General features: G+C 69.5%; 54 protein-coding genes (2 of these 54 running past the window's edge). 19 read left to right on the plus strand and 35 right to left on the minus strand.

The annotated features are described in order from the left end of the window. Positions 1-546, plus strand: the 3' portion of a protein-coding gene (locus ACZY1G_RS25560; protein WP_463817837.1) for a TetR/AcrR family transcriptional regulator. It extends 42 nt beyond the left edge of the window; the window shows 546 of its 588 coding nt (coding positions 43-588); the start codon falls outside the window, past its left edge; it ends in the stop codon at positions 544-546. 21 nt (positions 547-567) lie between these two features. After that, complete coding sequence (locus tag ACZY1G_RS25565) at positions 568-1,539, plus strand: COX15/CtaA family protein (RefSeq protein ID WP_463823948.1); 972 nt, start codon at positions 568-570, stop codon at positions 1,537-1,539. On the opposite strand, the gene ACZY1G_RS25570 is transcribed toward ACZY1G_RS25565, so the two are convergent. Further along, positions 1,474-2,427, minus strand: coding sequence for an ATP-grasp domain-containing protein (locus tag ACZY1G_RS25570; RefSeq protein ID WP_463823986.1), 954 nt, complete (start codon positions 2,425-2,427; stop codon positions 1,474-1,476). The genes ACZY1G_RS25565 and ACZY1G_RS25570 overlap by 66 nt on opposite strands. 19 nt (positions 2,428-2,446) lie before the next feature. Here ACZY1G_RS25570 and ACZY1G_RS25575 point away from each other — a divergent pair, with 19 nt between their 5' ends. Continuing rightward, a complete protein-coding gene (locus tag ACZY1G_RS25575; RefSeq protein ID WP_463817835.1) occupies positions 2,447-3,433 on the plus strand; it encodes a quinone oxidoreductase family protein in 987 nt (328 codons plus the stop codon). Here the strand turns inward: ACZY1G_RS25575 and ACZY1G_RS25580 are convergent. Beyond that, a complete protein-coding gene (locus ACZY1G_RS25580) occupies positions 3,430-4,368 on the minus strand; it encodes a heme o synthase (RefSeq protein WP_463818042.1) in 939 nt (312 codons plus the stop codon). The two genes, ACZY1G_RS25575 and ACZY1G_RS25580, sit on opposite strands and share 4 nt — an antisense overlap. Positions 4,369-4,563: 195 nt before the next feature. Here ACZY1G_RS25580 and tkt point away from each other — a divergent pair, with 195 nt between their 5' ends. The 5 genes from tkt to pgl are packed head-to-tail and all read left to right on the plus strand — an operon-like array spanning position 4,564 to position 10,968. Next, a complete protein-coding gene (gene tkt, locus ACZY1G_RS25585) occupies positions 4,564-6,657 on the plus strand; it encodes a transketolase (RefSeq protein WP_463823949.1) in 2,094 nt (697 codons plus the stop codon). Positions 6,658-6,681: 24 nt separating this feature from the next. Continuing rightward, on the plus strand, positions 6,682-7,797 hold the full coding sequence (tal, locus tag ACZY1G_RS25590) for a transaldolase (protein ID WP_463817833.1): 1,116 nt from the start codon (positions 6,682-6,684) through the stop codon (positions 7,795-7,797). A gap of 53 nt (positions 7,798-7,850) precedes the next feature. Further along, positions 7,851-9,332 carry a glucose-6-phosphate dehydrogenase gene (gene zwf, locus ACZY1G_RS25595; RefSeq protein WP_463818041.1) on the plus strand — a complete coding sequence of 494 codons (1,482 nt, stop codon included), beginning with the start codon at positions 7,851-7,853 and terminating at the stop codon, positions 9,330-9,332. Continuing rightward, positions 9,329-10,240, plus strand: a complete 912-nt coding sequence (opcA, locus tag ACZY1G_RS25600) for a glucose-6-phosphate dehydrogenase assembly protein OpcA (RefSeq protein WP_463823950.1) — start codon at positions 9,329-9,331, stop codon at positions 10,238-10,240. The genes zwf and opcA overlap by 4 nt, the downstream gene beginning before the upstream one ends. Beyond that, positions 10,237-10,968, plus strand: a complete 732-nt coding sequence (pgl, locus tag ACZY1G_RS25605) for a 6-phosphogluconolactonase (protein ID WP_463823951.1) — start codon at positions 10,237-10,239, stop codon at positions 10,966-10,968. Before opcA ends, pgl begins: the two co-directional genes overlap by 4 nt. Positions 10,969-10,978: 10 nt before the next feature. Here the strand turns inward: pgl and ACZY1G_RS25610 are convergent, their stop codons facing one another. From ACZY1G_RS25610 to ACZY1G_RS25620, 3 genes are read right to left on the minus strand one after another with little or no spacing between them, the layout of a single operon-like run. After that, a complete protein-coding gene (locus ACZY1G_RS25610; RefSeq protein WP_463823952.1) occupies positions 10,979-11,602 on the minus strand; it encodes a LutC/YkgG family protein in 624 nt (207 codons plus the stop codon). Continuing rightward, on the minus strand, positions 11,592-13,046 hold the full coding sequence (locus ACZY1G_RS25615; RefSeq protein WP_463823953.1) for a lactate utilization protein B: 1,455 nt from the start codon (positions 13,044-13,046) through the stop codon (positions 11,592-11,594). The genes ACZY1G_RS25610 and ACZY1G_RS25615 overlap by 11 nt, the downstream gene beginning before the upstream one ends. Beyond that, positions 13,043-13,789, minus strand: coding sequence for a (Fe-S)-binding protein (locus ACZY1G_RS25620; protein WP_463823954.1), 747 nt, complete (start codon positions 13,787-13,789; stop codon positions 13,043-13,045). The genes ACZY1G_RS25615 and ACZY1G_RS25620 overlap by 4 nt, the downstream gene beginning before the upstream one ends. Before the next feature lie 49 nt (positions 13,790-13,838). Between ACZY1G_RS25620 and ACZY1G_RS25625 the strand changes: the two genes are divergently transcribed. Together ACZY1G_RS25625 and ACZY1G_RS25630 are read left to right on the plus strand one after the other, a co-directional pair. After that, positions 13,839-14,213 (plus strand): ATPase, encoded by a 375-nt coding sequence (locus tag ACZY1G_RS25625; protein WP_463817827.1) that lies wholly within the window; start codon positions 13,839-13,841, stop codon positions 14,211-14,213. Next, positions 14,213-15,520: a DUF2252 domain-containing protein gene (locus ACZY1G_RS25630; RefSeq protein ID WP_463823955.1), complete on the plus strand. Its 1,308-nt coding sequence runs from the start codon at positions 14,213-14,215 to the stop codon at positions 15,518-15,520. The genes ACZY1G_RS25625 and ACZY1G_RS25630 overlap by 1 nt, the downstream gene beginning before the upstream one ends. 74 nt (positions 15,521-15,594) lie before the next feature. Here the strand turns inward: ACZY1G_RS25630 and ppc are convergent, their stop codons facing one another. After that, positions 15,595-18,399, minus strand: coding sequence for a phosphoenolpyruvate carboxylase (gene ppc / locus ACZY1G_RS25635; RefSeq protein ID WP_463823957.1), 2,805 nt, complete (start codon positions 18,397-18,399; stop codon positions 15,595-15,597). A gap of 60 nt (positions 18,400-18,459) precedes the next feature. On the opposite strand from ppc, the gene ACZY1G_RS25640 reads away from it, so the two are divergent. Continuing rightward, positions 18,460-19,725 carry a flavin monoamine oxidase family protein gene (locus ACZY1G_RS25640; RefSeq protein ID WP_463823958.1) on the plus strand — a complete coding sequence of 422 codons (1,266 nt, stop codon included), beginning with the start codon at positions 18,460-18,462 and terminating at the stop codon, positions 19,723-19,725. Here ACZY1G_RS25640 and secG read toward each other — a convergent pair. From secG to ACZY1G_RS25665, 5 genes are all read right to left on the minus strand, one after another. Next, complete coding sequence (gene secG / locus ACZY1G_RS25645) at positions 19,722-19,955, minus strand: preprotein translocase subunit SecG (RefSeq protein WP_046361928.1); 234 nt, start codon at positions 19,953-19,955, stop codon at positions 19,722-19,724. The genes ACZY1G_RS25640 and secG overlap by 4 nt on opposite strands. Before the next feature lie 124 nt (positions 19,956-20,079). Next, positions 20,080-20,865, minus strand: a complete 786-nt coding sequence (gene tpiA, locus ACZY1G_RS25650) for a triose-phosphate isomerase (RefSeq protein ID WP_463823959.1) — start codon at positions 20,863-20,865, stop codon at positions 20,080-20,082. 1 nt (position 20,866) lies between these two features. Further along, a complete protein-coding gene (locus ACZY1G_RS25655) occupies positions 20,867-22,078 on the minus strand; it encodes a phosphoglycerate kinase (protein WP_463823960.1) in 1,212 nt (403 codons plus the stop codon). A gap of 4 nt (positions 22,079-22,082) precedes the next feature. After that, entirely contained in the window at positions 22,083-23,105 is a 1,023-nt protein-coding gene (gene gap, locus ACZY1G_RS25660) for a type I glyceraldehyde-3-phosphate dehydrogenase (RefSeq protein WP_463817821.1), read from the minus strand. Between the two features lie 118 nt (positions 23,106-23,223). Continuing rightward, positions 23,224-23,847, minus strand: a complete 624-nt coding sequence (locus tag ACZY1G_RS25665; protein WP_463823961.1) for an ABC transporter substrate-binding protein — start codon at positions 23,845-23,847, stop codon at positions 23,224-23,226. 32 nt (positions 23,848-23,879) lie between these two features. On the opposite strand from ACZY1G_RS25665, the gene ACZY1G_RS25670 reads away from it, so the two are divergent. Together ACZY1G_RS25670 and ACZY1G_RS25675 are read left to right on the plus strand one after the other, a co-directional pair. Continuing rightward, positions 23,880-25,124, plus strand: a complete 1,245-nt coding sequence (locus tag ACZY1G_RS25670) for a threonine/serine exporter family protein (RefSeq protein WP_463823962.1) — start codon at positions 23,880-23,882, stop codon at positions 25,122-25,124. Continuing rightward, positions 25,121-25,765, plus strand: coding sequence for a hypothetical protein (locus ACZY1G_RS25675; RefSeq protein ID WP_463817818.1), 645 nt, complete (start codon positions 25,121-25,123; stop codon positions 25,763-25,765). Before ACZY1G_RS25670 ends, ACZY1G_RS25675 begins: the two co-directional genes overlap by 4 nt. 2 nt (positions 25,766-25,767) lie before the next feature. Here ACZY1G_RS25675 and whiA read toward each other — a convergent pair whose 3' ends face one another. Genes whiA through uvrC form a run of 4 tightly spaced genes read right to left on the minus strand, consistent with a single transcriptional unit; the run spans position 25,768 to position 30,777 of the window. Beyond that, a complete protein-coding gene (gene whiA / locus ACZY1G_RS25680; RefSeq protein WP_463818040.1) occupies positions 25,768-26,745 on the minus strand; it encodes a DNA-binding protein WhiA in 978 nt (325 codons plus the stop codon). Continuing rightward, the gene (yvcK, locus tag ACZY1G_RS25685; protein WP_463817817.1) at positions 26,742-27,773 is read right to left on the minus strand and encodes a uridine diphosphate-N-acetylglucosamine-binding protein YvcK; all 1,032 of its coding nucleotides are present in this window, start codon (positions 27,771-27,773) and stop codon (positions 26,742-26,744) included. Before yvcK ends, whiA begins: the two co-directional genes overlap by 4 nt. Then, entirely contained in the window at positions 27,770-28,660 is an 891-nt protein-coding gene (gene rapZ, locus ACZY1G_RS25690) for an RNase adapter RapZ (protein ID WP_463817816.1), read from the minus strand. Before rapZ ends, yvcK begins: the two co-directional genes overlap by 4 nt. Next, positions 28,657-30,777, minus strand: a complete 2,121-nt coding sequence (gene uvrC, locus ACZY1G_RS25695; RefSeq protein ID WP_463817815.1) for an excinuclease ABC subunit UvrC — start codon at positions 30,775-30,777, stop codon at positions 28,657-28,659. Before uvrC ends, rapZ begins: the two co-directional genes overlap by 4 nt. Before the next feature lie 58 nt (positions 30,778-30,835). Here uvrC and ACZY1G_RS25700 point away from each other — a divergent pair, with 58 nt between their 5' ends. Continuing rightward, a complete protein-coding gene (locus ACZY1G_RS25700; RefSeq protein ID WP_463823963.1) occupies positions 30,836-32,749 on the plus strand; it encodes a gamma-glutamyltransferase family protein in 1,914 nt (637 codons plus the stop codon). Here ACZY1G_RS25700 and ACZY1G_RS25705 read toward each other — a convergent pair. Genes ACZY1G_RS25705 through ACZY1G_RS25715 form a run of 3 tightly spaced genes read right to left on the minus strand, consistent with a single transcriptional unit; the run spans position 32,730 to position 34,962 of the window. Continuing rightward, positions 32,730-33,215, minus strand: coding sequence for a PH domain-containing protein (locus ACZY1G_RS25705; protein WP_463817813.1), 486 nt, complete (start codon positions 33,213-33,215; stop codon positions 32,730-32,732). The genes ACZY1G_RS25700 and ACZY1G_RS25705 overlap by 20 nt on opposite strands. Next, entirely contained in the window at positions 33,212-33,694 is a 483-nt protein-coding gene (gene ribH / locus ACZY1G_RS25710) for a 6,7-dimethyl-8-ribityllumazine synthase (protein WP_463823964.1), read from the minus strand. Before ribH ends, ACZY1G_RS25705 begins: the two co-directional genes overlap by 4 nt. Beyond that, positions 33,691-34,962 (minus strand): bifunctional 3,4-dihydroxy-2-butanone-4-phosphate synthase/GTP cyclohydrolase II, encoded by a 1,272-nt coding sequence (locus ACZY1G_RS25715; RefSeq protein WP_463817811.1) that lies wholly within the window; start codon positions 34,960-34,962, stop codon positions 33,691-33,693. Before ACZY1G_RS25715 ends, ribH begins: the two co-directional genes overlap by 4 nt. A 111-nt stretch (positions 34,963-35,073) precedes the next feature. Between ACZY1G_RS25715 and ACZY1G_RS25720 the strand changes: the two genes are divergently transcribed. Then, complete coding sequence (locus ACZY1G_RS25720) at positions 35,074-35,766, plus strand: DJ-1/PfpI family protein (RefSeq protein WP_463823965.1); 693 nt, start codon at positions 35,074-35,076, stop codon at positions 35,764-35,766. On the opposite strand, the gene ACZY1G_RS25725 is transcribed toward ACZY1G_RS25720, so the two are convergent. Further along, positions 35,767-36,378, minus strand: a complete 612-nt coding sequence (locus tag ACZY1G_RS25725) for a riboflavin synthase (protein WP_463817809.1) — start codon at positions 36,376-36,378, stop codon at positions 35,767-35,769. Between the two features lie 61 nt (positions 36,379-36,439). On the opposite strand from ACZY1G_RS25725, the gene ACZY1G_RS25730 reads away from it, so the two are divergent. Then, positions 36,440-37,144: an LppX_LprAFG lipoprotein gene (locus ACZY1G_RS25730; RefSeq protein ID WP_463817808.1), complete on the plus strand. Its 705-nt coding sequence runs from the start codon at positions 36,440-36,442 to the stop codon at positions 37,142-37,144. Further along, a complete protein-coding gene (locus tag ACZY1G_RS25735) occupies positions 37,144-38,727 on the plus strand; it encodes an MFS transporter (RefSeq protein ID WP_463823966.1) in 1,584 nt (527 codons plus the stop codon). Before ACZY1G_RS25730 ends, ACZY1G_RS25735 begins: the two co-directional genes overlap by 1 nt. Here the strand turns inward: ACZY1G_RS25735 and ACZY1G_RS25740 are convergent. The 9 genes from ACZY1G_RS25740 to ACZY1G_RS25780 form a co-directional block, all read right to left on the minus strand. After that, positions 38,694-38,876, minus strand: a complete 183-nt coding sequence (locus ACZY1G_RS25740) for a hypothetical protein (RefSeq protein WP_463823968.1) — start codon at positions 38,874-38,876, stop codon at positions 38,694-38,696. The genes ACZY1G_RS25735 and ACZY1G_RS25740 overlap by 34 nt on opposite strands. A 177-nt stretch (positions 38,877-39,053) precedes the next feature. Then, positions 39,054-40,055 (minus strand): bifunctional diaminohydroxyphosphoribosylaminopyrimidine deaminase/5-amino-6-(5-phosphoribosylamino)uracil reductase RibD, encoded by a 1,002-nt coding sequence (gene ribD / locus ACZY1G_RS25745; RefSeq protein ID WP_463823969.1) that lies wholly within the window; start codon positions 40,053-40,055, stop codon positions 39,054-39,056. Beyond that, positions 40,052-40,747, minus strand: coding sequence for a ribulose-phosphate 3-epimerase (rpe, locus tag ACZY1G_RS25750; protein ID WP_463823970.1), 696 nt, complete (start codon positions 40,745-40,747; stop codon positions 40,052-40,054). The genes ribD and rpe overlap by 4 nt, the downstream gene beginning before the upstream one ends. A gap of 5 nt (positions 40,748-40,752) precedes the next feature. Then, positions 40,753-42,174, minus strand: coding sequence for an RsmB/NOP family class I SAM-dependent RNA methyltransferase (locus ACZY1G_RS25755; RefSeq protein ID WP_463823971.1), 1,422 nt, complete (start codon positions 42,172-42,174; stop codon positions 40,753-40,755). Continuing rightward, complete coding sequence (gene fmt, locus ACZY1G_RS25760) at positions 42,171-43,097, minus strand: methionyl-tRNA formyltransferase (RefSeq protein WP_463823972.1); 927 nt, start codon at positions 43,095-43,097, stop codon at positions 42,171-42,173. Before fmt ends, ACZY1G_RS25755 begins: the two co-directional genes overlap by 4 nt. A 20-nt stretch (positions 43,098-43,117) precedes the next feature. Then, positions 43,118-43,654, minus strand: a complete 537-nt coding sequence (locus ACZY1G_RS25765) for a LemA family protein (RefSeq protein ID WP_463823973.1) — start codon at positions 43,652-43,654, stop codon at positions 43,118-43,120. Further along, positions 43,648-45,474: a DUF2207 domain-containing protein gene (locus ACZY1G_RS25770; RefSeq protein WP_463823974.1), complete on the minus strand. Its 1,827-nt coding sequence runs from the start codon at positions 45,472-45,474 to the stop codon at positions 43,648-43,650. Before ACZY1G_RS25770 ends, ACZY1G_RS25765 begins: the two co-directional genes overlap by 7 nt. Positions 45,475-45,479: 5 nt before the next feature. Next, complete coding sequence (locus ACZY1G_RS25775) at positions 45,480-47,426, minus strand: primosomal protein N' (protein ID WP_463823987.1); 1,947 nt, start codon at positions 47,424-47,426, stop codon at positions 45,480-45,482. A 50-nt stretch (positions 47,427-47,476) separates the two neighbouring features. Then, positions 47,477-48,169, minus strand: a complete 693-nt coding sequence (locus ACZY1G_RS25780; protein ID WP_463818038.1) for a lysoplasmalogenase — start codon at positions 48,167-48,169, stop codon at positions 47,477-47,479. 62 nt (positions 48,170-48,231) lie between these two features. On the opposite strand from ACZY1G_RS25780, the gene ACZY1G_RS25785 reads away from it, so the two are divergent. Together ACZY1G_RS25785 and ACZY1G_RS25790 are read left to right on the plus strand one after the other, a co-directional pair. Then, entirely contained in the window at positions 48,232-49,149 is a 918-nt protein-coding gene (locus tag ACZY1G_RS25785) for an alpha/beta hydrolase (protein ID WP_463823975.1), read from the plus strand. 91 nt (positions 49,150-49,240) lie between these two features. Continuing rightward, on the plus strand, positions 49,241-49,684 hold the full coding sequence (locus tag ACZY1G_RS25790; protein ID WP_463817797.1) for a hypothetical protein: 444 nt from the start codon (positions 49,241-49,243) through the stop codon (positions 49,682-49,684). A 4-nt stretch (positions 49,685-49,688) separates the two neighbouring features. Here the strand turns inward: ACZY1G_RS25790 and metK are convergent, their stop codons facing one another. From metK to carB, 7 genes are all read right to left on the minus strand, one after another. Continuing rightward, the gene (metK, locus tag ACZY1G_RS25795) at positions 49,689-50,897 is read right to left on the minus strand and encodes a methionine adenosyltransferase (RefSeq protein WP_463817796.1); all 1,209 of its coding nucleotides are present in this window, start codon (positions 50,895-50,897) and stop codon (positions 49,689-49,691) included. Between the two features lie 133 nt (positions 50,898-51,030). Then, positions 51,031-52,275 (minus strand): bifunctional phosphopantothenoylcysteine decarboxylase/phosphopantothenate--cysteine ligase CoaBC, encoded by a 1,245-nt coding sequence (coaBC, locus tag ACZY1G_RS25800; RefSeq protein ID WP_463817795.1) that lies wholly within the window; start codon positions 52,273-52,275, stop codon positions 51,031-51,033. An 18-nt stretch (positions 52,276-52,293) separates the two neighbouring features. Continuing rightward, complete coding sequence (rpoZ, locus tag ACZY1G_RS25805) at positions 52,294-52,608, minus strand: DNA-directed RNA polymerase subunit omega (protein ID WP_463817794.1); 315 nt, start codon at positions 52,606-52,608, stop codon at positions 52,294-52,296. Between the two features lie 44 nt (positions 52,609-52,652). Further along, positions 52,653-53,264, minus strand: a complete 612-nt coding sequence (gene gmk / locus ACZY1G_RS25810) for a guanylate kinase (protein ID WP_463817793.1) — start codon at positions 53,262-53,264, stop codon at positions 52,653-52,655. Positions 53,265-53,273: 9 nt separating this feature from the next. Continuing rightward, positions 53,274-53,591 carry an integration host factor, actinobacterial type gene (mihF, locus tag ACZY1G_RS25815; protein WP_003932123.1) on the minus strand — a complete coding sequence of 106 codons (318 nt, stop codon included), beginning with the start codon at positions 53,589-53,591 and terminating at the stop codon, positions 53,274-53,276. A 367-nt stretch (positions 53,592-53,958) separates the two neighbouring features. Next, positions 53,959-54,774, minus strand: a complete 816-nt coding sequence (gene pyrF, locus ACZY1G_RS25820) for an orotidine-5'-phosphate decarboxylase (protein ID WP_463817792.1) — start codon at positions 54,772-54,774, stop codon at positions 53,959-53,961. Between the two features lie 3 nt (positions 54,775-54,777). Beyond that, a protein-coding gene (gene carB / locus ACZY1G_RS25825; protein WP_463823976.1) for a carbamoyl-phosphate synthase large subunit crosses the window boundary here: on the minus strand, positions 54,778-56,762 show its 3' portion. It continues 1,354 nt past the right edge of the window; the window shows 1,985 of its 3,339 coding nt (coding positions 1,355-3,339); the start codon falls outside the window, past its right edge; it ends in the stop codon at positions 54,778-54,780.

Raw genomic sequence — 56,762 nt, forward strand, 5'->3', positions numbered from 1 at the left:
ATCAAGTCGGCTGTCATGGACCTGCTGAGTACACACGGGCCTGACGGCGTCACGATGGAGGCGGTCGCCGCCGCTGCCCACACCAGCAAACCGGTGCTCTACCGGCGCTGGACCGACCGGCGCGCGTTGCTGCGCGACACGCTCATCGAGGTCGCGTCGGCATCGATACCCACCGAGGACACCGGCAGTTTCCGCACCGACATGCTGGCCGTCCTGCGCGGCTGGGCGGAGCTGTTCGCCGGCCCGCAAGGGCCGCTGATGCGCTCGATCGTGATGGCGGTGGCCGCGGACCCGGAACTGGCCGAGACGTTCCATGCCGACATCATCGGCAGCCGTAAAGCCGACGTGACAGCTCTGCTGAACCGTGGCATCGAGCGCGGCGACGTGCGCGCCGACATTCCGATCGCAGTTGTTCGCGAACTCGGCCAGAGCGTGCTGTGGCACCACCTGCTGATCACCGGCGATCCGATCGACGACGAGCTGGTGCTCACCCTGGTCGACGAGGTCCTGGTGCCACTCACCGCCCCTACTACGGTCCGTAGTTAAGAGGGCTCTACCATCGACAGCGTGCCCGTCGCCCGACTCTTCGTGCGGCTCGTCGATCTCCTGCCCGAACCGAGCCTGCGCGTGCAGCGCATCGTCGCCGCCGCGGTCATCCTGACCCAGGGCGGCATCGCCGTGACCGGCGCGATCGTCCGCGTCACCGCGTCGGGCCTCGGCTGCCCGACGTGGCCGCAGTGCTTTCCCGGCAGCTTCACCCCCGTCCCGCACGCCGAGGTTCCGGTCATCCATCAGGCCGTCGAGTTCGGTAACCGGCTGATCACGTTCCTCGTCGTGCTGACCGCGGCCGCGGCCGTCATCGTGGTGACCCGCGCCCGGCGGCGTCGTGAGGTCCTGATCTATGCCTGGCTGATGCCGGCGTCGACGGTGCTGCAGGCCGTGATCGGCGGCATCACCGTGCTGACCGGCCTGCTGTGGTGGACGGTTGCGGTGCACCTGCTCGCGTCGATGCTGATGGTGTGGCTCTCGGTCCTGCTGTACGTCAAGATCGGCCAGCCCGATACCGGTGAGACGCGGGAACGCGCACCCCGAGCGCTGCGGCGGCTGACCGCGCTGAGCGCTGTGACGCTGTCCGCGGTGCTGATCACCGGCACGATGGTCACCGGGGCGGGCCCCCACGCCGGCGACAAGAGCATCGACCGCCCGGTGCCGCGGCTCGAGGTCGAGATCACCACGCTCGTGCACCTGCATTCGTCGTTGCTGGTGGCCTATCTGGCGTTGGTTGTCGGGCTGGGCTTCGGGTTGGTCGCGACGCAGGCCGCCCCGCCGGTGATGCGGCGGCTGCGCGTGCTCGTCGTACTGGTCGCCGCGCAGGGGTTGCTCGGCGCGGTGCAGTTCGCGACCGGGGTGCCCGAGGTCCTGGTGGCCTTCCACGTGGCCGGGGCAGCGGCGTGCACCGCGGCGACGGCCGCCTTATGGGCGGCGCTGAGCGAACGGGCCCTTCGCAAAGGGACCCAGGCCGCGCTCGTCAAGAGCTGACTCGACCGCCACGGCGAATTTGCGCTGCTGCCGTTCCCGGGTCGACTCGTCGAGCTGGCGCCACCCCAGTGACGGTTCGACCAACTCCAGTTCCAGCAGCGCCGGAGCGTCGGCTCCGCCGAGCACGTCGACGCGCGCGTACAGCAGGTCGGCCACCCCGATGCCGAGGTGCGCCGCCGCGGCGGCGAGCGCGGCGCGGCCGACGTCCCACAGCTCGCCATCGGGGTCCGCACTCCGCAGGCTCTCCTCCGCGTAGGTGCCGGACGGGTCGAGAAGCGGCCCGCGCCCCGGCGCGGGCAGCATCGGCCCCTTGGTGAACGCGTGCGACGGTTCGCCGCGCAGGAACACCAGCGCGGTCTCGCCGTCAACCACCCGCGCGTCGTAGGGCTGCACCATCACCGTTCGTCCGTCGGCGTGCAGTGCTGACGCGTGTCCCAGCGCGGCATCGCTGTCGAGGAATCGCATCGCCCCCACCGAGCCGGCGCCGACCGACGGTTTGATCACGACCTCGCCGGGCGGGATGGTCACCTGCTCCCCCGGCGCGAAGAACGCGGTGGGCACCGTCGCGACGCCGGCTGCGGCCAGGTCGGCCAGATAGCGCTTGTCGGCGCTCCAGGCCACCACGTCGGGCCCGTTGAGGAGCGTGGGCACCCGCCGCGCCCACGCCAGGAACTCGGCGAGCCGCTCGGTGTAGTCCCACGTCGCGCGCAGGATCACCACGTCCGCTTCGAGCGTCGCCGGGTCGTCCCAGGACAACCACCGGGCGTGCAGGCCGCGGGTCCGCAGCGCCCCGATCAACCCGGCGTCGTCGCCGTCGCCGTCGGGCAGTACGGGGCATCCCGCGAACACGATGCGCGGGTGGAACACCTCGGGGCGGGCGAGCTTCATGACGGGCATGATGTCACCTATGTACGCGATCGAAGTCGCCGAGACCGGCGGGCCGGAAGTTCTGTCCTACGTCGAGAAGTCGCAGCCCGTACCGGGACCCGATCAGGTGCTGATCAAGGCCGAGGCGATCGGCGTGAACTTCATCGACACCTACTTCCGGTCGGGGTTGTATCCGCGGGAGCTGCCGTTCGTCGTCGGCACCGAGGTGTGCGGCACGATCGAGGCCGTCGGCGACGATGTCGCCGCGCTCAACGTCGGCGACCGCGTGGTGACTGCGCAAGCGCTGGGCGCCTACGCCGACTACTGCCTGGCGCCCGCCGATTTCGTCGCCTACGTGCCCGAGGGCGTGGCGCCCGATGTGGCCGCCTCGTCGCTGTTGAAGGGCATGACGGCGCACTACCTGATCAAGTCCACCTATCCGATTCAGCAGGGCGACACCGTGCTGGTGCATGCCGGTGCTGGCGGCGTCGGGCTGATCCTGACGCAGTGGGCCAGCAGCATGGCGACGTCGGTGATCACCACCGTGTCCACGCCCGACAAGGCCGAGCTGTCCCGCCGAGCCGGCGCGGTCGAGGTGCTGGACTACCCCAGCCAGCAGGACGGGGGCTCCGCCGCGTTCGGTGCGCGCATCCGGGAGTTGACCGACGGCAACGGCGTCGAAGCCGTCTACGACGGGGTGGGCGCCTCGACGTTCGAGGCCAGCTTGGCCAGCCTGGCGGTGCGCGGCACGCTGGCTCTGTTCGGCGCGGCGAGCGGACCGGTGCCGCCGTTCGATCCGCAGCGCCTCAACGCCGCGGGTTCGGTGTTCCTGACGCGGCCCAACCTCGCGCACCACACCCGCACCGCCGATGAATTCTCGTGGCGCGCAGGCGAACTGCTCACCGCGATCGCAGACGGCACGCTCACCGTCACCGTGAGCAACCGCTATGCGCTGCGCGACGCCGAGCAGGCCCATCGCGATCTGCAGGGACGCAAGACCGTGGGATCGGTGGTGCTGATCCCCTAGCGGGACAGCAGCGTCGGAAGGTCCAGCGCCGAGTCGACGGCCAGCGCGCAGAACACCACCGCGAGGTAGTTGTTGGACTGCAGGAACAGCCGTAGTGGCTTGACCGGCTCACCGCGGCGCACCCCGGCGTAGAGCTGGTGGGCCATCACCAGGAACCACGTGCCGGCCAGAATGGCCACCGAGGCGTACAGCCAGCCGGTCGCCAGCGCCAGCGCCAACGTCGCGATCACGGTCAGCCACGTGTAGACGAGGATCTGCCTGGTGACCTGGATCTCGGTCGCGACCACGGGCAGCATCGGCACGCCGGCCGCCTTGTAGTCCTCCTTGTAGCGCATGGCGAGCGCCCAGGTGTGCGGCGGCGTCCAGAAGAAGATGATCAGGAACATCACGATTGCCGGCCAGCTGATCGTGCCGGTCACCGCCGACCAGCCGATCATCACCGGCATGCAGCCGGCGGCCCCGCCCCACACGACGTTCTGCGAGGTGCGCCGCTTGAGCAGCAGCGTGTAGACCAGCACGTAGAACGCGATGGTGGCGCCGGCCAGATGCGCCGAGAGCATGTTGGTGGTCCACCACAGCCAGAAGAACGAACCGACCGACAGCGCCAGGCCGAAGACCAGCGCATGGGCGCGCGGCACGGTCGCGCGGGCGAGCGGCCGGCGCTCGGTGCGCTTCATCACCTTGTCGATGTCTGCATCGGCGACGCAGTTCAGCGTGTTGGCGCCCGCGGCGGCCAGCAGGCCACCGAACATCGTGTTGAGGATCAGCAGCGGATCGACGCTGCCGCGATGGGCCAACAGCATCGCCGGGATCGTCGTGACGAGCAGCAGCTCGATGACGCGCGGCTTGGTCAGCGCCAGATAGCCGAGCAGAGTGGTACGGAACCCGTGCGGCGTGGCGTCGGCCGAATCCCCGACGAGGTCGCCTTCGCGGATCCTCACCCAACCAACTCCTTCACGCCGCGTCTACTACAGGCGATGGTAGACCGCGGGGGGCCGTCACCGAAATTCGCGGGGTGGTTACGGGTGGTTCCCGGTACGGCGGGTATCACCCCTGCGTCCCGGCGTCGGTGAGCACTAGGGTGGTTGGTGCGGATCGACACGCCCCACCAAGTCCAAGGAGTGCGCCTCGTGACCACGCTCGAAGATATCTCTTCGCTGACCCGCCCGAACCATCCCGACGACTGGACCGAGCTGGACTCCCGCGCCGTGGACACCGTCCGCGTGCTGGCCGCCGACGCCGTCCAGAAGGTGGGCAACGGCCACCCCGGAACGGCGATGAGTCTGGCACCCCTGGCCTACACGCTGTTCCAACGCCAGATGCGCCACGACCCCAGCGACGTGCACTGGCTGGGCCGCGACCGGTTCGTGCTGTCGTGCGGACATTCCAGCCTCACGCTCTACATCCAGCTCTACCTGGGCGGGTTCGGGCTCGAACTGTCCGACATCGAGGCACTGCGGACGTACAAATCCAAGACGCCCGGCCATCCGGAGTTCCGGCACACCAAGGGTGTCGAGATCACGACCGGCCCGCTGGGACAGGGCCTGGCCTCGGCGGTCGGTATGGCGATGGCGTCGCGCTACGAGCGCGGGCTGTTCGATCCCGACGCCCCGGCCGGTGAAAGCCCGTTCGACCACTACATCTACGTCATCGCCTCCGACGGCGACATCGAAGAGGGCGTCACCAGCGAGGCATCGTCGCTGGCCGGCACCCAGCAGCTCGGCAACCTGATCGTGTTCTACGACAAGAACCAGATTTCCATCGAGCACGACACCAACATCGCCCTGAGCGAGGACGTCGCCGCGCGCTACCGCGCCTACGGGTGGCATGTGCAGGAGGTCGAGGGCGGCGAGAACGTCGTCGGTATCGAGCAGGCCATCGCCGAAGCCAAGAAGGTCACCGACAAGCCGTCGTTCATCGCGTTGCGCACGATCATCGGCTATCCGGCGCCGAACAAGATGAACACCGGCGGGGTGCACGGCTCGGCGCTCGGCGACGACGAAGTCGCCGCCACCAAGAAGGTCCTGGGCTTCGACCCGGACAAGACCTTCGAGGTCAGCGACGAGGTCTTCGAGCACACCCGCAAGCTGGTCGAGCGCGGCCGCGAGGCACACGAGAAATGGCAGCCCGGCTTCGACGCGTGGGCGGAGCGCGAACCCGAGCGCAAGAAGCTGCTCGACCGCCTCACCGCCGAGGAACTGCCGGAGGGCTGGGATTCCGACATCACGTACTGGGAGCCCGGCTCCAAGGCCGTCGCCACCCGCGCCGCCTTCGGTCAGGTGCTCAACGACGTCGCACCGAAGCTGCCCGAACTGTGGGGCGGCTCGGCCGACCTGGCGGGCAGCAACAACACGACCATCAAGGGCGTGAAGTCGTTCGGCCCGCCGTCGATCTCGACCTCGGACTTCGAGGCCGACTGGTATGGCCGGGTGCTGCACTTCGGCATCCGCGAGCACGCGATGGGCTCGATCTTGTCGGGCATCGTCCTGCACGGCCCGACACGGGCCTTCGGCGGAACGTTCCTGCAGTTCTCCGATTACATGCGGCCTGCGGTGCGGTTGGCCTCGCTGATGGACATCGACACCATCTACATCTGGACCCACGATTCGATCGGCTTGGGTGAGGACGGGCCCACCCATCAGCCCATCGAGCATCTGGCGGCGCTGCGGGCCATCCCGAACCTGTCGGTGGTGCGCCCGGGTGACCCGAACGAGACGGCGTACGCGTGGAAGAGCATCCTCGCCCGTGGTAACGGCAGCGGCCCTGTCGGTTTCATCCTGACCCGCCAGGGCATCCCCGTGCTGGAGGGCACCGACGCCGAGGGCGTCGCCCGGGGCGGTTACGTGCTCGGTGGCGGCTCCCCCGCCGACGACGCCGACGTCATCCTGGTCGCGACGGGCTCCGAACTGCAGATCGCGGTCGAAGCGCAGAAAGCGTTGCGCGACAAGAACATCAACGCCTACGTCGTGTCGATGCCGTGCCTGGAGTGGTTCGAATCGCAGCCCAAGGAATACCGCGACAGCGTGCTGCCGCCCCAGGTCTCGGCGCGCGTGGCCATCGAAGCCGCGGTGGCGCAGAGTTGGTACAAGATCGTCGGCGACACCGGCGAGATCATCTCGATCGAGCACTTCGGTGAGTCGGCCGACGACAAGACGCTGTTCCGCGAATTCGGTTTCACTGCAGAGGCAGTGGTGGCCGCCGCGGAACGCAGCATTGCGAACTAGCCAGCCAACAATCAAGGAATTGACATGACCCAGAACGAGAATTTGGCGGCCCTGTCCGCCGCGGGTGTTTCCGTATGGCTCGACGATCTGTCCCGTGAGCGGTTGCAGACCGGCAACCTCCAGTCGCTGATCGACACGAAGTCCGTGGTGGGGGTGACCACCAACCCGTCGATCTTCCAGGCGGCCCTGTCCAAGGGCGACGCCTACGACGACCAGATCAGAGAACTCGCCGAGCGCGGCGCCGACGTCGACGCGACCATCCGGACCGTCACCACCGACGACGTGCGCAACGCATGCGACGTGTTCGCCAAGATCTACGAGCAGTCCGACGGTGTCGACGGACGGGTGTCGATCGAGGTGGACCCGCGCCTGGCCCACGACACAGACAAGACGATCCTGCAGGCGATCGAGCTGTGGAAAATCGTCGACCGGCCCAACCTGCTGATCAAGATCCCCGCCACCGAGGCCGGCGTCCCCGCGATCGCTTCCGTTCTGGCCGAGGGCATTTCGGTGAACGTGACGCTGATCTTCTCCGTCGAGCGCTACCGCCTGGTGATGGACGCCTACCTGCAGGGCCTCGAGAAGGCCAAGGAGGCGGGCCACGATCTGTCCCGCATCCACTCGGTGGCATCGTTCTTCGTCTCCCGCGTCGACAGCGAGATCGACAAGCGGCTCGAAGACATCGGCTCCGACGAGGCGCTGGGGCTGCGCGGCAAAGCCGGCGTCGCCAATGCCCGGCTGGCCTACGCCGCCTATGAAGAGGTGTTCCTCGGCGGTGAGCGGTTCGAGAAGCTCAAGGGTGCCGGCGCGCGCGTGCAGCGGCCGCTGTGGGCGTCGACCGGGGTGAAGAACCCCGACTACTCCGACACGCTGTACGTCACCGAGCTGGTCGCCCCGAACACCGTGAACACCATGCCGGAGAAGACGATGGACGCCGTCGCCGACCACGGCGTGGTCACCGGCGACACGATCACCGGCAAGGGCGCGGAGTCGCAGGACGTCTTCGACGCGCTGACAGGCGTGGGCATCGACCTCACCGATGTGTTCCTGGTGCTCGAGAACGAAGGCGTCGAGAAGTTCGAGAAGTCGTGGCAGGAGTTGCTCGAAGCCACGCAGGGCCAGCTCGACGACAAGAAGTGACCCCAGCCGTGGCCGATTGGCAGAACCCCCTGCGGGACAAGCGCGACAAGCGCATGCCCCGCATCGCGGGCCCGTGCTGCGTCGTGATCTTCGGCGTCACCGGCGATCTCGCGCGCAAGAAGCTGATGCCGGCGATCTACGACCTGGCCAACCGGGGGCTGCTGCCACCGTCGTTCGCCTTGGTCGGCTTCGCGCGCCGGGACTGGGCGGACCAGGACTTCTCGCAGGTCGTCCTCGATGCGGTCAAGCAGCACGCCCGCACCCCGTTCCGCCAGGAGGTGTGGGACCGGTTGTCCGAAGGGGTCCGCTTCGTGCAGGGCACTTTCGACGACGAGAAGGCGTTCGAGAATCTGGCCGAGACGCTGGGCAAGCTCGACGCGGAACGCGGCACCGGCGGCAATCATGCCTTCTACCTGTCGATTCCGCCGAAGGCCTTCCCGCAGGTCCTCGAGCAACTGTCGAGGACGGGTCTGGCGAAGAAGCCGGAGGGCAGCTGGAGCCGGGTGGTCATCGAGAAGCCCTTCGGTCACGACCTGAAGAGCGCCGAGGACCTCAACGCGATCGTCAACAACGTGTTCCCGGAGTCGTCGGTGTTCCGCATCGACCACTACCTGGGCAAGGAGACAGTCCAGAACATCCTGGCGCTGCGGTTCGCCAACGAACTGTTCGAGCCGGTGTGGAACTCGCACTACGTGGACAGCGTGCAGATCACGATGGCCGAGGACATCGGCCTGGGCGGGCGCGGCGGCTACTACGACGGTGTCGGCGCCGCCCGTGACGTGATCCAGAACCACCTGCTGCAGCTGCTCGCTCTGACCGCGATGGAAGAGCCCGTCAGCTTCTCCCCCGACGAGCTGCAGGCCGAGAAGATCAAGGTGCTCTCCGCGAGCAGATTGGCGGAGCCTCTCGACGAGACCTCCTCGCGCGGTCAGTACACCGCGGGGTGGCAGGGTGGCGAGCGCGTGGTCGGGTTGCTGGAGGAGGAAGGCTTCTCCACGACGTCCACCACCGAGACGTTCGCCGCGATCACCGTCGACGTGGACACCCGACGCTGGGCCGGTGTGCCGTTCTACCTGCGGACCGGAAAGCGGTTGGGCCGCAGGGTCACCGAGATCGCGCTGATCTTCAAGCGGGCACCGCACCTTCCGTTCGACGCCACCATGACCGAGGAGCTGGGGCAGAACGCGCTGGTGATCCGGGTCCAGCCGGACGAGGGCATCACGCTGCGCTTCGGGTCCAAGGTGCCGGGCAACATGATGGAAGTCCGCGACGTCAGCATGGACTTCTCCTACGGGTCGGCGTTCGCCGAGGAATCCCCGGAGGCCTACGAACGGCTGATCCTCGACGTACTGCTCGGTGAGCCGTCACTGTTCCCGGTCAACCAGGAGGTCGAATTGGCCTGGCGCATCCTCGATCCCGCGCTCGAATACTGGGCATCGCACGGCAAACCGGACCCGTACGAGGCGGGCGGGTGGGGACCTGACTCCGCCTTCGAGATGTTGCGGCGCACCGGCCGGGAATGGAGACGGCCATGATCCTCGACCTGCCGGACACCACCACCGACGTCATCAACAAGAAGATCATCGCGCTGCGCGAAGAGGGCGGGGCGATCACGCTCGGTCGAGTGCTGACCCTGGTCATCGCTCCCACCACCGAGGCACTGCTCGAGGAGTCGATCGAAGCGGCCAACGCCGCGAGCCGCGAGCATCCCTGCCGCGTCGTCGTCGTCGCACCCGGTGACCGCCTGGCCGAGAAGGCTCGGCTCGACGCGCAAGTGCGCGTCGGGCGGGACGCGGGCGCGAACGAGGTGGTGTGCCTTCGGCTTTCCGGGCCACTGGCCAACCACGCCAGCAGCGTCGTGATGCCGTTCCTGCTGCCCGACACCCCCGTGGTGACGTGGTGGCCGGATGTCGCACCTGATGTTCCCGCCGAGGATCCGCTGGGCAAGCTGGCGTTGCGCCGCATCACCGATGCCACCAACGGCACCGATCCGCTGGGCTCGATCAAGGGCCGCCTCAAGGGTTACACCCCGGGCGACACCGACCTGGCCTGGAGCCGCATCACGTACTGGCGGGCGCTGCTGACGTCGGCGGTGGATCTACCGCCGCACGAGCCGATCACCTCAGCGCTGGTGTCCGGGTTGGCGACGGAACCGGCGCTCGACGTGCTCGCCGGGTGGCTGGCGCACCGCATCGACGGTCCGGTGCGCCGCGCCGTCGGTGAGTTGAAGGTGGAGCTGGTCCGCGACAGCGAGACGATCACGCTGAGCCGTCCCCAGGACGGCGTCACGGCGAAGCTCACCCGTACGTCTGCGCCCGAGGCACTGGTCCCGTTGGCGCGCAGGGAAACCCGCGAATGTCTCGCCGAGGACATGCGCCGCCTGGACGCCGACGAGATCTACCACGAAGCCCTGCAGGGCATCGAGAAAGTGCAGTACGTGTGAACCCGACCGTGGAGCGCCACCCCGACAAGGACGCATTGGTGAAGGCCGCCGGGGACCGTCTGGTGGACGCGATCACCGCGGCCGTCGCGGCCCGAGGGAAGGCCAGCGTGGTGCTGACAGGTGGCGGCACCGGCATCGGGATGCTCGAGCGGGTCAAGCAGCGCAGCGGCGAGATCGACTGGTCGAAGGTGCACGTCTACTGGGGCGACGAGCGCTTCGTCACCGCCGACGACGACGAGCGCAACGACAAGCAAGCGCGCGAAGCGTTGTTGGATGACGTCGACATTCCTGCGGTCAATGTGCACGCGATGGCCGCCAGCGACGGCGAGTTCGGCGACGACCTCGACGCGGCGGCGGCAGGCTATGAGCAATTGTTGAACGAGACGTTCGTCGCACCCGAGAACGAATTCGACGTACACCTGCTCGGCATGGGACCTGAGGGGCACGTGAATTCACTGTTCCCCGACACCGACGCGGTCAAGGAGACCGAGCGCATGGTGGTCGGTGTGCCGGACTCCCCCAAACCCCCGCCGCGCCGAATCACGCTGACGCTGCCCGCGATTCAGCGGTCACGTGAGGTGTGGCTGGTGGTGTCCGGCGAGGGCAAGGCCGAGGCGGTGGCCGCTGCCCTCGGCGGCGCGGAACCCGTCGACCTGCCCGCGGCAGGCGCCGTCGGTCGCGAGGCCACGGTATGGCTGCTCGACGAGGATGCGGCCAGCAAGCTCTAGCCTGCACGATCTAGACGAGGACGATCACGTGCAGCGTCCGCGGGCCGTGCACGCCCTCCACGCGGTCCAGTTCGATGTCGCTGGTGGCGCTCGGCCCGCTGATCCACGTCAGCGGTCGAGTGTGGACGCCTAGTTCCACGAGCCGCGCGACGGCGTTCGGTACGTCGTCGACGATCTGCGAGACGCGCACCAGACACACATGCCGGTCGGGCACCAAGCTCAGCGCCCGCCTGCCCTGGCCGGGGCCATGGTCCAAGACGAGTGTGCCGGTGTTCGCGATCGCCACCGTCGCTGTGGTGACCACGGCGTCGACGTCGTCGAGTTCGGTTGCGTTGCGCCCGGTGTCGGACACCCACGGCGCGGCATCCGGCCAGGCCGCCTGGACCGCACCGTCGGCGATCACGGTGCGCGCATCGCCCAGAGCCGCGGCGATCGCGTGCGCTGCACCGGCTTCGGGGACGGGCTCGACCTGCGCCCGATAGTCGGCCACCCTGTCGCAGAAGCGCTCCACCAGATCCTGCTCCCCCGTACCGACGTCGGCGCCGTAGCGCCACGGGACGTCGGCCGGCGTCGGCCGATCCGACAGCGCGGCACGGATACGGCCGAGGATCTCGGCCCGCGCGTCACTCCCCACCCGTGCGCTCCCACCACGCCCGGAACGACTCGGTCGGTGGCACCGGCGCGTCACGGGCACCGGACCAAGCACTCGCCGGCCACGGCAGCGCCGTCAACCGGTCCTTGCCGCCGAACATCCTGCTGCGCAACATCTTTCCCCCGAGTCCGGTGGCGGTGGCGAACGCTTCCAGATGCCGATGGTCGGCCATCAGCCAGCTCGCCGCCGTCATCGCGGCCTGTTCGGGCGAGGGCACGCCGCCACGGTGTTCGTCGACGATCCGGGTGCGCAAGTGCACCAGCATCGACGGGATGTCGATGCGCACCGGGCACACGTCGAAGCAGGCACCGCACAGGCTCGAGGCGTACGGCAGCGATTTGTCCACCGCGCTGCCGGTCCCGCGCAGCTGCGGGGTCAGCACCGCACCGATGGGTCCCGGGTACACCGAGCCGTACGCGTGTCCACCGGTGCGCTCGTAGACCGGGCAGACGTTGAGGCACGCCGAGCAGCGGATGCAGCGCAGAGCGTCGCGGCCGGCCGGGTCGGCCAGAACGTCGGTGCGGCCGTTGTCGAGCAGCACGATGTGGACGGTGCGCGGACCGTCCCCGTCGGCGGTTCCGGTCCACACCGACGTGTACGGGTTCTCCCGCTCACCGGTGCTGCTACGCGGTAGCACCTGCAGCATCACCTCCAGATCGCGCCACGACGGCAGCACCTTCTCGATGCCGACCACCGAGATCAGCGTGTCGGGCAGGGTGAGGCACATCCGCCCGTTGCCTTCGGACTCGACCACCACGAGGCTGCCGGTGTCGGCGATCGCGAAGTTCGCGCCGGAGACGGCCACGCGGGCGCGCAGGAACTTCTCCCGCAGGTGCAGCCGTGCCGCCTCGGCGAGGCGGCGCGGCTCGTCGGTCAGATCCGGCGGGGCGGGCCGGCCCACGCGGCCCATCTCGCGCAGGAAGATCTCGCGGACCTCGGCGCGGTTGCGGTGGATCGCCGGAACCAGAATGTGGCTGGGCCAGTCGTCGCCGAGTTGCACGATGAGTTCGGCCAGATCGGTTTCCCAGGCGTCGATCCCGGCCTCGGCCAGCGCCTCGTTCAGCTCGATTTCCTGGGTTGCCATGGATTTGACCTTGACCACCTCGTTGGCACCCTGGGCACGGACGAGATCGACGACGATGCGGTTGGCCTCCGCCGCGTCGCGCGCCCAGTGCACCGTGGCCCCGGCCGCCGCCGCGTTCGCCTCGAAGGCCTCGAGGTGCTCGTCGAGGCGGTGCAGTGCAGCGTCCTTGATGGCGGCCGCGGCGAGTCGCAGAGACTCCCAGTCGGAGAGCTCCTCCACGACGGCGGCCCGCTTGGCCCGGATGGTGCCGGTCGCGTGAGCGAGGTTGCGGCGCAACACGGTATCGCTCAGCGCGGCACGAGCAGCGACGGGAAAGGCAGGCAGGCCGAGAAACGAGCTCATGCGGGGCGCTCCTCTGTGCTCGCGAGTACCTCCGCCAGGTGCAGGACCCGCACACCCGCGCGCTGGCGCGACAGCAGTCCGCCGATGTGCGCCAGACACGAATTATCGCCGGCGACAAGCACTTCGGCACCGGTGTTGCGGACGGCGCGGGCCTTGTCCGAGCCCATCGCGATAGAGGTGTCGGCGTTCTTCATCGCGAACGTGCCACCGAATCCGCAGCACTGGTCGGCCTGGGCCAGCTCGACCAGCTCGATGCCACGCACCGCCTCGAGGAGCCGTCGCGGCCGGTCGCCGACCCGCAGCATCCGCAGGGAGTGACACGTCGGGTGGTACGTGACGCGGTGCGGGAAGTACGCCCCCACGTCGGTGACACCGAGCACGTCGACCAGGAACTCGGAGAGCTCGTAGACCTTCGGAGACACGTCGGCCACCAGGGCCGCCAGGTCGTCGTCGCCCGAACGCGCCGCGACGTCTCGGTGCTGATGACGCACCGACCCCACGCAGGATCCAGAGGGAGCGACGACAGCGTCGTAGCCTGCGAACGCCGTGGTGAACGCCCGGACAGCGGGCACCGCCTCCGCGGCGTACCCGGTGTTGGTGAACATCTGCCCGCAGCAGGTCTGGTCGCGCGGGAACTCGACGTCGCAGCCGAGGCGGCGCAGAAGCCGGACAACGGCTTTCGGCGTCTCCGGCCACATCAGGTCGTTGTAGCAGGCGGCGAACAGCGCCACCCGAACGCTCATACGGACATCTTGACCACCGTATCCGACCGGGCGGGTCATACTGGCCGACATGGCAGATCGAAGCGGCAAACCCGTGCGCACCGGATCGGAGCGGATCCGCAAGCTCGCGCAGGCCGCGCTCAACGCCGACGTCACCGTCGAGCAGGTCGACACCATCCTGGAGGGATTGAGCGAGACGCTGGAGGACCTGGACAAATCCACCGGCAACCTGGATGCCACCCTGGCCCGATTCAACGACACGATCAGCAACATCGACGAACTGGCCCCGCGCTTGATCGCGGTGGTCGACCGCTTGGAGGGCATCGTCACCCGCGTCGAGCGGATCGTCGGGGTGGGCGAATCGCTGGTCGCCCCGCTGGCCGTCACCGACCAGGTCGTGCGCGGGGTGATGGGCCGGCTCAGGCGCGGCGCCGGGATCGGCTGATGCCTGACGAAAGGGAGTCGCGGATCGTCGACACACTGGTGGACGCGTTCGCCGACCTGATGAGCGCCGACCCCGACGCGTTCCGCACGAAGTTCCGCAAGATGGCCGCCGATCCGTTCGCATTCTTCCGGGGCAGCGCGTGCGTGTTCTACGCCGACGTCGCGGGACGTGAGGACCGGTGGGCCGACGAGCGCACTGGCCGGGTGTGGATCCAGGGCGATCTGCACGCCCAGAACTTCGGCACCTACATGGACGGCGCCGGCGTGCTGATCTTCGACGTCAACGACTTCGACGAGGCGTTCGTCGGGCACTTCACCTGGGACGTGCAGCGATTCGCCGCCAGTCTGGCGCTGATGTGCTGGCAGAAAGCACTGTCGGACGAGCAGATCTCGTCGTTGATCGCGGCGTTCGCGCAGGCCTACGTGGAGCAGGTCCGCTGGTTCACCGAGACCGACGACGACGCCTCGTTCTCGCTGAACCTGGACACCGCTCGCGGCGCGGTGCTCTCGGCATTGCAATCGGCGCGGCTGTCCACCCGCTCCGAAATGCTCGACCGCATCACAGTCGTCGACGAGTGCGACCGCCGGCTGCGGGAGCGGCCCGGTGCGCGGCGCCTCGACGGCGAGGAACGCGAGACGGTCATCGAGGCTTTCCACCGCTATCTCGAGACGATCCCGGAGGCGCAACGCTTCCGCGGCATCGCCTACGACGTCAAGGACGTGACCGCCAACTCCGGATTCGGGATCGGCAGCGCCGGACTGCCCGCCTACACGATCCTCATCGAGGGCTTCAACCAGGCGCTGGACAACGACGTCGTGCTGTCGCTGAAGCAGGGCAACGTCGCCGCGCCGAGCCGAGTCGTCGACGACGCGGAGGTCCACGGCTACTTCCAGCACCACGGGCACCGGACCGCCGTCTCGCAACGTGCCCTCCAGGCACACGCAGATCCCCTGCTGGGCTACACCGACATCGACGGGGTCGGATTCGTGGTGAGCGAGATCTCGCCGTATGAGGCCGATCTGGACTGGACGGAGCTGACCGAGCCCGACGAGCTGACCGAGGTCGTCACGCAACTGGGCCAGGCGGTCGCCAAGGTGCACTGCGTCAGCGATTCCGACAGCGATCAGACGCTGGTGCGGTTCCAGACCGAGGAGGCGATCGTCGCCGCGATCGGCGACCACGAAGACGAGTTCGTCGCCGACATCGTCGCGTTCGGTCTGGAGTACGCCGCCGTCGCCCGGGAGGACCACCGGCATTTCGTGGAGGCGTTCCGCGAGGGGCGTATCCCGGGGGTGACGGCGACCTAGCCGCTGTTGCGGCAGCAACGATTCAGCCGCTGTTGCGGCAGCAACGATTCAGCCGCTGTTGCGGCAGCAACGATTCAGCCGCTGTTGCGGAGCGCCGTGGCGAGCCCGCTCATCGTGAGCAGGATGCCGCGCTGCACCAGCTCGTCCTCGTCCCCCGAGCGGTAGCGACGCAGAAGCTCGACCTGCAGGTGGTTCAGCGGCTCCAGGTACGGGAAGCGGTTGAACACCGACCGCGCCAGCGCCGGGTTGTCGGCCAGTAGATCGTCCTGGCCGGTGATGAGCTTGTGCATCCGGATGGTGCGGGCGTGCTCGTCGACGATCTTGTCGAACACCCGGTGCCGCAGCTCGGCGTCGTCGACCAGCTCGGCGTAGCGCGCGGCCAGCCCCAGGTCCGACTTGGCCAGCACCTGCGCCATGTTCGACAGCACCGTCGCGAAGAACGGCCACCTCCGGTAGAGGTCCTGCAGCACCTCCAGCCGCGCGTCGCTGTCGGGGCCGTCGCCGATGTAGTCCTCGAACGCGGTGCCGGTGCCGTACCAGCCCGGCAGCATGACCCGCGACTGGCTCCAGGCCAGCACCCACGGGATCGCCCGCAGGTCGGAGATCGACGTGGTGGGTTTGCGCGAGGTCGGCCTGCTGCCGATGTTCAGCGCGCCGATCTCGCTGACCGGCGTCGAGGCCTTGAAGTAGTCGACGAAACCCGGTGTCTCGTGGACCAATTCGGCGTACGCGCGCTGCGCGCGGGCAGCCAGGTCGTCGAGGACGGCGTAGGCCGGTTCCGCTTCGTCGCCGAGGCCTTCCACGTCGAGCAGCGTGGCCTCCAGCGTGGCCGCCAGCAGCGTCTCCAAGTTGCGGTGGGCAATGCGAGGTTCGGCGTATTTCGCACCGATGACCTCGCCCTGCTCGGTGATCCGCAGCGACCCATTCACCGCGCCGGGCGGCTGCGCCAGGATCGCGTCGTAGCTCGGGCCACCACCACGGCCGACGGTGCCGCCGCGACCGTGAAAGAGCCGCAACCGGATTCCGGCGGCGCGGGACGTCTCGACGAGATCCAGCTCGGCCCGGTACAGCGCCCAGTTCGCGGCGAGGTACCCGCCGTCCTTGTTCGAATCGGAGTACCCGAGCATCACCTCCTGGCTGTCGCCACGGGCGGCCACGACGGCGCGGTAGAGCGGAAGATCCAGGGCCGCCTGCAGGATCGCCGAGCCGCGCTGCAGGTCGTCGATCGTTTCGAACAGCGGTACGATGCCGACCGGTGCATAGACGTGCTCACCGGAAACATCCAGCAGCCCAGCTTCTTTGAGGAGTAGCGCCGCTTCGAGCATGTCCGACACGGACTGGCACATCGAGATGATGTAGTTGGGCACCGCCGCAGGCCCGAACACGCGCACCGCCCGTGCGGCGGCGATGACGATGTCGAGCTCCTTGCGCGCCAGCTCGGAGAGTTGCGCACCCGGGCCGATCAGCGGGCGGCGGGTGGCGAGTTCGGCGGCGAGCAGCTCGACCCGCTCGTCTTCGCTCAGCGACGCGTAGTCGGAGTGGACGCCGGCCCAGGCCAGCAGCTCGGCGACCACCTCCTCGTGCATGTCGGAGTTCTGCCGCATGTCGAGTCCGCTGAGGTGAAAACCGAAGACATGCACTGCTTCTCGCAGTCGGGACAGGCGGTCGTCGGCGAGCACCGAGCTGCCGTTGCCCCGCAGCGATGCGTCGATGGTGTCGAGGTCGGCGGACAACTCGGCGGGGGTGTCATACGGCGTCATGCCGAGGTCGAGTTGGTGTTCGGGTTGGCGGTCCAGGATCTGGCCGGCGGTGGCGGTCAACCGCGCGTGCACGACGCGCAGCGCGCGCCGGTAGGGCTCGTCGGCGCGAGCCGGCTCGGTGCACGCATCGGCCAGAGCGGCCAGTTCCTCGCTGACATGGACGAGCCGGACCGACATCGACAGTTCCTGTTCGAGTGCGGTGAGCTCGGCGAAGTAGTGCGTGAAGGCGGTGAAAGCTGCACTGCCCGTGGCCATCCGGACGATCTCGGCGGTGACGTTGGGGTTGCCGTCGCGGTCCCCGCCGATCCACGATCCCGGACGCAGGATCGGTTCGGCGAGCACGTCGGTCTCGGGCCAGCGGCTCTGCAGCGCGGCCCGCACCTCGGCGTTGACGCGCGGGATGACGTCCAGGAACGCCGCCGGGTAGTAGCGCAACCCGGTTTCGATCTCGTCGGAGATCTTCAGGCGCGACAGCCGGATCAGCGCGGTCTGCCACAGCGTGAGGATGTGGCGGCGCAGCTCCCTCTCGATGTCGCGGCCGTCCTCGGTGTGGGTGTGTCCGCGCAGCCGCATCCGCATCAATTCGGTGATGCGGTGCTGGGTGTCGAACACCGTGCGGCGCCGCGTCTCGGTGGGATGCGCGGTGATGACCGGGGCGACCAGCGCACCCTCGAGCGCGTCGGCCACCTCTTTCGCGTCGAGATCGGCGTCCTCGAGCTTGAGGTAGGTGGCGGCCAGGCTGCTGGGCTGGGGTGGTTCACCGGCGGCTTCGTGGAGCGCCCGGCGGCGCTCGCGGTGTATGTCCTCGGCGACGTTGGCCAGCAACGCGAAATGGGTGAAGGCGCGGATCACCGGGATCGCCTGGCGGGCGTCGATACCGTCGAACAGTTGCGCGAGCTCCGAGCGGTCGATCTCGGAGCGGCGCACCCGGAACGACTCGACCCGGGCCTGCTCGATGAGGCCGAAGGTCTCGTCGCCGTTCTGTTCACGCACGGTGTCGCCGAGGATCGCGCCCAGCAGGCGGATGTCCTCCCGCATCGGCTCGGTCGCCTCGCGGCCCACCTGGGTGCGTTGGACGGCTCCGATGGGTTCGAGCAGGCTGTCGGCTGTCGGCGGCATGGTGCCCAGTATCGACGCAGCAACAGGGGGGCGCACGGCGAGCCACGGTAGCGTGGCTGGATGAGCGTCCCCGAAGCCGTCGCGGTCACGGAAGCCGAGGTCGTCGTCATCGGTGCGGGTCTGGCCGGCTTGCGGTGTGCGTCGGTGCTCGGCGACGCCGGGCGCGAGGTGGCTGTGTGGGAGGCCGCCGACGACGTCGGGGGCCGGATCCGGACCGACGTCGTCGACGGCTTCCGTTGCGACCGTGGCTTCCAGGTGCTCAATCCCGCCTACCCGGAACTGGACCGCTGCGTCGACGTCGCCGCACTGCAGCTGCAGCCGTTCGGCGCCGGGGTCGGGGTGCGCCGCGAACGCGGTCACGTGGTGTTGGCCCATCCGCTGCGGTCGCCGGCGCGCGTGCCGGCCATGCTGGCAGGACGCGCGGTGGCGCCGCGCGATGTGGTGGCGCTGACACGCTGGGCCCACGGTGCGCTGCGGCCGGGGCACCTCAAAAAGGGCGGCGACATGTCGCTGGCGGCCGCGCTGGACCGCAGCGGCGTCTCGAGCGAACTGCGGCGGGTGATCGACCGGTTCCTGGCTGGGGTCGTGCTCGACGACTCCGGGGCGACGTCGAACGCGTTCGCGCTGCTGCTGGTGCGTACCTTCGCGCTCGGCGTGCCGGCGCTCCCGGCCGGGGGTATGGCGGCGCTGCCCCGCCAGCTTGCCGCCCCGCTGGGTGAGCGCGTGGTCCTGCACCACCGGGTCGTCGAGATCACGCGGGCCGGCTCCGGGTGGCAGGTGCGGGCCGAGGACGGGAGTCGGGTGAAGGCCCGTGAGGTGGTGGTCGCGACCGCCGCGCCCCAGGCCGCTCAGTGGGTCAACGGCACGCCCGCCGCGATGCACGGTGTCGTCACCGACTGGTGGGCCACCGACCAGCCGTGGCACGGTCCGCCCATGCTCTGGGTGGACGGCAGGCCCGGCACGACCGGGCCGGTGGTGAACACCGCGGTCATCAGCGCGGCGGCGCCCAGCTATGCGCCGGCGGGCCGGCACCTCATCGCCGCGTCAGCTCTACTCGGTCCCGGACATCCGGAGCCGACGGAGGCACAGATGCGTGCGCACGCGGCCACGATCCTGGGGGTCCCGGGAGCGGAGTGGCAGCCGGTGATCCGGCATGTGGTGCCCGACGCCCTGCCGCCCCAGCTGCCGCCGCTGGTGGCGCGCAAGCCGGTGCGCGATGGGTCGGGGCTGTGGGTGTGCGGCGATCACCGCGACACCGCGTCGATTCAGGGAGCGTTGGTGAGCGGGCGGCGGGCAGCCGAAGGTGTGTTGCGCGCGCTGGCTTAGCTGTACTTGATCTGCAGCGCCATGCCGATGATCGAGACCACCCAGATGCCGGTGATGAACAGCGTCAACCGGTCCAGGTTCTTCTCGACCACGGTTGAGCCCGAGAGGCTGGATTGGACGCCGCCACCGAAGAGGCTGGACAGACCGCCACCCTTGGCGCGGTGCAGCAGAACCAAGAGCACGACCAGCACGCTGGTCACGACCAGGATGATCTGCAGGGCCAATTCCATGGCCGCCAGACTACAGGGCGCCGATCGCCGGCAGCCAATCACGCCCCGGCCGTGCCGAGATCGACGAAATGGCGTGCCGGTCTCGAAAGAATGCGCCCAAACGTCGGTTTGGGCGGTGTTCATGTCAGGGCAGGGGGCCGCCGGCCGCGATCGCCGAGAGCGTGGCGAACTGCTCGCCGTCGAGTGAGGCTCCACCGACCAGCGCACCGTCGACATCGCCCTGCCCGATGAGCTCGCCGATGTTCTTGGCGTTCACCGAGCCGCCGTAGAGCACACGCACCCCCGCCGCGATCTCCGCCGAGGCGAGCTCCCCCAGCTCCTTACGGATGGCGGCACACACCTCCTGCGCATCGGCGGCACTGGCCACCCGGCCCGTGCCGATCGCCCACACCGGTTCGTAGGCGATGACGGTGCCGCTGATCTGCTCGGCCGACAGCCCGGCCAGCGAGCCGCGCAGCGACGTCACGTTGAACTCGACGTGGTCGCCCGCCTCGCGCACCTCGAGCGGCTCACCGATGCAGACGATCGGAGTCAGCCCGTGCTTGAGCGCGGCCGCAGCCTTGGCGGCCACCAACGCGTCGTCCTCGTGGTGATAGGTGCGGCGCTCCGAGTGCCCGACGACGGCGAAAGAACACCCCAGCTTGGCCAGGAACGCCCCGCTGACCTCACCGGTGTAGGCGCCCGAGTCGTGCTGCGAGACGTCCTGCGCCCCGTAAGTGAGCCGCAGCTTGTCGCCGTCGACGAGCGTCTGCACGCTGCGCAGGTCGGTGAACGGCGGGATCACGGTCACGTCGACACGGTCGAAGTACTTGTCCGGCAACGAGAATGCGATCTTCTGCACCAGCGCGATCGCCTCGAAGTGGTTCAGGTTCATCTTCCAGTTGCCGGCGATCAGCGGCTTACGTGCCATATCAGGTCTCCAGGACTTCGATGCCGGGCAGTTGCTTGCCCTCAAGGTATTCCAGCGACGCGCCGCCACCGGTGGAAATGTGCGAGAAACCGTCGTCCGGCAAGCCCAGCTGACGCACTGCGGCGGCCGAGTCCCCGCCGCCGACGACACTGAACGCGCCCTTGCCGGTGGCTCCGATGATGGCCTCGGCCACCCCCCTGGTGCCTGCCGCGAACGCCGGGAACTCGAACACTCCCATCGGGCCGTTCCAGAAGATCGTCTTGGCGTTCGACAGCAGCGCGGAGAAGCGCTTCACCGACTCCGGGCCGATGTCCAGGCCCATCTTGCCGTCGGGGATCTTGTCGGCCGCCACCGTCTCGGCCGGCGAATCGGCCGCGAACTTCTCCGCCACGACGATGTCCACCGGCAGGTGCAGCACGTCGCCGTAGTCGTCGAGCAGCTTGCGGCAGGTCTCGATCATGCTCTCCTCGAGCAGTGAGCTGCCGACCGAAAGCCCTTGTGCGGCAAGGAAGGTGAAGCACATTCCGCCGCCGATGATCAGGCTGTCGGCCTTGGTGGCGAGGTTCTCGATCACGGCCAGCTTGTCCGACACCTTCGACCCGCCCAACACGACGGCGTAGGGCCGCTGCGTCGAGTCGGTGAGCTGCGCGAGCACCTTGATTTCGGTGTCGACCAGCGCGCCGGCGTAATGCGGGAGCAGCGCCGCGACGTCGTACACCGACGCCTGTTTGCGGTGCACCACACCGAAACCGTCACTGACGAACGCGCCGTCATCACCGACCAGCTCGACGAGTGCCTTGGCGAGCTTGCCGCGCTCGGCGTCGTCCTTGCTGGTCTCCCGCGCGTCGAAGCGGATGTTCTCCAGCAGCAGGATGTCGCCGTCGGTCAGGCCTTCGGCGCGCGCCAGCGCGTCACTGCCGACGACATCGCCGGCGAGTTGGACGTGGCGACCGAGCTTGTCGGCCAGTGCCGCGGCCACCGGCTTCAGCGAGAACTTCGGATCCGGTTCACCTTTGGGCCGGCCCAGGTGCGCCGTCACGACGACCTTCGCACCGGCGTCGCTGAGTGCCTTCAGCGTCGGCACCGACGCGATGATGCGGCCGGGATCGGTGATCGCGTCGCCGTCGAGGGGGACGTTCAGGTCGGAGCGCACGAGCACGCCCCTACCCGACACTCCCTCTGCGAGCAGGTCTTCGAGGGACTTGATTCCCATCGTGCTAGAGAGACTTGCCGACCAGGCCGACCAGGTCGACCAGGCGGTTCGAGTAGCCCCACTCGTTGTCGTACCAGGAGACGACCTTGGCCTGGTTGTCGATCACCTTGGTCAGACCGGCATCGAAGATCGAGCTGTGCGGATCGGTGACGATGTCACTCGAGACGATCGGTGCGTCGTAGTACTTGAGGATGCCCTTGAGCGGTCCGTCGGCGGCGGCTTTCATGGCCGCGTTGATCTCGTCGGCCGACGCCGCCTTCGCCAGCTCCGCGGTCAGGTCGGTGCACGACCCCGTCGGGATCGGCACGCGCAGCGCGTAGCCGTCGAGCTTGCCCTTCAGTTCGGGCAGCACCAGGCCGATCGCCTTCGCGGCGCCCGTCGAGGTGGGCACGATGTTCAGCGCGGCCGCGCGGGCACGGCGCAGATCCTTGTGCGGGCCGTCCTGCAGGTTCTGATCCTGGGTGTAGGCGTGCACCGTGGTCATGAGGCCCTTGACGATGCCGAACTCGTCGTTGAGCACCTTGGCCAGCGGGCCGAGGCAGTTCGTGGTGCAGGAGGCGTTGGAGATGATGTTCTGGCTGCCGTCGTACTTGTCGTCGTTGACGCCGAGCACGATCGTGATGTCCTCGTCGCTGGCGGGCGCCGAGATGATGACCTTCTTGGCGCCGGCGTCGAGGTGGCCCTGCGCCTTCGCGCGGGCGGTGAAGATGCCGGTGGACTCGACGACGACGTCCACACCCAGATCGCCCCAGGGCAGGGCGGCCGGGCCTTCCTTGACCTCGAGCGCCTTGATCTTGGTGTCGCCGACGACGATGGTGTCGTCACCTTCGAGGCTCACCTCGTAGGGCAGCCGGCCGAGAATCGAATCGAACTTCAGCAGGTGGGCCAGCGACGCGTTGTCGGTGAGGTCGTTGACCGCGATGATCTCGATGTCGGTGTTCTTGCCCGCCTGCTTCTGCGCGTCGAGTGCGCGGAAGAAGTTGCGCCCGATACGGCCGAAACCGTTCACGCCTACCCGGATCGTCACGTCAGTCTCCTACTCGGTCGAACTGCTCACAGTCGTTGCAGTGTTCGTAATCGTTCAAGTACTCGGGGCCAGCCTAGTGCGTGCGGTACACGCAGCGCGCGGTTGCCCCGCGACCGCCCTACCGCATCGCCGCGGCCTGATCGACGTAGGGATTTCCGAGCCACTTCCGGCGCAGCCGCTGCAAAGTCCCGTCCTCCTCCAGCGCGGCTTGCGCCATCTGCACGCGCGCCATCAGCGCAGTGTTTCCTGCGGCGACGGCGATTGCGATCTCGTCCACCGACAGCCCGCGTTCGACCACCTCGACGTCGGGCACATCGCGCACCAGTTCGCCCAGCACCGGCGCCAGCCCCAGCAGTGCGTCGCAGGCGCCGGAGGCCAGGTCGGCGACAGCGGCGTCGAGTCTGCCGCGGTCGTCGCGGCGCACCGTCAGCCCGCCGAGGTCGGCCGCCGACCGGACACGGGGCAGCCTGCGGGTGTTGACCGCGAGCCCCTGTCCGCTGATGACGTAGGGGGGTAGAAACGCGACGTCGTGCTCGGCGGTGACGGTCAACCCACCCAGCAGCACGTCGTGGGCGCCGGCCCGCAGCCGGTCCATCCCCTCGGCCACGTCGCCGACTGATGCGACGACGACGTCGTCGCCGAGCCCGGTCCCCAGCGCCTCGGCCAGGTCGACATCCAGACCGTCGCCTCCGCCGACGAACGGTGGGTACGGCCCGACGAGCCCGACCCGCAAAGTGCCCATGGCCCCACCGTAGGGGGTTTACTGTGCGGCCGGTGGAAGACGAAGCGACAACCCAACGGGCAACCCCGACGCTGTTCCTCGCGCGCCTGGGTGCGGCGATGATCGCCGCCGGCTACCCGATCGGGACGGTGCGCACGACGCTGGTCACCTGCGCAGAGAGTTACGGCGTCGAGGGCGAGATGCTGGTGCTGCCCAACCACATTCAGTTGAGTGGCGGCGACTCGCTGGAGATGAGCAGCGCCGAGGTCGAGGTGCGCTTCGACCAGACCTTCCCGCTGGCCGCACTCGTCGGGCAGGCCCGCCGCGGCGAGATCAGCCCGGCCGACGGCCTCGCCGAACTGGCCCGGATCGAGGCGATGGGCTCCCGCTTCGGCGCATGGGCGTTCGTGGTCGGGTACACGCTTCAGAGCGCGGCGTTCGCCCTCATCCTGCAGCCCAATCTGGTCGCGCTCGGCGCGGCCACGCTGTTCGGGTTCGGTGTCGGGGTGGCGGGCGTCCTGGCCCGTCGCAACGCACCGCTGACCCAGCTGCTTCCGGTGCTCGCCGCGTTCACCGTGGCGCTGTGCTCGTTCACGCTCGGGCGCGCGCTGCACCTGGGCGAGGGCAGTCTGCGGGCGCTGGCTCCCGCGCTGGTGATGTTCCTGCCCGGCACGGCGATCACGCTGGCGGTCATCGAACTCAGCACCCGCGACATGGTCTCGGGCTCGGCCCGCCTGATCGCCGGCGCAATGCGCTTGGCGCAGTTGGCTTTCGGCATCCTGATCGCCGCCCAGGTGGTCGGCCTCACCGCAAGTGAACTCAGCGTCGCGGTGGTGGACCGCTTCGGGCCGTGGGCGCCGTGGCTGGGCTGCGCGCTCTACGCCGTCGGCCTATTCCTCTACCACGGTCCGCCGACCCGCTTCATGGGCTGGATGCTGCTGATCCTGTTCGTCTCCTATGCCGGCCAGCTGGTCGGCAACGTGACGCTGGGCAGTTACGCCAGCGGCTTCGGCGGTGGGCTGGCGCTGGCGCTGTGCGCGCTGTTCGTGGCGCGCCGGCCCAACACGCCGTCGGCGGCGACGCTGCTGTTGCCCGGGTTCTGGCTGCTGGTGCCCGGCTCGCTGGGGTTCATCGGCGTCACCGAGTTGATCGGCGACGACAGCTCCGACGCCGTCGGGGTCACGGTGATCTCGATGATCTCCATCGCCCTCGGCATCCAGGCAGGGCTTCTGGTGTGGAGCGCGTGTCGCCAGTTGCCCGCCGCATTCGGGCGGCGAGCGCGATACTGCCGTCCATGACCGATTGGGTGATCCCGGCGATCACCGCCTCAGCCAGCCTGCTCGGCACCATGGTGGGCGGGATCGCGACCTACTGGACGGCGAAGAAGACCCACGAGCGGCAGAGTGTGCTCGAAGAGGAACGGCAACGGTTCGACCTGCTGCGGGATACGACGATCCGGTTCGTCGCCGCGATGACGGAGATCTCGGTGGCGAGCAACGGACTCAGGCAGCTCTCCGCGGAGTGGGCCGAGATGACCCGCCGGCTGGCCCGCACCACCGACCGCGACGAGTTCCTCGCGCTGGCCCGCGAGTCCGACCCGTCGATCCCGGAGACCATGGATCGGCTGGCTGTCCTGTTCCGGGTGGTGCGCGCCACCGGGGTGCTCGAAGACGACGTCAAGCGCGCGATCACATTGTTGACCGAGCTGCGGTTGGTGGCGCCCAGCGACATCGCCGACAGCGCCCAACGCGTCATCTACACCGCGTTCGCGCAGGAGATCGCCAGTGCGCTGTCACTGGAGCAGCGCAACGCGGCCACCGACGCGTTCAACGCCTCGATCAACGACTTCGTCAACCGGGTGCGCCACTACATGCATGTCGAGGACCACGAGTTCGATGCGATCGACCGGGAGTCACTCGAGCACCTGCTCGAGCGCTAGATTCAGGCGTCTTCGAGCAGATCCGGCGTGACGGCCGATTCGGTGTCCGGGATGCCGTCGATCTTCGCTTTGCGGTCTGCCATCGACAGCAGCCGCCGAATACGCCCGGCCACAGCATCTTTGGTCATCGGCGGGTCGGCGAGGCGGCCGAGCTCCTCCAACGACGCCTGCCGGTGCGCGACGCGCAGGCTGCCGGCCGCGGCCAGGTGGTCGGGCACGCTGTCGCCCAGGATCTCCAGCGCGCGCTCGACCCGCGCGGCCGCGGCCACCGCGGCGCGTGCGGACCGGCGCAGGTTCGCGTCGTCGAAGTTGGCGAGCCGGTTGGCCGTCGCGCGCACCTCGCGGCGCATGCGGCGCTCCTCCCACGTCAGTCGCGTGTCCTGGGCGCCCATCCGGGTCAGCAACGCTCCGATGGCTTCGCCGTCACGGACCACCACCCGGTCGCTGCCCCGCACCTCGCGCGCCTTGGCGCTCACGCCCAGCCTGCGGGCCGCACCGACGAGCGCCAGAGCCGCTTCGGGGCCGGGGCAGCTCACCTCCAGGGCCGAGGACCGACCCGGTTCGGTCAGCGAGCCGTGAGCGAGAAACGCTCCGCGCCAAGCGGCTTCGGCGTCGGCCACGCTTCCGCCGACCACCTGCGCTGGCAGGCCGCGCACCGGACGGCCACGCAGATCCAGCAACCCGGTCTGGCGCGCCAGCGCCTCACCGTCCTTGGCGACGCGCACCACGTAGCGGGTGCTCTTGCGGATACCGCTGGCCGAGAGCACGTGCACCACGGCGTGGTAGCCGTACAGGTCGTAGATGTCCTTGCGCAGTCGGCGCGCGATGATGCCGAGATCCACCTCGGCCTCCACGACGACGCGCCCCGACACGATGTGCAGGCCGCCGGCGAACCGCAACAGCGCGGCCACCTCGGCGCGTCGAGCGCTGACCGAATTCACCACGAGCCTGCTGAGCTCGTCTTTGACCTCGGCTGTCATCGCCACGGGTCGTCACCTCTCGGTCGGTTCACTGTCGGCGTGGGCACCGTCTGCGGTGTGCCGGTGGCTGCGGTGCCTCCTGGTGCGCCCCGTTGCAACACGCCCTCCAGCGCCGCCGCCAACCTCGCCGGGTCATGTAAAGGTGTACCAGGTCGGCACACGTCAGCGAACTCGACGCGGGCCTCGAGCATGGTCGCGGTGCGGCGCAACTGGTCGCGCTCGAGCTCGCTGGGCACCCGCGACGAATCGACGATGATGTCGTTGACCGTGAAGGTCGGCGCATGCTGCGCCAGCACGTGGATGTGCCGCTCGACGGAGAAGCCGGACGTCTCGCCGGGCTCGGCGACGAGGTTGAGCACCAGGGCGCGCCGCGCGGTGGTGCTCTGCAGAGCGGCCACCAGCTGGGGCACGAGGACGTGCGGGATCACGCTGGTGAACCACGATCCCGGCCCGAGTACCACGAGGTCGGCATCCAGGATCGCGTCGACGGCCTGACGGGTGGCCGGCGGATCGCCCGGCAGGAGCCGCACACGGCGCACCTTCCCGACCGTCGTCGCGATCGCGACCTGCCCGCGGATCGCGCGGCTGACCCGCGGGTCGGACTCCAGGCCGACGACGTCTGCCTCGATGCTCAGACCCATCGGGCACATCGGCAGCACCCGGCCTTTCACGCCCAGGATGCGTCCCAGTTCGTCGAGTGCGGCCACCGGATCGGCGAGCACCTCGTTGAGGCCGGCGAGCATCAGATTGCCGATGGGATGCCCGGCCAGCGCCCCGCTGCCCCCGAAGCGGTGCTGGATGATGGTGGCCCACAGCCGACCGTGCGGACTGTCAGATGCCAACGCCGCCAACGCCATTCGGAGGTCACCCGGCGGCACGATGTCCAGTTCGCTGCGCAACCGGCCCGACGATCCGCCGTCGTCGGCCACCGTCACGATCGCGGTGACATGAGGGGTCAGACGCCGCGCCGCAGAGAGGGTCGCATACAGCCCGTGCCCACCGCCCAGGGCGACGATGCGCACACTCATTCGCGCCCCAAGTCCCGGTGCAGGACGCGCACCGTCAGCGCCGCGTCCTGGAGCCGGTCGGCCAGGGCCTCCGCCATCGCGACGCTGCGGTGTTTCCCCCCGGTGCAGCCGATGGCCACGGTCATGTAGCGCTTCCCCTCCCGCCGGTATCCGTCGATGACGACGTCCAACAGGTGATGGTAGGAGTCGATGAAGTCCACGGCACCGGGTTGGCCGAGGACGTAGTCACGAACCTCGGGGTGCTGACCGGTGTGCGGGCGCAGCTCGTCGATCCAGTGGGGGTTGGGCAGGAATCGCACGTCCATCACGGTGTCGGCGTCCATGGGCAGCCCGTACTTGTACCCGAACGATTCGACGGTGACGTTGGTGTTGGCGACGGTTTCGGCGGCGAACGCGCGCTCGATGCTCTCCCGCAGGCCGTGCACCGACAGCGACGACGTGTCGATGACGAGATCGGCGGCTGCCCGCACCGGGGCGAGCAGCGCGCGCTCGGCCGCGATCCCCTCGGCCAGGGTCTGATTGCCCTGCAGGGGGTGGCTGCGACGATTCTGCTCGTAGCGGCGCACCAGCATGTCGTCGGACGCTTCCAGGAACACCACTCGGGGGGTGATGTTCCGCGCCGCCAACTCGCTGCGCACCCCGGCCAGGTCACCGGTGAAGCCGCGCGATCGCACATCCATCACCACGGCGAGCTGCGTGATCCGCGAACCCGCGGCCAGCCCGAGGTCGACCATCCGCGCGATCAACTCCGGCGGCAGGTTGTCGGCCACATACCAACCCAGGTCCTCGAGGACCTTGGCCGCGGTGCCGCGACCGGCGCCCGACAGGCCGGTCACCAGGACCACGTCGATTCCCGCCGATTCGCTGTGCATGCCCGCTTCTGTCATCCCGTCACCGTGCTTCGATCATGGTCGATACCCGGCGCCCCCGCCTCGTGTTCGGTGTCATGTTCAGTGTCTGTTCCCGCGTCGTGCTCAGTGTCAGGTTCGGCGTGATCTTCGGTGTCGTGTTCGGCGGCGTGTTCGGCGGCGCGTTCGGTGTCGCGTTCGGTGTCCTGCTGCTCGCCCGCCGTCACCCCCAGCGCCTCCAGCACGGCAGTCGCGGTGGCGACGCCGATGCCGGGCACGGTCGTGATCTCCTCCACCGACGCCTGACGCAGCCGCGCCAGCGAACCGAAGTGCGTCACCAGTGCCTTGCGCCGGTGCTCCCCCAGTCCCCTCACCGAATCCAACGCCGAGGCCGTCATCCGCTTCGACCGCTTGCTGCGGTGGTAGCTGATCGCGAACCGGTGCGCCTCGTCGCGGACCCGCTGCAGAAGATACAGCCCGTCGCTGTTGCGAGGCATGATCACCGGATCCGCCTCCGACGGCACCCACACCTCTTCCAGCCTCTTCGCCAGCCCGATCACGGCCACGTCGGTGACGCCGAGCTCCTCGAGCACGGCCGCGGCGGCGTTGACCTGGGGGGCGCCGCCGTCGACGACGAACAGGTTGGGCGGGTAGGCGAAACGGCGGGAGCGCCCCTCTGCGAGGAGATCGCCGGGCTGCTGGGTGTCGCGCAGGTGGCGGTGGAACCGCCGACGCGTGACCTCGGCGATCGAGGCGACGTCGTCGGAGCGCCCGTCCCCGGCGGCCTCGCGAATCGCGTAGTGCCGGTAGTCGGACTTGCGCGGCAGCCCGTCCTCGAAGACCACCAGCGAGGCCACCACGTCGGTGCCCTGCACATGACTGATGTCGACGCACTCGATGCGCAGCGGCGCATCCTCGAGCCCCAGAGCGTCTTGAATACTCTGCAGCGCAGCACTTCTCGCGGTGAAGTCCCCGGCGCGTTTGAGCTTGTGCTGGTTCAGCGCCTGCTCGGCGTTGCGCTGCACGGTCTCGGCCAGCGCGCGTTTGTCACCGCGCTGAGCGACCCGCAGCGATACGCGTGACCCGCGCAGCTGGCACAGCCACGTCTCCAGTTCAGGGGCGGTCTCGGGCAGGACCGGCACCAGCACCTCCTTGGGCACCGGATTGGTGGCCTCGTCACCGCCCTCGTCGGCGGCGCCACCGAGCGCGGCCTGGTCGCCGTAGAACTGCGTGAGGAACTGCTCGACCAGGTACTCGAGCGTGGATTCCCCAGGCTCGCCCGACTTTTCGATCACCCACCCGCGTTGGCCGCGCACCCGGCCGCCCCGCACGTGGAACACTTGCACGGCGGCTTCGAGCTCGTCGTCGGCGAACGCGACCACGTCGGCGTCGGTGCCGTCCCCGAACACGACGGCCTGCTTCTCCATCGCCCGGCGCATCGCCCCGATGTTGTCGCGCAGCCGGGCGGCGCGTTCGAAGTCCAGCGCTTCGGCGGCGGCGTTCATCTGCTGTTCCATCTCGCGGATCAGCCGATCGGTCTTGCCGGCGAGGAAGTCGCAGAAGTCACCGACGATCTGGCGGTGTTCGTCGGCGCTGACCCGTCCGACGCACGGGGCGGAGCATTTGTCGATGTAGCCGAGCAGGCAGGGCCGGCCGATCTGACTGTGCCGCTTGAACACTCCGTTCGAACACGTGCGCGCCGGGAACACCCGCGTGAGCAGGTCGAGGGTCTCCCGGATCGCCCACGCATGGGAATACGGCCCGAAGTACCGGACACCTTTGCGCCGCGGACCGCGGTACACCTTGAGCCGGGGATACTCCTCGTTGAGCGTGACGGCGAGCACCGGATAGGACTTGTCGTCGCGGTAGCGGATGTTGAACCGCGGATCGAATTCCTTGATCCAGTTGTATTCGAGCTGCAGCGCCTCCACTTCGGTGGTGACCACCGTCCACTCGACGCTCGCCGCGGTCGTCACCATCTGCCGCGTGCGCGGCGCCAACCCCGACAGATCGGCGAAGTACGAGTTGAGCCGGCTGCGCAAGCTCTTGGCTTTACCGACGTAGATGACCCGACGATGTGAATCGCGGAACCGGTAGACCCCCGGTTCCACGGGGATCGACCCGGGAGCAGGTCGGTATGTCGCGGGATCCGGCACGGACCCAGGTTACTGCGACGCCCCGACGGGGTAGAGCGAGTAGGTGGCGGTGCGGACCGTGACCTGGACCCGGGCACTGGGAGTGTTGACGGCTGCCGTGCTGGTCTGTGCCGGTTGCACCGACACCACGACGCCGGCCGCGCCCGCAGGCCCATGCGCCATCGTGACCAACGGCACCCCGCAGAGCAAGCAGAAGGGCAGCCGCGACGAGACGGCGCCGGAGACCGCGACCGGCTACCGCACCGACATGACTCCCGTGCGCACCGGCCACTACGCGGTCGCCACCGCCAACCCTCTGGCCACCCAGGCCGCCTGCGAGGTCCTCCGCGACGGCGGCACCGCGGCCGACGCGCTGGTCACCGCACAGGCCGTGCTCGGACTCGTCGAACCCCAGTCCTCGGGCATCGGTGGCGGCGGCTTCCTGCTGTACTACGACGCGTCCGCGAAATCGGTACAGGCCTACGACGGCCGTGAGATCGCCCCGGCCGCAGCCACCGAGAACTATTTGCGCTGGGTCTCCGACACCGACAGGACCGCGCCGAAACCCGATGCGCGTGCCTCGGGCCGCTCGATCGGGGTGCCCGGCATCGTGCGCATGCTGGCCGACGTGCACGCCCAGCACGGACGCACAGCGTGGCGGGACCTGTTCGGTCCCGCGGTCCGGCTCGCCGACGACGGGTTCGAAATCAGTCCGCGGCTGGCGGCCGCCATCGCCGACGCCGCTCCGAAGCTGCGGACAGACCCCGCCTCCGCCGAGTATTTTCTCGAGCCCGACGGCTCCCCGCGGTCGGTGACGAGCCGGCTGACCAATCCGGCGTATGCGAAGACACTCGGCGCGGTCGCGGTCGATCCGGCAGCGCTCTACACCGGCCCCATCGCCGAGGACATCGTGGCCGCGGCCTCCGACACCACGGGCGGGCGCACCCCGAGCCTGATGACGACCGACGACCTGGCCGGGTACCGCACCAAGATCCGCCAACCGCTGTGTACGCCGTACCGCGGCAAGCAGATCTGCGGCATGCCCCCGCCGTCGTCGGGCGGTATCGCCGTGGCCGAGACGCTCGGCGTCCTCTCGCATTTCGACATGGCTGCGCACCGGCCCACCGATCTCGATGCCAACGGCGGACGCCCCACCGTGCAGGGCGTGCACCTGATCGCCGAGGCCGAGCGGCTCGCCTACGCCGACCGCGACCGCTACGTCGCCGACACCGACTTCGTGGCGTTGCCAGGGGGTTCCCCGGACACGCTACTGGCTGCCGACTACCTCGCCGGCCGGGCGGCGCTCGTCTCCCCCGACCGCACGATGGGCACGGCCAAGCCGGGCGAGTTCGGGCTGCAGACGGCACCGGTCCCGCCCGTCCCCGAACACGGCACCAGCCACATCAGTGCGGTCGACGCACAGGGCAATGCCGCCTCGCTGACGACGACCGTCGAGTCGGCCTTCGGCTCGTTCCACATGGTCGATGGTTTCGTGTTGAACAACCAGCTCACCGACTTCTCCGCCGAACCGGTCGGTCCCGACGGCGAACCCATCGCCAACCGGGTGGAGCCGGGCAAACGGCCACGCAGCACGATGGCTCCCACTTTGGTGTTCGACACCGACCCGAGTGGGCAGCGGGGTCCGCTGTACGCGGTGGCCGGCTCACCGGGCGGTTCGACCATCATCCAGTTCGTCGTGAAAACACTTGTCGGAATGCTGGATTGGGGCCTGGACCCGCAGCAGGCCGTCTCGATGGTCGACTTCGGGGCCGCGAATTCCCCCACCACCAACGTCGGTGGCGAGCACCCGGTCATCGACATCGCCGACGACGGCCGGGGCGATCCGTTGGTGACGGGCCTGAGGAAGCTGGGCCACCAGGTCGACCTCGCCGATCAGTCCAGCGGGCTCTCGGCGATCGTGCGCGCCGGGCCCGGGTGGGTGGGCGGAGCCGATCCGCGCCGGGAGGGCGCGGTCATGGGTGACGCCGGTTGACCCCGTCAGCTCCCTGGTAGCGCTCCATCGCCGCGCGAACGCGGTCCATCGCGTCTACGGCACGCGCTTTGTCCACCGCCTGGATCGCCATCACCGCCACGTATTCGTCGTCGGGCAGGTCCAGCCGAGCCCAGCGCGCACCCGGATGGAATGACAAACCGCGCACCACGCTCCAGTCGAACACGCGGTAGCCCAACAGGTTTCGCACCGCGACACCGGCGGCCCCGACGCGCAGTCGCGGCCGCGCGAACAGGCAGACCAGGGCCCCGAACACCACCCCGAGCGCCGCGATCGCGACCTGGTCGGCAGTCTGGAAGATCACCCCGGTGGTCCCGACCTTGAGGAGCACCCCCACGATCACGTGGGCCGCGACGATCACGACAGCGGCGGCGTAGGCGAATCTCGGGGTCAGGTGCGGCTTGACCTCAACATCCCACTCCGGGACGCCCCGATCATCGGCGCTCATGACGGCGAAGCGAGCCGGCGCAGCGTCAACGCCGTCGACAGCGCGGCGGCGGCAGCCTGGGCGCCCTTGTCCTCGGCCGATTCGGGCAACCCGGCCCGGTCGAGGGCCTGGTGTTCGGTGTTGGTGGTGAGCACGCCGTTGGCCACCGGAGTCGACTCATCCAGCGACACCCGCGTCAGACCCTGAGTGACGGCATCGCACACGTAGTCGAAATGCGGTGTCTCCCCGCGGATCACGACGCCGAGCGCGACGACGGCGTCATGGGTTCTGGCCAACGCCTGCGCGACGACGGGGATCTCGATCGCGCCGAGCACCCGCGTCACGGTCGGATCGGTGACACCGGCCTCCGCGGCGGTGCGGCGAGCGCCTTCGAGCAACGCATCGCAGATGGTCTCGTGCCAGGTGCTCGCGACGATCGCCAGGGACAACCCCGACGCGTCCAGCTCCGGCATGTCGGGCACGCCTGCGGCAGGACTCATTTCGTGCCGCCGATGTCGCCGGGGAGCACCTCGTCGTAATCCTCGAGCCCGACGAGGTCATGGCCCATCCGGTCCCGCTTGGTCATCAGGTAGCGGATGTTCTCGGAGTTGGCCCGCACCGGAAGCGGCACCCGCTCGATGATGTGCAGGCCGTAGCCGTCGAGGCCGACGCGCTTGGCAGGGTTGTTGGTCAGCAGGCGCATCGAGCGCACGCCGAGGTCGACGAGGATCTGCGCGCCGGTGCCGTAGTCGCGGGCGTCGGCAGGCAGACCGAGCTTCAGGTTGGCGTCGACGGTGTCGTCGCCGGCGTCCTGCAGCTGGTAGGCCTGCAGCTTATGCATCAGCCCGATGCCGCGGCCCTCGTGGCCACGCATGTAGAGCACCACGCCGCGGCCCTCTCGCGCCACCATGGCCAGCGCGGCGTCGAGCTGTGGCCCGCAATCGCAACGTCGCGAACCGAACACGTCACCGGTCAGGCACTCCGAGTGCACGCGGACCAGAACGTCGTGTCCGTCCTCGTGAGGACCGGCAATATCGCCCCTGACCAGGGCGACGTGCTCGACCTCTTCATAGACGCTGGTGTAGCCGACGGCCCGGAACTCACCGTGCCGGGTCGGGATGCGGGCCTCGGCGACCCGCTGGACGTGCTTCTCGTGCTTGCGGCGCCACTCGATCAGGTCGGCGATCGAGATCAGCGCGAGGTCGTGTTCGTCGGCGAAGATCCGCAGCTCGTCGGTCTGGGCCATCGCGCCCTCGTCCTTCTGGCTGACGATCTCGCAGATCGTGCCGGCCGGTTGCAGGCCGGCCAGTCGGGCGAGGTCGACGGCGGCCTCGGTGTGGCCGGGGCGACGAAGCACCCCGCCATCCTTGGCGCGCAACGGGACGACGTGCCCGGGCTTGGTGAAGTCGTCGGCCACCGCGGTCGGGTCGGCGAGCAAGCGCATGGTCGTCGCCCGATCGGATGCCGAGATGCCGGTACCCACACCGTGTTTCGCGTCGACGGTGACGGTGTAGGCGGTGCCGTGCTTGTCCTGGTTGACCGCGTACATCGGCAGCAGGCCCAGCCGGTCGCAGATCTCCCCGTCGAGGGGCACACACAGGTATCCGGAGGTGTAGCGCACCATGAAGGCCACCAGCTCAGGAGTGGCCTTCTCGGCGGCGAAGATCAGATCGCCTTCGTTCTCGCGGTCTTCGTCGTCGATGACGACGACGGCCTTGCCTGCGGCGATATCGGCCACCGCCCGCTCGACCGAATCCAGCCTCGTCATCCTCACCACCTTGCCGGTTCCCGCACGAGAACCACGTATGTCCCGTTCAGTATGAACCACGCGGCAGACCGCATTATTGCCCGCCTGAGCCAGCCCGCGATACTCCCTGTCATGGCCCCCACCGACGCACTCACCATCGGAGCTGTTGTCTTCGACGACATGGACCAGATCGACCTCACAGGCCCGTACGAGGTCCTCGCGTCGTTGACGAATGTGACGTTCACCACGTACGGGCTCACCGGTCAGCCGGTTCGTGACTACCGCGGCCTGCGGCTGCTGCCCGACGCCGTGATCGAGGACGCACCTCAGCTCGACGTGCTGCTCGTGCCGGGCGGGCCTGGGCAGCAGGCCGTGATGGCGGACGAGCGGCTGATGGCCTGGTTGCGCGACCAGGCAACCGGTGCCCGATGCGTGCTGTCGGTGTGCACCGGTGCGTTGCTGCTCGGCGCCGCGGGACTGCTGCGCGGCCGCCGGGCGACCACGCACTGGGCGTCGATGGACGTGCTGCCGGTCTTCGGGGCGATTCCACGCGCCGAGCGAGTGGTGACCAACGACACCTTCGTGTTCGCGGCCGGTGTCACTGCCGGCATCGACGCCGCCCTCGTCGTGGCCGCCAAGCTGCGGGGCGTCGACGAGGCGCAGGCTACGCAGCTGACCATGCAGTATGCGCCCGAACCGCCGTTCACCGCGGGCTCACCGGACACCGCACCCGAGGCGGTGCTGCACACCGTCACCGATCGGATGGCCGCCATGCGCCAGGACCGGATCGCTACGGCCCGGCGTATAGCGGCCGAGTGGGCCTGATCAGTCGCTGTCAGAGGCCTCTTTGGCGGCCATCAACCGTTCGACGTACTTCGCGATGACGTCCACCTCGAGGTTGACCGGGGCCCCCACCTCGGCCTTCCCCAGCGTCGTCAGGTCGAGCGTGGTGGGGATCAGCGACACCTCGAACCAGTCGGGGCCCAGCCCCGACACCGTCAGCGACACCCCGTCGACGGTGACGGAGCCCTTCTCGACGATGTAGCGCGACAGCGCCTCCGGCAGCCCGATGCGGACCACCGTCCAGTGTTCCGACGGCGTGCGGGACACGATGTGACCGGTGCCGTCGACGTGGCCCTGCACGATGTGGCCGCCTAGCCGGCTGTTAACCGCTGCCGCGCGCTCGAGGTTCACCCGGGTGCCGACATCAGCGCCGCTGAGGCTCGATCTGTTCAACGTCTCGGCCATCACGTCGGCAGAGAAGGAGCCGTCGGCCAGCACGTCGACCACCGTGAGACAAACCCCGTTCACGGCGATCGAATCCCCGTGTCCGGCATCTGAAGTCACGATCGGGCCACGAATGACCAAACGTGCGGCGTCGCCGAGGTTTTCCCGACCGACGATCTCACCCAGTTCTTCGACGATTCCGGTGAACACCTGTCCAGCCTATGCCCACCGGCGGACGGTCCCCCTCCGCCGCACCCTCTACGATGCAGGCATGCAGACCCGCCTCTTGGCGCTCGTCGCCGCCCTCTTCGCTGTCGTCACCCTCATCGCGGGGTGCTCCGGCTCGTCGTCCCAGGATTCCGGGACCGACCTGCCGGACGCCACCACGTTGCTGCGGGAGTCCGCCGACACCACGAAAGCCCAGACCAGCGCGCATCTGAAGCTCGCTGTGCAGGGGCAGATCGCGGAGTTGCCGGTGGAGTCCCTCGAGGGTGATCTGACCCAGAAGCCGGCGGTGGCCGCCAAGGGAACTGCCGACATCGTGTTCCTGGGCCAGAAGCTCGAGGGAGTCCAGTTCGTGGTGTCCGACGGCGACCTGTACGCCGCGATCACCGCTGGTGGCAGCCTCTCGAACTTCGGGCCTGCCGCCGACATCTACGACGTCGCCGCGATCCTGAGCCCCGACAGCGGTCTGGCCAACGTGCTGGCGAATTTCTCCGACGCGAAGTCCGAGGGCCGCGAGACGATCGAAGGCGTCAAGACGGTCCGCATCACCGGCAATGTGCGGGCCGATGCGGTCAACAAGATCGCGCCGCAGATCGCCGCCAAGGGTCCCGTGCCAGGCACCGCGTGGGTCGCCGAGGACGGCAATCACGAGCTGATGCAGGCCCGCCTGGAACCCACCCCCGGGAACAGCGTGACGATGACGCTGTCGAAGTGGGGTGAGCCGGTGACGGTCGACAAACCGGCGGTGTGATGCACAGCACACCTGCCCCTGCGGCAAGCCGCGGTGTCGCAATCGCCGCTGGTGGCCTCGCGGTCCTGCTGGGAGCGCTCGACACCTACGTCGTCGTCTCGGTGATCCGCGACATCATGGCCGACGTCGGTATCGCCATCAACCAGATACAGCGCGTCACCCCGATCATCACCGGCTATCTGCTGGGCTACATCGCGGCGATGCCGCTTCTGGGCCGGGCCTCGGACCGGTTCGGCCGCAAGCTGCTGCTCCAGGTGAGTCTGGCTGGCTTCGCCGTCGGTTCGGTCATCACCGCGCTGTCGACTGATCTGACGATGATGGTGATCGGCCGCGCCATCCAGGGCGCCGCCAGCGGGGCTCTGCTGCCCGTGACGTTGGCACTGGCCGCAGATCTGTGGGCCAGCCGCAACCGCGCCGCGGTTCTCGGCGGCGTCGGTGCGGCCCAGGAGCTGGGCAGCGTGCTCGGCCCCCTCTACGGCGTGGCCCTGGTGGCCGCGTTCAGCCACTGGCAGGCCGTGTTCTGGGTGAACGTGCCGCTGGCCGCGGTCGCGATGGTGATGATCCATTTCAGCCTGCCGGCCGCGGACAAGGATCGGGTGAAGGAGAAGGTCGATGTCGTGGGCGGGTTGCTGCTCGCCCTCGCTCTCGGACTCGCCGTGATCGGGCTCTACAACCAGGCTCCGGACGGCAAGCAGGTGTTGCCGAGCTATGGGCTCCCCGTGCTGATCGCGGCAGCGGTCGTGGCAGCCGCGTTCTTCGCCTGGGAGAGGTTCGCCACCACCCGGCTGATCGACCCCGCTGGAGTGCGGTTCAGGCCCTTCCTGGCGGGTCTGGGCTCGTCGCTGTGTGCGGGCGCCGCACTCATGGTCACGCTGGTCAACATCGAGCTGTTCGCCCAGGGTGTGCTGGGCAAAGAACAGCAGGAGGCGGTCTTCCTGCTGGTCTGGTTCCTCGGCGCACTGCCCATCGGCGCGCTGGTGGGCGGGTGGATCGCCACGAAGGTGGGCGATCGGATCGTCGCGTTCGTCGGGCTGCTCATCGCCGGGGCCGGGTACTGGCTGGTCTCGAAGTGGACGGTCGACGTGCTGAGCGCCCACCACGACCTCGGGTTCGTGCAGCTGCCGACCTTCGACATCGACCTCGTGATCGCCGGTATCGGCCTCGGGCTCGTGATCGGCCCGCTGACCTCGGCCACCCTGCGGGTGGTGCCCGCGGCGCAGCACGGCATCGCGTCGGCCGCGGTGGTCGTGGCGCGGATGGTCGGCATGCTGATCGGCATCGCGTCGCTGTCGGCGTGGGGGCTCTACCGCTTCAACCAGTACTTCCAGGAGCGCCTGGCCGCGCTCCCCGCGCCCACCGGGGTGTCACCCGGCCAAATGCTCCTCGAGCAGGGCCGTCGCCAACTCCAGGCGACGCGGGAAGCCTATGTGCTGCAGTACGGCGAGATCTTCACGATCACCGCTGTGGTGTGTGTCGTCGGAGCCCTACTGGGATTGTTGATCAGCGCCCGCGATGAGCGGGCCGACGAGCCGGACCTCGAGCCCGGGCCTCAGCAGCGCTCGAGCCCGCGGCCCATCAGCTGAGGCTCGGCGGGGAAATCGACGTCGTCGATGTGGCGGGTGTCGTCGGCAGTTTCGTCCATGGTCAGCCCCCGCCAGGCATCGCGGATCACCGTTTTGATCGAATCCGGGGTGACCGGGCTGTAGCTGAGCCAGTCCTGCAGTGCAGTCATGCTCTATGTCCTTTGTTCGTGCTCACCATGCGCAACTCGTCGGTGAAAGCGCGATATTCCCCGTCAGTCTACCGAGGGATCCGCCAGGCCGGGCCCGCAGAACATCGCGCGCGTCGCGTGACGGCGGTTACGGAAACCCTTGATGGACAATAGGTCACGATTCGATAACGGTGAATTTCAGGCCCGGACCAGGCTGAGTAGCACGTCGGGGCCGACCGGATGCACGCCGTCGTAGCGCCACCGATGGGCCTGCCCGATGTTCGCCACACCGACGTCGTCGACGGCGGTGATCGGTCCGCCGAGCAGGATCGGCGCGACATAGGCGAGGATGCGATCGATCACGCCGGCCCGCAGGAATGCTCCGGCCAGGGTCGGGCCACCCTCCACCAGCACATCGGTGCGGTCCGACAGCGCCTGGATCACTTCGTGCGGATCGCGGGTACGGATCACCATCGTGCGCGAGTCATCGTTGAGAACCGTTGCGTCAGGAGAGATCTCACGCATGCCGACCACCACCCGCAGCGGCTGGTGGTCGGTGAGGCTGCCGTCGGGGCGGCGGGCGGTCAACGCGGGATCGTCGGCGAACACCGTACCGGTGCCCACCACGATCGCATCGGCGATCGCGCGTCGTCGATGCACGTCGGCGCGGGCCGCTTCGCCGGTGATCCACCGGCTCGTGCCATCGGCCGCCGCACTGCGCCCGTCCACGCTCGTCGCGAATTTCCATGTCACATGCGGCATTCCGGTGCGTTGCTTGTGCAGCCACTCACGCAGCGGGCCGCCCGACACTGCGTCGGCGCCGACTCCCGCGGTCACGGTGACGCCCGCGCGCGTCAGCCGGGCGGCCCCACCCGCCGCGACGGGATTCGGATCCGCGACAGCGAACACGACCTTCGCGACACGGGCAGCGAGAAGCGCATCCACACACGGCGGGGTGCGCCCGACGTGGTTGCACGGCTCGAGTGTCACCACCGCGGTCCCGCCGACGGCCCGCTCCCCCGCGCGGCGCAGCGCCAACACCTCGGCGTGGGGGCCACCCGGCGGCTCGGTCGCGCCCACGCCGGCGATCTCACCGTCGGCGTCGAGGATCACCGCCCCGACCGGAGGGTTGGGATACGTTGTGCCCTTGACCTTTTCGGCCTGCTCGACAGCCGCAGCCATCGCGGCGTCGAGGTTCACGGTGCGAAGTGGCTCGCGGCCGCGGCGGCCCTGGCGCGTAGCGCCGTCACGGCGCGCGCCGGGTCCTCGGCGCTGTAGACGGCCGATCCCGCGACGAAGCAGTCCACCCCGGCCTCGGCTGCCGCCTCGATCGTGTCGTCGTTGATCCCGCCGTCGATCTCCACGAGCACGGTCAATTCCCCGGAGTCGACGAGCCGGCGCACGATTCCCACCTTGGCCAGCACCTCGGCGATGAACTTCTGCCCCCCGAACCCGGGTTCCACCGACATCACCAGCAGCGTGTCGAAGTCACGCAGGATCTCCAGGTAGGGATCGACCGGTGTGCCCGGCTTGATGGCCAGGCCGGCTTTCGCACCCGCAGCGCGGATGTCGCGGGCCACGGCGCGGGGATCGTCGGTGGCCTCCGCGTGGAACGTCACGTTGTGGGCACCCGCTTCGGCGTAGGGCGGTGCCCAGCGGCCAGGGTCGTCGATCATCAGGTGGCAGTCCATCGGGATGTCGGTGACCTTCAGCAGCGACTCGACGACGGGCAGGCCCAGGGTGAGATTGGGCACGAAGTGGTTGTCCATCACGTCGACGTGCAGCCAGTCGGCGCCCTCGACGGCGGCCACTTCGTCGGCGAGCCGGGCGAAGTCGGCGGCCAGGATCGACGGCGCGATCATCGGGGCGGTGCGGGTGGACTGTCCGGGCATGTGGGTCAGCCTATCGGGGCCCCGGTGACGCGAAGGGCGGCGGCGAACATCGCGTCGGTGCCGTGCCGGTGCGGCCAGAGTTGCACCGACAGGGAATCGCCGGTGTCGGTGGCCGGGGCGAACAGCTCTCGGGTGTCCAGCGCTTCGACGGGCTGGCGGCGCAGCGCGTCGGCCACCACGCCGGTGGTCTCGGCCAGGTGCGGCGAGCACGTCGCGTACAGCACGACGCCGCCGGGGCGGGTCAACCGGATCGCCGAGGCCAGCAGCTCACGCTGGAGTTTGGCCAGCGGCGCCACGTCACCGGGTTGGCGGCGCCACCGCGCTTCGGGTCGGCGACGCAGAGCGCCCAGCCCGGTGCAGGGAGCGTCGACGAGCACGCGGTCGAAGCCCGGTGTCAGGCCGGGATCACGCCCGTCGACCCGGAGCACCTCGACGGGCAGGCCCGCGGTGTTCTGCTCCACCAACTCGGCACGGCGCGGCGTGGGCTCCACCGCCGTGACCGCGACACCGGCGGGCCGGCCCAGCCCGGCCAGCAGCGCGGTCTTGCCGCCGGGCCCGGAGCACAGGTCCAGCCACCGGCCACCGTCGGGCCCGTCGAGTTCGGCCAGCGTCAGCGCGCGAGCGACCAGCTGGCTGCCCTCGTCCTGAACGAGCGCGCGGCCGTCGCGGACCGCGGCGAGCGCACCGGGGTCGCCCTCGGTGAGATACACGGCGTAGGGCGAGAACTGGCCGACGGCACCGCCGACCTCCTCGGCCAGCTCGGCGCCGGTGATTTCGCCCGGACGGGCCACCAGATGGACCGCCGGGCGGGCGTCGTCGCTGGCCAGCAGCGCAGCCAGCTCGTGGGCGCGGGCACCCAGTGCGTCGGCGAAAGCCTGCGCGACCCAGCGCGGATGCGCGTGCACGAAGGCCAGGTGGCCGATTGGATCGGTGGCGGCAGGCGGGGCCAGCTCCGCCACCCACGACGCCTCGTCTCGGCGGGTGATGGTGCGCAGCACGCCGTTGACGAAACCTGCTCGCGCCGTGTCGAATTCGATGCCCGCCTGCTCCACCGTCGTCGACACCGCGGCGTGGTCTTCGACCCGGGTCCGCAGGATCTGGTACGCGCCCAGCCGGAGCAGGTCGAGCAGCACGGGGTCGATGTGGTCGACCGGGCGGCCCGCCGCTGCGCTGATGATCGCGTCGAGCAGCCCTTGCGCGCGGCAGGCGCCGTAGGTCAGTTCGGTGGCGAAAGCGGCGTCGCGGCCGGTGATTCCGCGCTCGCGCAGCATCGCGGGCAGGGCGAGGTTCGCGTATGCGTCACGCTCGGACACCGCGCGCAGCACGTCGAACGCGGCCCGGCGGGCCGGGTCCAGCGGGGTGCGGCGCTGGGGGCGCCGGGGCTTGTGAGGCCGTTCGGGGTGTCGGGGTCGTTGCGGGCGCGTCATAGGAGCGATCCGATCTCGTCGAGGCGCGCACCGCGGGCCCAGTCGGCGGCGTTCATCGGTTTCTTGCCGGGCGGTTGCACCGTCTGCAGTTCGACGGCGTCGGTGGCGGTACCCACCAGCACTCGCTTCTTCTCGACGCCGAGTTGGCCCGGGTGCAGATCACTGCGGTCCGCGACCGTCACGGGCCCGATCTTGACGCGCTGCTCGCCGACCATCGTCCACGCCCCCGGATTCGGGGTGACGGCGCGGACCCGCCGCTCCACCACGTGGGCGGGCAGGTCCCACCGCACCCGAGCGTCGTCGACGGTGATCTTCGGGGCGACGCTGATGCCCTCGGTCGGCTGCGGCACCGCGGTGAGCGTGCCGTCGGCGATCCCGTCCATCGTGGCCTCCAGCAGGCCGGCGCCCGAGTCCGCCAGGCGCGCGAGAAGGTCGCCCGCGGTGTCGCGCGGGGTGATCGTCTCGGTGACGACGCCGTACACCGGGCCCGAATCCAGGCTCGGCTCGATCTGGAACGTGGTCGCCCCCGTCACGGTGTCCCCGGCGGCGATCGCGGCCTGCACCGGCGCTGCACCGCGCCACGCGGGCAGCAGCGAGAAATGCAGGTTGACCCAGCCGTGCGCGGGCACGTCGAGCAGGGCGTCGCCGAGCAGGGCGCCGTAGGCCACCACGGCGCAGCACTCCGGTGCCAGGTCGGCGAGTTCGGCGACGAACTCCGGTGAGTTGGGGCGTGCGGGGCGCAGCACCGGGATGCCGGCATCGAGGGCCAGCTGCGCCACCGGCGACGGGGTCGGGGTGCCGCGCCGGCCGGCCGCGGCATCGGGGCGCGTCAGGACAGCGATCACCTCGTGCCGGGGCGACGAGAGGAGGCGACGCAGGGACGGAAGGGCCGGCTGCGGGGTGCCGGCGAACACGAGACGCACCGGGTCAGTCTAGGAAGCGACTATCGGGCCATCTGGTAGTACTCCTTCTCGCTGACCCCGCTCAGCGGTGCGACGAACATCCACGGAATGGTGCCGAGCAACCGATTGAGGGCAGCGACCGAGTCGTTGTAGTACTGGCGCGCGAACGCGAGCTTGTCCTCGGTGTCGGCGAGGTTGCGTTGCAGGTCGAGGAAGTTGGCGGACGAACTCAGTTGCGGTGAGCTCTGCCCGAGGGTCATCAGCGGCGTCAACGCCGCGTCGAGTTGCCGCTCGGCGGCGCTGCGTTGTGCCACCGAGCGACCTGCCGTTGCCGAGGTGAGCGCCTCGCGCGCATCGGTGACGCGATCCAGGACGTCCTTCTCGTGCGCGGCGAAGGTCGCCACGGTGTGCACGAGGCTGGGAATCAACGCCGCCCGCCGGGTCAGTTCGACGTCGATGCCTGCGAGTGCCTCCGCGACACGCACGTCGGCCGACCGGATCTTGTTGTAGCCGGCCACATAGCCAGCGCCGATCAGCAGGACCAGCACCAACACGATGGCCAGCACGACGCTCACCATGACCCTCCTCCTCCGCCGCCGCCCCCACCGCCACCCCCGCCGCTGAAGCCACCGCCGCTCGACGACGACGAGGAGGACGACGACTGCGAGGCCGTGTACGCGCCGATCGACGAGGACAGCGCCGATTCGAAACTGTCGAAGTTCGCACCGCCGGAACTGCTCGCCGCCGCCCAGGAGGTCGACGGGCTCGTCGTGACATACCAATCTGGTTGTGGCGCTGCGGTGTTCATCGATGTCTGATACTTCGCAGCCCAAGCCGCGGCGACCCCGCCGGCCACCGCGAACGGAACGTAGGCGGTGTAGAGATCACGCCGGGCTGAGAAGTCGAAGCGGGTCTCCGCCGAGTCCGTCGCGAGCACGCGGTGGAATCCGCCGGCCCGGGACCACAGTTCGCGCCCCGCCGCGGTCCGCCGCGACCCGACCCCGTCCCGCCACGACACCGCGGTCAGCAGGAAGAACACCGCGAAGGGCAACGCCCACAGCGTGATCGGGAACCCCCAGCGGAAGAACCCGCAGATCATCAGCAGGAACGCGAGCGCGTTGGCCGCGCGCAGCCACAGTTCCTTCCTGCGTGGCACCAGCAGCCCGCCGTCGCGCGCCCACGCCTGCACGGCCTTGGTCATGTCCTCCTTGGCTTTGCTCAGCTTCTGACCCGACGTCGCGGTCTTCTTGGCCGAGAACTCGCTGCCCGCGTTCATCAGCTTGAGCCGGGAGGCGACCGCCAGGCTGACCGGATCCAGGCCCGACCACTGGCCCGGCCGGGCGATGCTGCGCAGCTTCCATTCCTTGTCGCCGAGCTGTTCCATCGTGATGAGTTTGCGCTCGGCGAGGTGGAACAGCGTCGCGGTCAGCCCGTTCTTGGGTACCGTCTCGGTGCGGATGTACTCGACCTGCACCGGTCCCAGGCCCGGCGGCGGCGCGTACTGCAGCGGGAAGCCCGGCGGCGGCTCGATCACACTGCGCAGCCACAGAGCTGCCCCCGCGCCGAAGGCGACGGTGACACCGAGCAGCCACAGCACGACGGTCACCGACTGCCCGAGGATGCGGTCCCACGTGTACGGCCACGGCAAGGTGGTGCGGGCCGGCGTCGGCACGTCCACCCCCGCGCGCAGGGTGACCGGCGTGCGGGGCGGCAGATCCGACGCCGAGGCGACCACGGTGTCCCCTGCCGCGCGCAGGTCGTCGCACGCCCGTCCGACGCCGGAGCCGACCGAGCACTGCACCGCCCCGACTGCGCCCGGCAGCGTCACGGAGATCTGCGCGCGGTCGATGCGGTTGTTCCACGACGGGGCGATGACGTTCCAGAAGAACACCGACGATGAGTCGGCAGGCGCGCCCGCGGTCTGGGCGAACACGCGGTCGGCGCCGGCGGAGCCGGGATCCAGGACGCCGCGGATGCGGTAGGCGATCTCGAAGACGTGACCACCGTCGGACAGTGTGCGGTCCGGATCACCGATCTTGGCGACCCGGAAGCGTCTCCCGTCCTCCCACATCATCTGGTAGGGCACCGGCGCGCCGTCCAACTGGATCGAGGTGATCTCCGGTGGCTGACGGACGTGAGAATCGTTGCGGTTGGCCACATCCCAGTAGCGGAAAATGCCGTGACGGTCGGTGGTGTAGACCTGCGCGGTGATGGTCTCGACCGCGGTCATGTCCCCGGCCGCGTCCACGGTGGCGGACATCCGGAAGTCGCTGATCACCACGGGGTCCTCGGGCGGCGGCCCGTCGGAGCCTCCGCCGGTGAACAGCAACGGCCACAACAGTCCGAATGCGATGAGCAGCAGCGGGATCGACGCCTTGGCCAGCCGCCTGACGGACATGGGCATCACCCTATGTGCAACGGGTCGATCTGGATACGCACCGGCTCATGGTCGTGGCGGGCGCTGTGCACGGCGGTGGCTTTGCGCAAGGCCGCGGCCAGGGCGAGGCCGTCGGCCCGCGCCGCTCGCGCCAGCATGCGGATCACCGAGTGCTCGGGCGCGACGCCGGGCGGGCGGCGCACGCCCACTGGCAGGTCGACCGGCCCGAGCAGATCGGTGCCTTCCGGCAGGGCCGTATCGTCGAGCAGCGCGTGCACGGCGTCGGCGGTGCCGTCGACGGCGGCCATGTGCACCGAGGGCGGAAGCCCGACCTCGGCGCGCGCCTCGAGTTCGTCGTCGGCGTGGCCGACGGGATCCCAGCGGATGAGCGCCTGCACGGTCGGGATCGCCGATTCGGCGACGACCACCACCGTTCCCCCGTCCTCACGGCGGCGAACCAGAGCCGAGGCCGACATCCAGCGCCGTAGCGTGTCCTCGGCGGCACGCAGGTCCTGACGGCCGAGCAGCGCCCAGCTGTCGAGCAGCAGCGCCGCCCCGTACCCGCCGTCGGCGACGGGTTCCACCCCCGGCGTGGCGACCACCAGCGCCGCGCGCTGCGGCACGGACTCGACCACCGCCTCCCCGCCGGAAGTGACGACGGCAACGCCAGGGAACGCCCGGCCGAGCTCCTCCGCGGTGCGCCGGGCGCCGACGACCACCGCGCGGACGGCGTCCGAGCCGCACCGGGCGCAGCGCAGCGCCAGTTCCTCGCGGCCGCACCACCGACAGACCACGCCTGCCGCCTCGCGGCTGGCCAGCGACAGCGGTCCGGTGCAGTGCCTGCAGCGGGCGACGGTGCGACAGCGCGCGCACGACAGCGCGGGCACGTACCCGCGCCGAGGCACCTGCACGAGTACCGGGGCGCCCGCCGTGATCGCTTTGCGCGCGGCGTCGAGCGCCACCGACGGCAGCCGCGCGGTCCGTGCGGCGGCGTCGCGTTCTTGGGCGTAGGCGCTGTCCTCCAGCGCGATCACCCGGGGCGCGCACGCGCGGACCGTCTGCCGCGGTGCTGTCAGGTCGTGGGCCCAGCCGCTGCGGACCAGCGCCTGCGCCTCGGCGGTGCGGGCATGACCACCGATCACCGCGGCGCAGCGCAGCTGGTGGGCACGCAGCATCGCGACCTCGCGGGCGTGCGGATACGGGGCGCGGGGTTCGGCGAGCGAGTCGTCGCCGTCGTCCCACATCAGCACCAGACCGAGGTCGGCGACCGGGGCGAACACCGCGCTGCGGGTGCCGATGACGACCCGGGCGTCACCGCGCAGGACCGCGAGCCACCTGCGATATCGCTCGGAGGGCCCCAGCCCTGCCGACAGCGCAACCACCCGGGAGGGCTCCACGAGCTCGGTGCACGCCGCCGCGAGCCGGTCGACATCGCGCTGGTCGGGAACCACAGCGAGTACCGACCGGCCCGCGTGCACGGTCACCGCCGCGGCCTCTGCCAGCCGTGCCGGCCAGGCGTCGCCCGGCAGCGCCTGCCAGACCGCGCGGGCGGCGCGGCCGTCCCGCAGCGCGGCGATGAACTGTGCTCCCCCGCTGTAGGCCGACCATGCCGCGGCGTCGATGTCCGCGGCTACGAACGGGCCGAGCGGCACCGGCGGCTTCTTCTCGACCGTGGCGTGCCGCGGCGGGATCGCCAGCCGCAGCACGTCGGCGCGGGTGCCTGCGTACCGGGCGGCGACGGCGTCGACGAGCCGGCGCACGTCGTGCGTGAGCACCGGTTGCGAGGACACCACCTTCTCCAGCCAGCCGAGCCGGCCGGCGTGGTCGGTCTCCGACCGGCGTTCCAGCACGAACGCGTCGACCAGTCGGCCGTTGAAACGGACCTTGACGCGAACCCCGGGTTGGGCGTCGTCGGACATCTCGGCGGCGACCAGGTAGTCGAAGTCGCGGTCCAGGTGCGGCACCGTGAGCATCGGCAGCACCCGCGCGATGGGTTCGTGCTCGGCTGCCTGCCGTCCTACGGTCACCCCGCAGGTCTAGCAGAGGGCTCGGACGACCGACCGAACAGCACGCCCGCGCTGATCAGCAGCAGCGAGGCGGCGTAGACCCACCAGACCGGCACCGCCAGCGTCTCGTCGTCCAGGACGAACCGGCCGATGCCGATCATCGCGTCGGACACCGCGAAGCAGACCGCTCCGAGTGCCGTCCAGGGCGTCGGCAGGTCGGCGAGCAGCGCCGTGCACACCATCGCGCCCAGCACCGCGATGTAGGCGGTCACAGGGACGGCCATCCCGTCGGCCACCAGCCGCGGCCAGAACCACACCAGCAGCCCCACGCACGCGACCACGGTCAGCCCCGCCGCCACCAGCCGGACCGGCGTGGCCCGCATCAGCGGCCACAACGTGACCAGAAAACACACATGCGCCACCAGGAACGCGCCCAACCCCAGCACGAATGACGGCTGCCACCACGGCATCGCGAGCAGGAAGTCACCGGCGGCCGAGAACAGCAGCGCACCCACCAGCCAGCGTCGCTCCCGCGCGATCGGGTGCGTGAGCGCGGCGCCGGCGAGCAGGACCGCAGCGAGGGCTTTGACCGCGGGCTGGGCAGTGAACCGCCCGGTGAGCTCGGCGCCCCCGGGTACCTGCGTCGCGGTGACGATCAGGAACACCCCGTAGGCCACGGCCACCACGGCAGCGGCTCCCCAGATGGCCATGCGGCGCCGACTCGTCGTCACAGGCAGAACCTACTAAAACGGCGGACGCTAGCGTGTGGGCCATGGCTGACCTCGATCCCGTACTGACGAAGGTGCTCGACGCGGTGCCGTTCCGACTGACCACCGACGGCGGGCCGGAGCTCGCGCGGCAGCGTTTCGCCGAGCTGCCGCGGGTGCCGGTGTTCCCTGAGGTGACGGCGACCGAGCACACCGTCACAGGCCCGGCCGGTCCGGTCCCCGTCCGCATCTACCGGCCACCGACCGAGGCCGCGATGCCGCCTGTGGTGATCTTCATCCACGGCGGCGGATGGTCGGTGGGCGACCTCGACACCTACGACGCAGCGGCACGGCTGCACGCCGTGCGCGCCGAGGCGCTCGTGGTGTCGGTCGACTACCGGCTGGCGCCCGAGCACCCGTATCCGGCGGCCGTGGAGGACGTGTGGGCGACGACGCAGTGGGTGGCCGCGCACGCCGACGAGATCGGCGGCGACGCCACCCGCCTCGCCGTCGCCGGTGATTCGGCCGGCGGCAACCTGGCCGCCGTCGCCGCCCAGCAGGCCCGCGACGCCGGCATCACGCTGCGCCTGCAGCTGCTGTGGTACCCGTCGACGACGTTCGACACGTCGTTGGCGTCGTTCACCGAGAACGCCGAGGCGCCCATCCTCGGCTTGGCCGAGTGCAAGGCGTTCACCCGCTGGTACGTGGGCGACACCGACCTGACGCAACCGCCCGCGACGCTGGTCCCGGCCGTCGGATACCTCACCGGTGTGGCGCCCGCCCACATCGTCATCGCCGGCCACGATCCGTTGCGTGACGACGGCGCTCGCTACGCCGAGCTGCTCACCGCCGCCGGGGTGGACGCCCAGTTGGACAACGCTGACACGCTGGTCCACGGATTCCTCGGCTACTACGGCGTCGTGCCTGCGGCGACCGAGGTCACCGACAGGGCGCTCGACGCGCTACGTGCCGCGCTGCACTAGCTAGTTCTTGGGATCGGTAGCCGCGCTCGATCGCTAATTTCTCCGCAATGGACACCACAGCAGGTGGTGGACGGAACGGAGAAATCGCCTGATGAAGCGATTCACACGCATCACCGGATCGGCGCTGGCCGGCGCCGCTCTCGCACTCACCGCGGCGACGACGCTGGGCGCCGGCACGTCGTCCGCCCAGGGACCCAGCTACCAGGGCGGCAACTGCCCCCAGGGCCAGACGTGCACCCACTGGTGCCCCGGCGATCCTGCGATCCCGGGCGGCCAGGTGCTCAGCTGGGATTGGAACGTCTGCCACGACTGGTACTGGAACTCGTACGGCATCGTCGACGTGCCCAGCGTGCTGTACCCGTGGTCAGGGCCGCCGCAGCAGATCGCGCCGCCACCGCCGGTGGCTCCGCCGCCGCCCCCGCCTCCGCTACCTCCCGGCACGCCGTTCTGCAGCCCACGCGGGTCGCTGATCATCATCCCGCCGATCTGCGACGAGATCGGGGTCGACCTGCCGCCGGGATCAGTGCAGCACTAGCCGCCTAGACAGCAGCCTTCAGGTCGTCGACCTTGTTCAGCTGCTCCCACGGCAGATCGATGTCGGTGCGGCCGAAGTGGCCGTAGGCCGCCGTCGGCGCGTAGATCGGCCGCAGCAGGTCGAGGTCGCGGACGATCGCGCCGGGACGCAGGTCGAACACCTCACCGATGGCCTTCTCGATCTTCACCGGGTCAACGGTCTCGGAGCCGAAGGTCTCGACGAACAGGCCCACCGGGGCGGCCTTGCCGATCGCATAGGCGATCTGCACCTCGACACGCTCGGCCAGGCCGGCGGCGACGACGTTCTTGGCGACCCAGCGCATCGCGTAGGCGGCCGAGCGGTCCACCTTGGACGGGTCCTTGCCGGAGAAGGCGCCGCCACCGTGGCGGGCCCAGCCGCCGTAGGTGTCGACGATGATCTTGCGGCCGGTCAGACCGGCGTCGCCCATGGGACCGCCGAGGACGAACTTGCCGGTCGGGTTGACCAGGATGCGCGGATTCGATGTGTCCAGCGTCTCGTGGCCGAGTTCGGTCAGCACCGCGTCGATGACGTGCTGCTTGATCTCCGGGGCCAGTTGGCTGTCCAGATCGATGCCGTCGGCGTGCTGAGTCGACAGCACCACCGTGTCCAGGCGCACCGGGGTGGTGCCGTCGTACTGCACCGTGACCTGGGTCTTGCCGTCGGGACGCAGGTAGTCCAGCGTGCCGTTCTTGCGGACCTCGGTGAGCTTGCGCGAGAGGCGGTGCGCCAGCGCGATCGGCAGCGGCATCAGCTCCGGCGTGTCGGCGATCGCGTAGCCGAACATCAGGCCCTGGTCACCGGCGCCCTGGGAGTCCAGCGGGTCGGCAGCACCTTCGACGCGGGTCTCGTGAGCGGTGTCCACACCCTGCGCGATGTCGGGCGACTGCGCGCCGATCCCGATGTTCACGCCACAGGTCAGCCCGTCGAAGCCCTTGTCGGAATGGTCGTAGCCGATGTCGAGGATGCGGGCGCGCACGGTGTTGGTGATGTCGGCGAACGCCTCCTTGGCCGTGGTCGTCACCTCGCCCACCACGTGCACCTGACCGGTCGTGACCAGGGTCTCGACTGCGACACGGGACTTCGGATCGCCGGCCAGCAGTGCGTCGAGCACCGAATCGCTGATCGCGTCGCAGATCTTGTCCGGGTGCCCCTCGGTCACCGACTCACTGGTAAACAGCCGAGCATCACTCACGTGCGATCCCTTTCACTTCCACTGTCTGTGTCGGCACACGGCGGCGCCTCTAGCACCCAAGCGTGTCCCCCTGCGGCGCGCAACCTTTACGCGCACGCCTTTGTCGTGTCATTCACAGTCTGTCGTTCGCCGCTCACCCGTTCTGCAGGAAGCCGGCGATCGCGTCCACAATACGGCTCGCCATCACGGTCTTCGAACCGTGCTCCAGTGCGGCCTCCGTGCCGTCGGAGGACAGCAGCCAACCGTCGTTGTTGTCGACCTCGAATGCCCGGTTCTCCCCCACGGCATTGACGACGAGCAGATCGCACCCTTTGCGGGCGAGCTTGGCGCGCGCGTGGAACAGCACGTCGCCGTTGGCGTCGCCCGTTTCCGCGGCAAATCCGACGATGGCCCGCATGTTCGGCAGCTGGCCGTCGGCCCGCGAACGCACCGCGGCGGCGAGCACGTCGTCGTTACGGACCAGCTCGATGGTCGGCTCGCCCTCGCCGGCCGGGCCCTTCTTGATCTTGGTGAGCACTGGGTTGGCGGGCCGGAAATCGGCGACCGCGGCAGCCATCACCAACACGTTCGCGGCCGCGGCGTGCTTGGACACGGCGTCGCGGAGCTGGGTGGCCGACCCGACGTGCTCGACGTGCACGCCGGCCGGATCGATCAGCCCGGCGGTGTGACCGGCGATCAACGTCACGTCGGCGCCGCGTTGCGCCATCACCCGGGCCAGCGCATAGCCCTGCTTTCCGGAGCTGCGGTTGCCGATGAACCGGACGGGATCGATGGGTTCGCGGGTGCCGCCGGCGGTGACCAGCACCTTCACCCCGGCCATGTCGTAGGGCAGCGCGTCGGAGCGCACCAGCAGCAGCTGAGCCAGGGTGCTGATCTCTTCGGCCTCGGGTAAGCGGCCCGGACCGGTGTCGGCGCCGGTGAGCCGGCCCGACGCGGGTTCCATCACCACTGAACCGCGGCGCCGCAGGGTCGCGACGTTCTCGACCGTCGCCGGGTGGAACCACATCTCGGTGTGCATCGCGGGTGCGTAGAGCACCGGACATCGCGCGGTCAGCAGAGTGGCGGTGAGCAGGTCGTCCGCGCGTCCGACGGTGGCTCTGGCGAGAAGGTCAGCCGTGGCCGGTGCGACGACGACGAGGTCGGCGCCCTGGCCGATGCGGACGTGCGGGACCTCGTGGACATCGTCGAAGACGCCTGTGTGGACGGGGTTACCCGACAACGCCTCGAACGTGGCCGCGCCGACGAACTTGAGCGCCGATTCGGTGGGTACCACCCGCACGGAGTGGCCGGCCTCGGTGAGCTGACGGACCACGGTCGCCGCCTTGTAGGCGGCGATGCCGCCGGCGACGCCGACAATGATCCGCTTGCGATCGGCCATGGCTGGCCGCAGCCGCTTCTACTCGCCCTCGGTGTGCTCGAGCAGGTCCTCGTGGATCTCGCGCATCGCGATCGAGAGAGGCTTCTCCTGAAGACCGGGCTCGACGAGCGGACCGACGTACTCGAGGATCCCGTCACCCAGCTGGTTGTAGTAATCGTTGATCTGACGTGCACGTTTGGCGGCGTAGATCACCAGCGCGTACTTGCTCGACGCGCGATCCAGCAACTCGTCGATGGGCGGGTTGGTGATGCCCAACGGCGTGTCGTAGGCGGTGGCGGCGGACGGATCGAGGTCCACGGGTGCCAGCCGCGTGTCGGCGTGCGGGGTGCTCACGAAAAAAGTCTCCTGGCGATTCGAATAGAGAAATTGGAGTCTGGTCAAGACTTATCGGGCCGCACCGGTGTGCGGGCCACCAGCAAGGATACCAACGCAGCGCACGCGGATTCCACTTCCGTGTTGACGACGACCTCGTCGAAGTCCCCCTGAGCCGCCAATTCGGTGCGGGCCGTCGCCAGTCGGCGGGCCATCACCTCGGCGCTCTCGGTGCCGCGGCCGGTCAATCTGTGCTCCAGCGCCTCCCAGCTGGGTGGGGCGAGAAACACGCTGAGCGCCTCCGGCATGGCGGCCTTGACCGCCCGCGCCCCGGCGAGATCGACCTCGATGAGCACGGGCCGCCCCTCGGCGGTGGCGGCGCGGACCGGCGCGGCCGGCGTGCCGGAGCGGTGCAGGCCGCCATGGATCTCCGCCCATTCCAGCAGCTCACCGTCGTCGATGAGACGTTGGAACTGTTCGGGCGAGACGAACGAGTAGTCGATGCCGTCAATCTCACCCGGCCGCGGCGCCCGGGTGGTCACCGAGACGCTGAAGTACAGGTCAGCGACGCGGTCCCGCAGGCATCGCACCACGGTGGACTTGCCGACGGCAGACGGGCCGGACAGCACCAGGACCGGAGCCCGTGGGTGCGTATCCGGCCCCCCGCCTTCGCTCACCGACCTCCCTTACGAGAAGTCGAACTTTTCCAGCAGGGCCTTGCGCTGGCGATCGCCCAGGCCACGCAGCCTGCGGGTCGGGGCGATCTCGAGCTCGGTCATGATCTCCTGCGCCTTGACCTTGCCGACCTTGGGCAGGGCCTCCAGCAGAGCGGAGACCTTCATCTTGCCCAAGACCTCGTCGGTCTCGGCGTCCTTAAGGACCTGCTTGAGGTTGGTGCCGCCGCGCTTGAGCCGATCCTTGAGTTCGGCACGCGCTCGACGTGCGGCAGCAGCCTTCTCCAACGCTGCCGCGCGCTGTTCGTCGGTCAACTGGGGAAGGGCCACGGGTTCCTCCGTATCGTCACCATCTGTTTTTCTCTCGACTGGTCGTGGTGGATCGCGAACCAGCCAGCGTGGACGACCGTACCCACGCGGGCTGACGAAAGCTAACCCCACCCCCGAGTTCTGGGACCAAAAGCCCAGCGTGTAGGGCGCAACGGGCTGCGCGGCGGGATCGGCGTGGCGGCTCGGCGCGCGCTTGCCGGAATCGCCCACCTGAGCGGAAACCCCTGCGTATCGGCTGTTTTCCTCGTACTCCGCGATGTCGGCCGTCGCTGCCCGTCCGGAGCTCGGTTGTCACACCCGCCACAGGAGGGTGTGCCGAGAAATTTTCCCTGGTCAGTCGCTGTCGGGCGTGTCGCAGCAGCCCCGCTCAGCCCTGCAGGTGAGCGACCGCGTCGCGCATGCGTTCCGCCGCGGCGCGCACCGCCGACGGGTCCGGACCGGCCCGCAGCACCTCGCGGGAGACCGCGGGCAGCAGCTGCCCCGGCCGAGCCCCTCCCAGGCCCGCCAGCGCCTCGGGGCGGCCGCCCTGGGCGCCGACGCCGGGCACCAGCACGGGTCCGCCCAGGGCGCTCACATCCGGCGGCTCGGCCAGCGTCGCGCCGACGACCACACCGACAGACCCTGCCCCCGCGCCGGCGTTCACCGCGGCGGCAGCGTCGACGATCGACTGCGCGACCGTGCGTCCCCCGGCGTCCGCGCGCTGCACCGACGCCCCCTCGGGGTTGGAGGTGGCCGCGAGCACGAACACACCCCGGCCGTGAGCAAGGGCAGTGTCGAGCAGCGGCTGCAGCGATCCGAATCCTAGGTAGGGCGAGGCCGTCACGGCGTCGGCGGCGAGCGGCGAATCCCCGGCCCAGGCGGCGGCGTAGGCCGCCATCGTCGACCCGATGTCACCCCGTTTCGCGTCAGCCAGCACCAGCACACCCTCTGCGCGCAGCGCGGTGATCGTGCGCTCGAGCACAGCGAAACCGGCCGACCCGTAGGCCTCGAAGAACGCCACCTGCGGCTTGACCACCGCGAAGCCGGCGAACGCTGCCACGCAGATGTCGCTGAACCGGGCCAAGCCGTCGGCGTCGGTGCTCAGGCCCCACGCCCGAAGCAGTTCGGGGTGCGGGTCGATGCCAGGACACAGCGGGCCGCGGCTGGCCATCGCGTCGGACAGCCGGTCACCGAACCCGCTCACCGGTCAGGACCCCAGCGCGCTGTGCAGTTCCTGCAGCGACATCACGCCGATACCGCCGCGGAGACTGGCCTCGATGCCCTGCACGGCCGCCGACGCGCCCTGCACCGTTGTCACGCAGGGGATGTTCATCGCCACGGCAGCCGAGCGGATCTCGTATCCGTCGATGCGCGGACCGGAGTTGCCGTACGGGGTGTTGATCACCATCTGTACGTCGCCCACCTTGATCGCCTCCACGGCGGACACCGCGGGTCGGTCCGGGCTCGGCTCCTCGAAGTGCTTGCGCACCTCGTCACACGGAATCCCGTTGCGCCGCAACATCTCCGCCGTGCCCTCGGTGGCCAGGATGTGAAAGCCGAGATCAGCGAGACGCTTCACCGGGAACACCAGGGACCGCTTGTCGCGGTTGGCCACGGACACGAACACGGTGCCACTCGCGGGTAGCGAACCGTAGGCCGCGGTCTGGCTCTTGGCGAACGAACTGCCGAAGTCGTGCGCGATGCCCATCACCTCGCCGGTGGACTTCATCTCCGGGCCGAGGAGCGAGTCGATCTGGCTGCCGTCGTGCTTGCGGAACCGATGGAAAGGTAGGACGGCTTCCTTCACCGCGACCGGGGCGTTGCGCGGCACTGTGCCGCCGTCGCCCTCGGCAACGAGCAGGCCCTCCTCGCGCAACCCGGCGATCGTGGCGCCCAGCATGATTCGCGCGCAGGCCTTGGCGAGCGGCACTGCGGTGGCCTTGGAGACGAACGGCACGGTCCGGCTGGCGCGCGGGTTGGCCTCCAGCACGTAGAGCACGTCGTCTTTGAGGGCGTACTGCACGTTGAGCAGGCCGACCACCCCGACGCCGAAGGCGATCGCCTCGGTGGCGCGCCGGACGGCGTCGATGTCGCTGCGGCCCAAGGTCACCGGCGGCAGCGCACAGGCGGAGTCGCCCGAGTGGATGCCGGCCTCTTCGATGTGCTCCATGATGCCGCCGATGTAGACCTCGGTGCCGTCGCACAATGCGTCGACGTCGATCTCGATGGCGTCTTCGAGGAAGCGGTCCACCAGCACCGGGTGCTCGGGTGAGAGCTGGGTGGCCCGGGTGATGTACCCCTCGAGCGTGTCCTCGTCGTAGACGATCTCCATGCCGCGGCCGCCGAGCACGTAGGACGGCCGAACCAGCACCGGGTAGCCGATCTCGGCGGCGATGCGGCGCGCCTGCTCGAAGCTGGTCGCCATGCCGAAGCGCGGTGCGGGCAGGCCGGCGTTGGTGAGGACCTCGCCGAAGCGGCCGCGGTCCTCGGCCAGATCGATGGCCTCGGGCAGGGTGCCCACGATCGGCACCCCGGCCTTTTCGAGGCGCTCCGCCAATCCCAGCGGGGTCTGCCCTCCGAGTTGCACGATGACGCCGACGACTCCGGGACCGCCGCGCCCTGAGTACTGCTCGGCGAAGTAGACCTCGAGGACGTCCTCGAACGTGAGCGGCTCGAAGTAGAGCCGGTCGGCCGTGTCGTAGTCGGTGGAGACGGTCTCGGGATTGCAGTTGATCATGACCGTCTCGAACCCGGCCTCGCTCAACGTGGTCGCGGCGTGCACGCAGCTGTAGTCGAACTCGATGCCCTGCCCGATGCGGTTGGGGCCCGAGCCGAGGATCAGCACCTTGGGCTTCTCGGCCTGCGGCGCGACCTCACTTTCCGCGGCGGGATCGAGTTCGTAACTGCTGTAGTGGTACGGCGTCTTGGCCTCGAACTCCGCGGCGCAGGTGTCGACGGTCTTGTAGACCGGATGGATGCCGAGGCGGCGGCGCAGCGCGCGCACCCCCACCTCGCCCGCCAATTCCGGTCGCAGCGCGGCGATCTGGCGGTCGGAGAGACCGTTGTGCTTGCTGCGCCGCAGCAGTTCCTCGCCGAGCACCGGCGCGTCGATGATCTCGGCGCGCAGCTCCACCAATCCGCTGATCTGGTCGACGAACCAGGGGTCGACCCCGGAGGCTTCGGCGACCTGCT

The sequence above is a fragment of the Mycobacterium sp. IDUB_5 genome, from assembly GCF_055419565.1.

What these genes read in the sequence shown, in the direction of transcription:
- ACZY1G_RS25570 (WP_463823986.1), bottom strand. Translation starts at nt 2,427, where the DNA reads ATGAAGCTCGCCCGCCCCGAGGTGTTCCACCCGCGCATCGTGTTCGCG.
- ACZY1G_RS25575 (WP_463817835.1), top strand. Translation starts at nt 2,447, where the DNA reads ATGTACGCGATCGAAGTCGCCGAGACCGGCGGGCCGGAAGTTCTGTCC.
- tal (WP_463817833.1), top strand. Translation starts at nt 6,682, where the DNA reads ATGACCCAGAACGAGAATTTGGCGGCCCTGTCCGCCGCGGGTGTTTCC.
- zwf (WP_463818041.1), top strand. Translation starts at nt 7,851, where the DNA reads ATGCCCCGCATCGCGGGCCCGTGCTGCGTCGTGATCTTCGGCGTCACC.
- opcA (WP_463823950.1), top strand. Translation starts at nt 9,329, where the DNA reads ATGATCCTCGACCTGCCGGACACCACCACCGACGTCATCAACAAGAAG.
- ACZY1G_RS25615 (WP_463823953.1), bottom strand. Translation starts at nt 13,046, where the DNA reads ATGAGCTCGTTTCTCGGCCTGCCTGCCTTTCCCGTCGCTGCTCGTGCC.
- ACZY1G_RS25620 (WP_463823954.1), bottom strand. Translation starts at nt 13,789, where the DNA reads ATGAGCGTTCGGGTGGCGCTGTTCGCCGCCTGCTACAACGACCTGATG.
- ACZY1G_RS25625 (WP_463817827.1), top strand. Translation starts at nt 13,839, where the DNA reads ATGGCAGATCGAAGCGGCAAACCCGTGCGCACCGGATCGGAGCGGATC.
- ACZY1G_RS25630 (WP_463823955.1), top strand. Translation starts at nt 14,213, where the DNA reads ATGCCTGACGAAAGGGAGTCGCGGATCGTCGACACACTGGTGGACGCG.
- ppc (WP_463823957.1), bottom strand. Translation starts at nt 18,399, where the DNA reads ATGCCGCCGACAGCCGACAGCCTGCTCGAACCCATCGGAGCCGTCCAA.
- ACZY1G_RS25640 (WP_463823958.1), top strand. Translation starts at nt 18,460, where the DNA reads ATGAGCGTCCCCGAAGCCGTCGCGGTCACGGAAGCCGAGGTCGTCGTC.
- secG (WP_046361928.1), bottom strand. Translation starts at nt 19,955, where the DNA reads ATGGAATTGGCCCTGCAGATCATCCTGGTCGTGACCAGCGTGCTGGTC.
- tpiA (WP_463823959.1), bottom strand. Translation starts at nt 20,865, where the DNA reads ATGGCACGTAAGCCGCTGATCGCCGGCAACTGGAAGATGAACCTGAAC.
- ACZY1G_RS25655 (WP_463823960.1), bottom strand. Translation starts at nt 22,078, where the DNA reads ATGGGAATCAAGTCCCTCGAAGACCTGCTCGCAGAGGGAGTGTCGGGT.
- ACZY1G_RS25665 (WP_463823961.1), bottom strand. Translation starts at nt 23,847, where the DNA reads ATGGGCACTTTGCGGGTCGGGCTCGTCGGGCCGTACCCACCGTTCGTC.
- ACZY1G_RS25675 (WP_463817818.1), top strand. Translation starts at nt 25,121, where the DNA reads ATGACCGATTGGGTGATCCCGGCGATCACCGCCTCAGCCAGCCTGCTC.
- whiA (WP_463818040.1), bottom strand. Translation starts at nt 26,745, where the DNA reads ATGACAGCCGAGGTCAAAGACGAGCTCAGCAGGCTCGTGGTGAATTCG.
- yvcK (WP_463817817.1), bottom strand. Translation starts at nt 27,773, where the DNA reads ATGAGTGTGCGCATCGTCGCCCTGGGCGGTGGGCACGGGCTGTATGCG.
- rapZ (WP_463817816.1), bottom strand. Translation starts at nt 28,660, where the DNA reads ATGACAGAAGCGGGCATGCACAGCGAATCGGCGGGAATCGACGTGGTC.
- ACZY1G_RS25705 (WP_463817813.1), bottom strand. Translation starts at nt 33,215, where the DNA reads ATGAGCGCCGATGATCGGGGCGTCCCGGAGTGGGATGTTGAGGTCAAG.
- ribH (WP_463823964.1), bottom strand. Translation starts at nt 33,694, where the DNA reads ATGAGTCCTGCCGCAGGCGTGCCCGACATGCCGGAGCTGGACGCGTCG.
- ACZY1G_RS25715 (WP_463817811.1), bottom strand. Translation starts at nt 34,962, where the DNA reads ATGACGAGGCTGGATTCGGTCGAGCGGGCGGTGGCCGATATCGCCGCA.
- ACZY1G_RS25720 (WP_463823965.1), top strand. Translation starts at nt 35,074, where the DNA reads ATGGCCCCCACCGACGCACTCACCATCGGAGCTGTTGTCTTCGACGAC.
- ACZY1G_RS25730 (WP_463817808.1), top strand. Translation starts at nt 36,440, where the DNA reads ATGCAGACCCGCCTCTTGGCGCTCGTCGCCGCCCTCTTCGCTGTCGTC.
- ACZY1G_RS25735 (WP_463823966.1), top strand. Translation starts at nt 37,144, where the DNA reads ATGCACAGCACACCTGCCCCTGCGGCAAGCCGCGGTGTCGCAATCGCC.
- ACZY1G_RS25740 (WP_463823968.1), bottom strand. Translation starts at nt 38,876, where the DNA reads ATGACTGCACTGCAGGACTGGCTCAGCTACAGCCCGGTCACCCCGGAT.
- rpe (WP_463823970.1), bottom strand. Translation starts at nt 40,747, where the DNA reads ATGCCCGGACAGTCCACCCGCACCGCCCCGATGATCGCGCCGTCGATC.
- ACZY1G_RS25755 (WP_463823971.1), bottom strand. Translation starts at nt 42,174, where the DNA reads ATGACGCGCCCGCAACGACCCCGACACCCCGAACGGCCTCACAAGCCC.
- ACZY1G_RS25765 (WP_463823973.1), bottom strand. Translation starts at nt 43,654, where the DNA reads ATGGTGAGCGTCGTGCTGGCCATCGTGTTGGTGCTGGTCCTGCTGATC.
- ACZY1G_RS25770 (WP_463823974.1), bottom strand. Translation starts at nt 45,474, where the DNA reads ATGTCCGTCAGGCGGCTGGCCAAGGCGTCGATCCCGCTGCTGCTCATC.
- ACZY1G_RS25775 (WP_463823987.1), bottom strand. Translation starts at nt 47,426, where the DNA reads ATGCTCACGGTGCCGCACCTGGACCGCGACTTCGACTACCTGGTCGCC.
- ACZY1G_RS25780 (WP_463818038.1), bottom strand. Translation starts at nt 48,169, where the DNA reads ATGGCCATCTGGGGAGCCGCTGCCGTGGTGGCCGTGGCCTACGGGGTG.
- ACZY1G_RS25785 (WP_463823975.1), top strand. Translation starts at nt 48,232, where the DNA reads ATGGCTGACCTCGATCCCGTACTGACGAAGGTGCTCGACGCGGTGCCG.
- ACZY1G_RS25790 (WP_463817797.1), top strand. Translation starts at nt 49,241, where the DNA reads ATGAAGCGATTCACACGCATCACCGGATCGGCGCTGGCCGGCGCCGCT.
- coaBC (WP_463817795.1), bottom strand. Translation starts at nt 52,275, where the DNA reads ATGGCCGATCGCAAGCGGATCATTGTCGGCGTCGCCGGCGGCATCGCC.